Source organism: Bradyrhizobium oropedii (assembly GCF_020889685.1).
Taxonomy (GTDB): Bacteria; Pseudomonadota; Alphaproteobacteria; order Rhizobiales; family Xanthobacteraceae; genus Bradyrhizobium; species Bradyrhizobium oropedii.
The window spans coordinates 57,672-101,323 of record NZ_JACMYO010000006.1; the positions used below are offsets into that span (position 1 = coordinate 57,672).

Here is a 43,652-nt window from a genome sequence, read left to right on the forward strand (position 1 = left end):
GCTTCGTGCAGGCGCTGGAACTGGGACTCACCAAGCTATGCGTGCAGATGACTGTCGACCAGCGGGCTGCGATTTCAGGCTTCGAGAGCATCGGCTTTCGTGCGGAGGCGCTGTTTCGTAACCACGTCAAGGACCGCGAGGGCAAACTCCACGATCTCGCCGTGCTCAGCCATGACGTCGTCGAGGTGCAGTCGCGAATGCATGCCTTTGGAGTTTCCGACATCCTGAGCTCATGACGAACGGCTCTGGGCCTGAAGTCGCGAGAGCATATGGTCCGCGAATTCGCGACTCTTCTCTTCGTTTCATGGATGCGGACGATCTGACCGCCGGGTGCGCGGCGGAAGTCGTATCGCTGTAGTCACCGCAGCGATTGATCGTGGGCGTTCCGGGCGGTCGTCTGCTGCACCACGGTCTTGCCGAGTTAAAGTGCGATGAGACTTGGTTAAGTCGTCGTCGCGCTTTAGCCCTTTGTTTGAGCATGATCTTTTCGGAAAGCCACTTCGCACTTTTCCGGATCGTGCGTTAGTGAAGAGCGTCCGACCAAGTCAGACTACGCATAGGCTTGAGATTTGTCGCCGACTGACGGAGGCCGAGACCCTACGCTTGTTCGACAAACTGCTCGCTTCAAGAATGCTTCGTACAACTGAGGAGAGATTGCTGGCTAATTTGCGCGCCGCCTCGATATCCTGCCGTCCTGCCGTGCGGAAGAAGCCTGACAATCCTCAAGCTCGGAACGGAGAAACTCTTCGTAGCAACCAGGTATCCATTGTGTTTGCGCTCAACGGATCATGTCCATCCGACGGCCAATGGCGACAGCCTCGGTCCGGCTCCGGGCGTTAAGCTTGCTGTTGACGCTGCGCAAATGGGTGCGCACGGTGCTGTCGGAAATAGCAAGCCTCTCAGATATGGTCGAATTGGAGTGGCCATCGGCCACGAGTTGCAGCACTTGAAGCTCCTTTTGTGTAAGCGGCTCCATCTGTTGACCGTCGACTGGTATTCCAACGGAAACAGCGGAAGGACCAAATACGTTCCCAAGTCGTTGCACGTATTGGACGAGAACCGGATCGCTGCGTTTGGCTGGCATCTCTTCGAGCGCAGAATAAAATCGACTAACCAACCTGCCAACGCCTTCCCCCTCATCGACCAGAAGTCGCACGAACCCCTCTCGGCTCGCCTGCCGTAGGATGCCGGCCAGTGTTTCCGTTGCGGCAGATGGTTCACCGCTCCGCTGCAACGCCAGGCTTTGCAGGATACGCAATCGCATGACGCGGAGAAATCGTGACTGCTGCGCTGCGATGTCAATTTCATCCTGGAGGCGCGGAAGCGTCGCGCGCGCGTCGCCGAAGTGAATATCCCAACGTATTCGCGCCAACTTCAAATATTCCACCTCATGGGCAGGCAGCCTTTGACGTTCGAGGCGCTCCCATACGGGCGACTCGGCCGCGCGTTCGAGCTCTTCCATCGAGGCTTGCGCATCGCCCTGCAGCAACAGCAGGCGGCTACGCTCGAGCTTCGCGCTAGCGACAAGCCGCGGCAATCTCCGTCGGTGTCCAAGTCGTTCCAGCGACGTTAATACCTCAAATGCCTTTGTGATGTCGCGACGTTCGAAAGCAATACGGGTCCAAATCGTGTGTCCAATGATCATATGATCGGGCAAGACGACATCACATACCAAAGGTAGGTACGTATTCATAAGGTGCTCGGCGCCATTGAGATCATTGATCTCATATAACACTGCAGCGTACAGGAGACCGGCCCACGCGTTGCTCCTGACGTAGCTGTGGGATGCGTCCCGTGTCGCTTGCACGGCAGCACGAAACTTCGCGGTTGCAGCCTGCAGCCTGCCCCGCTGCAGATCGAACATCCCCTCAAGCGATTCTGCATACATATGATTGAAGGTGCTGTCGGCTCGAAGACGCCGCGCATCATCGATCATTCGCTGCGCTTTTCGATCCTCTCCCGTGATCAAGAAGACATTGGCCATCGCGTTGCATAGAACACTGTCGGCGAATGCGTCGCAGGTCGGAAGTCGCGCCAGGCTTTCCGGTCCGATCATGCTGGCTTCATCATAGCGATCTTGCATCGCCAGGATGAGAGGCTTTTGTGCACTGACATGCGCTACGACGTGCGCGTCCTCAGATGCGGAGCAGCTCGAGCGCTGGAGTTCCTCAGCAGCGAGCCAGGGGCCCTGAGTGAAGAGTGTGGCCCAGACGGATATGGCCTCTAGAAAAGGATGGGCCCTCAGGTCGAGCGCCGGTATTGCGCTGAACCAGCGCGACAGAAGTCGCATCCGGCCTTCCTCAAGAAGATGTTGCGCATTCGGCGCGAGCATGGACAGCGCGTATCCATAGTTGCCGCTCGCAATCGCGTGATCGATGGCAGGCACGGGTCGTGCGCGCGCTTCGTACCAGCGCGCGGCTGCGAGGTGCAGCCTAACCGTTACTTCCGGCTGCTCGACCATCAGGCGGGTCTGCAGATAGTTGGCAAATAGCGAATGGTAACGATATGTACGCTCTTCGTCCGGGACCGGGAGGAGAAACAAGTTCTGTTCGTCCAGCTTTTGAAGCATGAACTCAGAGTCATGGCCGGGAAGGAGCGCTTGACACAACGACGGATTTAGATGCCGCAATATGCTGGTGTAAAGCAAGAATTGGCGTAACTCATCTGGCTGGTAGGCCAAGACCTCTTCAGTGAGATAGTCGGCAACCGCTCTCGTGGAGCCCGAAAATCTTTCGACGAAATCGCCGCCAGGGCCCTGTCTCTCGATCGACATCGAGGCCAGCCAGAGGCCTGCGATCCATCCTTCCGTCTTGCTATGCAGGCGACTAACGGATTCCAGCGATAGGCCAGGTAAGCATCTCAGGCGAAAGTACTGCTCCGTTTCATCGAGACTGAACCGCAACTCATCGATGTCTAGATCGAGCAGGACGCCAAGGCTGCGCAGCCGGGCCAAGCCCAACTTCGGCGCGCTGCGCGTGCCTATAATGATGCGTCCGCTTCGCGGCAACTGTTCAATAATGGATCTTAGCAATGTGAGGACCGTCACCTCATCGATGAGTTCGAAATTATCCAGAAATATCGCAAACGGCGCGCATCTCGCGAGAGACTCTATGGAGTCCGCCGTTAGCTGTTCGCTCTGCTCTTCGCCGCTCAGACTATGTATTGCGAGATTCATGCATTTTGCGAAACGCGTCGCTTGATTGTCCGCACGATCCAGCGTCAACCAAGCGGTGGCCACGCCTCGCGCCTCAAGCGCCGCGCGGAATTGCAACATCGTCGCGGTCTTCCCAAATCCAGCAGGCGCTTGCACAAGCACGAGACGAGCCGCATCAGCGGCACATAGCTTGTCGCAAAGCCGCTTTCGGACGACCTGTGTCATCGCGACGGCAGGCGGCGACAGCTTGGCGGCAAGGCTGACCACTGATTGCCGCCCGGCTGCAGAATGCAATTTTAGTTGCCCTTGCGGCATCCCAGAACGCCGTTCCTCTCGTAACTTGTTGTGCCGCCGATCATTTAGCCGGCTGTTCGTCGAAGGATACTCCAACAGGCGGGGGACGCAAGCGGAGGCGCCCAGCCTGAATAAGCAGCCCGAACGTCAGACCGACCGGGTGCGGTCGATCCAAATATCAACCCAAGGTGATAGTAAAAAGAGGCTCGGTGTTCCCCGGCCAAGGACCGCAAACCACTGTCCATGCGGAGAGCATCGGCGTGCATGGCGCCAAGGCCCGTGTGGCAACGATCAAGAGCGCCGCTGCACGGACTGCAAGACCATCCTGCTAGGCGAACCGGGCTCTTCCGATCGGCGATGGACGGTTCACGAGGGAGATGAAGGGCTTTATATTGCGATCGCCAAATGGATCACGCGCGTTGGCCGGATTGGCGAGTGGAGTTTCACGTGTGTTTCGAGCTCAGATACAGTACCGATAATATTCACGATCCGGCAGGCAGAATGATGGCGTGTCCGAATTTGATCGCCACCTTGAACACGTTCTTAAGATCCGCGTCTTTGAGAACCTCGTCTGCCAAGTTGAAACGCGTGACCGAGCACCAAACGAAGCCCGGCGCGGGCCCAGGCAGAGCCGAGGCGCTCAACGCGTAGGCGGTACGGCCCCGATGCTTACGGCAGGCGTCCAACTCCACGAACTTCTGAAGCTGGGTCAGATCCGCCCCATTTGACGCCAGCAACCTCGCTCTGCGAGTCCGGACGGCGATTCTCGTGCGCTTAAGTTTGCGCGCAATTATGGATTCGTGCACTCCGCTGGTAGACCATTCCAGGAGCCTGCGATCATCGTCGCACGTCCAGAATTCGCCTTTTGGACGGGGACCGGTCATCTCAGGGGTCTCCAGAATGATACCGACTGACGTCTTATGTTCAATCCGACACCCATAGCGTCAACGGAACTCGGCTTGTCTTCGAAGATATCCGTCGTCCGATAGGTGTCACGCCGGTTCGCGCGCCATGTTCGAACCGGGCTGTTTCAGCCGCTGCGAACCTGCCGGAAGGGCACGTTGCGATCGACTTCGATCTCCTTGGGGAGATTGAGCACGCGCTCGCTGATGATGTTGCGCTGGATCTGGTCCGTGCCGCCACCGATCGACGTGAAATAGGCGTTGAACGCCAGAAAGTTCGCGTCGTCGCCGAAAGGATGGTCCGGACCTTCGAGCAGGCTTTCGGCGCCGACGATGGCGGTGCGGACGCGGGCTTCCTCGTGCAGGATGCGCGACATCGCGAGCTTGCCGAGCGACATCACGGACGACGATGTACCCTGTTCGAGATTCGCCTGTGCCCGCGCATTGTTCAGGGCGTTGAGCTTGCGAAGCGAGAGGACGGCGGCGAGATCCTGCCGCAGCGCGGTATCCTCGAGCCGGCCATAATGGCGGGCAAGCGCGATCAGGTCGTCGGACGTGGCGGAAATGCGCGCCCCGCGAGGGCGATCGCCCATCGTCGCGCGCTCATAGGCGAGCGCCGTCTGCAGCACGCGCCAGCCGTTGTTGAGTCCGCCCATGATGTTCGCCGCCGGAACGCGGGCATTGGTGATGAAGACTTCGTTGAAGTGGGATTCGTCCGTGATCTGCCGCAGCGGCCGCACCTCGACGCCGGGCTGTTTCATCGGAAAGAAGAAGAAGGTCACGCCCTTGTGCTTGGGAACGTCCCAGTCGGTTCGCGCCAGCAGCATTCCGTAGTCGGCGTGGGCGGCGCCGGAGGTCCAGACCTTCTGGCCGTTGATAATGTAATCCTCGCCGTCACGCTCGGCCCTGGTGCGCACGCCCGCGAGGTCCGAACCTGCCGCCGGCTCGCTGTACAGCAGGCACTGCACGATCTCGCGCTTCAGCAGACCGGGAATCATCTGGCGCTTCAGCGCCTCGCCGCCGAAGGCCAGCATCGTATTGGCGGCCAGATTGCTCTTGTCCTGGCGCGCGCCGGGTGCGCCGACGCGGGCGAATTCCTCGGCGATGATGTCGGCCTGTTCCGCGCTCAACGCGCGCCCAAACCAGTCCTTCGGCCAGGTCGGCACGGCCCAGCCCGCGTCGAGTACCTTCGCGGTCCACGCCTTGGTGGCGGCGGACAGATTCCACTTGTCCTGATCGGGCTGCAGGGTGCCGTCCCAGTTCGCGTCGAGCCAGGCGCGCACCTCGGTCCGCAGCGCGGCATCCGCTTTGTTGGTCTCTTCGATGTCGGCCATGGTCAAGCTCCGAGCTGCGTCAGATACCGTTCGCGATAGAGACTGGGTGATCCGAAAAGCTGCGCGTAGGCCCGCGCGCGGCGCAAATAGAGATGCGCCGGATGCTCCCAGGTGAAGGCGATGCCGCCATGCATCTGGATCGCCGTGGCCGCGACCTTCGAATAGGCTTCGGCGCAGGCGAAGGCCGCCAGGCTGACGGCTTCCTCGGCCTGATTGGTCTTCTCGGCCAGTTGCTCGGCGGCGTGTCGCGCGGCCGACGTGCTCGACTCGACCTCGATCATGAGGTCCGCGGCCATGTGCTTGAGCGCCTGAAAACCGCCGATCGGGCGACCGAACTGAATGCGGGTCTTGGCGTATTCGACCGTCATCTCGAAGATGCGCCGTCCGCCCCCGGCCTGTTCGCCGGCAAGCGCAACCAACGCCACATCGAGCGCTTCCTGCACCGCGGGCCAACCCATCTGCCCGACCTGCCGGGCCGGCGTATTGGCGAATTCCAGCCGCGCGAGGCGAAGCGTCCTGTCGAAGCTTGGAAGCGCGCTTCGCGTCAGTCCGCTGGCGTTGGCATCGACTTCGAAAATCCCAAGGCCCGAACCGGTCTTCGCGACGATCAAGAGGAGATTGGCGATCTGACCGTGGGTGACATAGGACGCGACGCCGTTGAGGAGCGCACCACCGTTCGCGGACCTTGCGTCGACCGTCACGCCCTCGGGCGTCCATGTGCCGGCGTCCCCCGTGAGCGCTACGGTTGCGATCGTGGTTCCGGCCGCAATACCGGGCAAGTACCTTGCCTGCGCATTCTTTTCGCCGCAGGCCGAGAGAAGGCTCGCCGCCAGCACGCCGCTCGACAGCAGAGGCGAGCACAGCAAGGCCGCGCCCGTTTCCTCCATCACCAGTTCGAGTTCAAGCGGGCCGAGGCCCGTTCCGCCATATTCCGGATCGATCAGAAGACCGACGATGCCGAGTTCCACGAGCTGAGCCCACAGCGCCGGATCGTAACCCTGAGGCGTTTCCATCGTCGATCGAACGGCGGTCTCCGAACTTCGGTCCTGCATCAGGCCGCGGACCGCGTCGCAGATCGCGTTCCTCTCTTCGGAGGTTGTCATGAAAGCACCCTGTCCTGTTCCAGAGGCATTCTTACGCAAGAATGCGCATGACTTAGCTGACGGACTCCACGCACGCATCGTCGTTTACGACGATTGTGTCCGATGAGACCTCAGAAGATTGCTCCTCGGTCTCGCGAAAACCGCCAATCCCTGCTCGCTGTCGTCGGTTATAGCGGCTTTCGTATCAAGCAATTTCTCCTCCGGGATTTTTCGGGAGTCTTGTATGTCGGCGCCAGAGGCCAAGGTAAGCGACGAGGATGCACCGTCGACGTAGCTCTGTACGGCAGGCCGCTGTGCGTAGAAGATGTCGCGCTCGAAGCGGGCCCCATTTCCTCCACGCGGACGGCGTCGGTAGCGCCGAAAGCCACCGAAACAGCGCACAGCCGGAAGATCGGCCTCATGCACATAGACGCGAGCGTCGGGAAGGGGATGCGGCCCGGCCATAGGGTCTTCGTGTAGGTGCCCCGTTACCACGCGGTCGATGTCATTGAATCGGGACCGAGAAAGTTCGAGACCATCGGCGCGTCGAACACCGCGCGAGTAGCGACGATGGGTGTCGCTCCGGTCTCCGAGCGTGCTCTCAATGCCCGAATCGCCGAGGACGTAAATTCGGTCCGTTCACGCGACGACATAGGGCGTGAGACTCGTCCAATCCGACGATGCATACGGGTCCCCTCCAGAACATCATCCCGTCTTCATGGAGGTCCGAGGATTCAGACGCTCGAGCCCGCCACCATCATAAAGATCGAACTGATAGCCTATGTCGATAACGAAGGGCGCTATCCGCGAGATTGGTCCTTATCCCTGATCGCCGGACTACTCGCTTTGATTTTTTGTTAGTCATTGCTCGAGAGAAAAGCAAAGTCTATTCCGACGATGCGCTAATCCCTTTTGGAGTTAATTATTGATGCTTGGCACCCCCGATCGGTTGCAAGCGCAGTCCCTCCCGGCATACTTGGCCCAGTAGATCACCTCATCGGCAACTGGAACAGCCTGGCGCGCATCGTCTTCGAGAGCTTCGCCGGTCTTGGGCTGAAAGCATCGGGTGCAAGCCTGTCCGCATCCGATTTCCTGAGGCCGGGAAAGATCGCTCAAGTAGGGCTCGACGCCGGCCGACCGCTGCTCGATTCGATCTCCAACCTGATGGGCTACATCAGTTTCTTGGAGAATTTCGTCCAGATTGTCGTTCTCCTGTTCGCCTGGGTGGTGGTGTTGCTCGCCTTTTTCATTCTGGCGATCCAGCTCTTTGTTACCCTGATCGAGTTCAGGCTCACGACGCTGGCCGGCTTCGTGCTCATTCCCTTTGGCTTGTTTGGCAAGACCGCCTTCGCAGCAGAGCGGGTCCTGGGCAATGTCATGTCCTCCGGAATCAAGGTCTTGGTCCTGGCCGTCATCGTCGGGATTGGATCGACCCTGTTCTCGCAGTTCTGCTGGCGTCGCGGAGGCAGGTCACTCGGCTGCCATGAACCCGCTGCGTCACGCAGCGGCTGCACTCGGCAGAGATGGGGAAGCCGGCGAGCAGGCTGCGAGCACTTCGACTGAAGGGCACCCCGATTGGGCGCGTCGCATGAAGCGTGCCCAGACCATTCGGCATGGTGCGTCGGCAGCCGGCCACGCGGTTCGCTCAGGCGATCACGGTGGCAGCGGCTCCTCCGTCGATTTGTCCGAAGGAGGGCGCTGACACACAGCCAATGCGCTTTCGCCATACGCCGCGCGGCTGCGCCTCAAATCCAGACACCGCACGACTTGAAACTGATCACTTGATCCCGGGGGCAACTATCGATGTTCAAACGACCTTCCGTACACTACGGAGGCAGCACAAGTTTGGGACGAACGCATCGGATCGGCGCGAGTGCAAGCGAAGAACTGGCGCCTGATGGCATTCGGCTGCCTCATGCTGTCAGCCGGTCTCGCCGGCGGGCTGGTGTGGCAATCGAGCCAAGGCTCGATCACGCCGTGGGTGGTCGAAGTCGATCATCTCGGCCAGGCCCAAAGGGTTGCGCCGGCCAACACCGACTATCAACCGACAGACGCTCAGATCGCCTACCATCTGGCGCGCTTCGTCGAGGATGTCAGAGGCCTACCGGCCGACGGAATCGTTCTGCGCCAGAATTGGCTTCGAGCCTATGATTTTACGACGGATCGCGGCGCCGCGGCGCTCAACGACTATGCGCGCAACAATGACCCCTTTGCCAAGCTGGGCAAGGTGCAAATCTCCGTAGACGTATCGAGTGTCATCCGCGCGTCTTCAGAAAGCTTTCGCGTAGCGTGGACCCAGCGCGTCTACGACAACGGCTCGTTGAGCTCGACCGAGCGCTGGACTGCAATTCTCTCGATAGTGATCGAGACACCCCGCGATGCCGAACGCCTGCGCAAGAACCCCCTTGGCGTCTAGGGTACCTATGACAAGACTCGCCCTTGACCTCCCGATATTGGGTTAGGTCGATCCCGCAACAACTTCGAGTCGAGCCGGGTTCGATTCCGGTCGGGACGATTGTGGAGACCGAAACGGCATAGGCGTGCCCGCGGCGAGAACCCTCCTGTTTTATTTTTGTCGGCGAATACGCGCGTCATCCTGCTGGTATTTGTGCTGGTATCGGCAGCAATCGACGACAAAAGTTGGTTCAAATTCAAATGGTTAGAGCTCTAGGCAATTATCGGCCAGGGGCACCAAACCAAAGATAAGAACTCACGACTCCAGTTCGATTCCGGCTTTATTCGCCCTGTCGAGAACGCGGAATTCCCGTCGAAGAGCGGGACAGGGCCGGACGACGGAATGCTTGCACGAATCCCGATCGATGACGTGACTTTCGGCACTTTCGGTCAAGTCGCCCTCACCGCCAAATTGCACCGTGCGGTCTTTCCGTACCCCATCCCTGACCGCGCTGGGTCCCCCGGTCAATATGCATGATCACAGCCGGGGGACCTTCTACTCAACCGCGCCTTCTCAGGGATTGCGACGACATGAGCCACCGGCAATCCATAGGTTTTCGTTGCACCGTTGGGGTGGTGTCATGCCTGATCGCACTATCCACGCCCGCTCACAGCAGGGGCTTCGATTGGTTCTTTGCCCATACTCGGAAGCCTCAGAGCCCGTGTTCGGGACAGCACGTCGTCGCAAGCTTCTATTCTTCGGGGCGGCGCACGGCAAATGGTGACATATTCGACGCCAGTGGGCTAACGGCAGCGCACCGCACCATGCCCTTCGGTTCGCGAGTAACGCTCGTGAATCCCGAGAACGGAAAGTCGGTGACCGTTGTAATCAACGACCGCGGCCCGTTTACGCGCGGGGTGACAATCGATCTGACGCGCGGCGCAGCTCGTGCGCTCAACATGCATCGAACGCAGTGGGTGTGTATGCAATGATGTCGAGCGGCTGAATCTATTGCAGCCACGGGTCGAACATTGTTGCTTCGGGTTGTTAAAATCAGCTTGGCGATCCTCAACGGGGCGCCTGCGACCCGACCGAGCTGCACCTTTGCTTCTCGGCGTGCAGCCTCCGGGTCCACACACTCCATGAAGACGCAGGCGCCGCCTCGTTCGATGCGGCGCCACCACGACGTCCTTGCATAAATAGCCGCACAATTGAATATTCGTTGCGCTGCTTGCAATGACTGGGGCTAGGCCGATGAACACCAAGCTGGAGCCGCGTCGACTGCGCTATTTCATGGAGGTGCTCAATAGCGGCTCCGTGCGTGGCGCCGCCGGCGCACTCGGCATGGATGCCTCGGCGGTCAGCCGGGCGCTTGGCCTGCTCGAGCAGGAATATGGCGCGCCCCTGCTCGAAAGGCGCGGCCGCGGCGTTTCGCCGACCGACGCGGGCCAACTGCTGGCCGCCTACGTGCACCGCCAGCAGAGCGAGCGGCAGGTGCTGCTCGCGCAGATGGACAGTATCCGCAAGGTCGAGACGGGTCATATCGACCTCGTCACGGGCGAAGGTTATGTCGACTGGCTGGCCAAGACCAGCCTGTGCCGCTTCATGAAAGCCCGCCCGAAGATCACAATCAGCCTCGACATCGGAAGCACCGACGAGATCGTCCAACAGGTCGTGGGCGAACGTGCCCATATCGGCGTCCTGTTCAACCCGCCCCGGGACGATCGGCTGCGCTCGCATCATTCGCAGCCGCATCCAATCAAGGCCATGGTGCCGCGCGGGCATCCGCTGATCCAGCTCGGCCGGCCGCTCAAGCTTGCCGACCTGGCGCCATATCCGGGAGCCGCGATGCATCCGAACTACGGTCTGCGCCAGCATGTCCAGGCGGCCGAGATCAGCGAAGGCGTCCGTCTCGATTTCGCTTTCACGACGGCTTCGTTCGATGCGCTTGCCCATTACGTGACCGCCGGCCTCGGCTATGCGCTGGTGTCGCGCCTTGCGATGACCGAGGCTGATGCCGGCAAGGTGGTGGCGTTACCGATGAGAAACGCTCTGCTACATCGTGGCCGCACCCACGTCGTCTCGCGTCAGGGACGCACATTGCCGCCCGCCGCGATGGAGCTGCTGCGGATGATGGTCGGCGAAATGCGCGCGACTTCAAGCGGTGCGCGATAGGCTACGCAAGCTGCGCTCTCACAAATCTAGTCGCGACGCGTTGTTGCGGGAAACCAGATCGCGACCTGCGGAGGCGGACGAAACGCCTTCCAGGTGCCGGGCGGCTGGGCAAGGCGGTCGGCAATGACCCACAACGCCGGCGCATGAAAGCCAAGCCCGATATGCGTCGTGCTCACCTCGACGTTCTCGCGTCCTTCTCCTTGCTGCTCCAGGCACGCGCGCCACGCCACGACGCCATCGGCGCGGGTATAGATCGATGTTGCCGGCACCGGAATCGGTTGCGCGAGGCGGCTGATACGCTCGGCTGTCGGCGGCTCGTATTTCCGGCCGGTCAGAAGCCGCCAGATCGCACGGACATTGCTCGCTCCCGGCGCGGCAAACGGACTGCCGAGCGTGATGACCATCCGCACCGACGCCGGGATTTGCCGCGCGACTTCGCGTGCAATGATGCCGCCGCGACTCCAGCCGACCAGGCTGACCTTCGAGCCGCCGCGCTGCTCGAGCTCGATGACTCGCGCCGCCACCGCGGCAAGGTCCGCGTCCGGTGCACCTATATTGCGACCGCGGCCCCATCCATGGACCTCGTAACCGAGAAATTCGAGGAATGAGCGTATCGCCAGCGTCGATCGGTCATCGGCGCCCAACCCGGGCAAAACCATGACCGGATGCCGCTGTCCCCGCGGCGCGGTCGCCAGAAGCGGCGCTGCCACTGCAAGAAGGGCCGGGATGTCGAGAAATCCGCGCCCTTCCGCGGCAAGCAGGGCGAGCGAGGGAGGTTCGATGGCGTCACGTCCCATGATCAGCATCCGTTGTGGTGGTCGAGACTAGCTCCTGGCACTATGCATCGCCTGGCAAACACGCGCCCGTCACGCCGGCGGTGCGGACCTTCCGAACACGCCGCCGATCGCCCGCAACAACCAACTCGGCTGATACTTGATCCATTGGACCGCCAGCTCATTGGCCAGTCCCGCGACCTGCACCGGCTTTCCTGCCATGCAGGCGCGATAGCCCTCCTGCGCGACGGTCTTCGCGTCCATGATCATCATGCTCGGCATGTTGCCGAGATTGGTGCCATGGACCATTCCGGTGTCCGTAACGCCCGGACACAACGTCGTCAGGGTGATCTTGCTGCCGCTCAATTCCTGCGACAATGCCTCGCCGAACGACAGCACATAGGCCTTTGACGCGGCATAAACCGCCAGGTTCGGCACCGGCATGAACGCCGCGACTGACGCAACGTTCAGGATCCGTCCGCTGTTGCGCTCGAGCATCGGCGCGAGGAAGAGACGTGTCAACGCCGTGATGGCGACGACATTGACTTGCAACAGCCGCAGCTGTTCGTCGAGGCCGATTGCGCTGAAGCGTCCTTCGAGCAACAGGCCGGCATTGTTCACCAACAGATCGACCCGTATGCCGGCGTCCTTCAGCGAATCAAATACCGCCTGCGGTGCCCCCGGTTCACTCAGGTCGGCGGCAACGATGGTCACCTTGGTGTCATGATTGGCCTTGAGCTCGCGAGCGAGATCCTGCAGCTTGTCACGGCTGCGCGCCAGCAGCACGAGGCTGAACCTGTTCGCCGCGAGCACGCGTGCGAGCTCGAGCCCGATGCCTCCCGACGCGCCGGTCACCAGCGCGCACTGCCCCTCATTTCCGCTGACCGACATCAAGGCCCTCCCTTCGTTGTCAGAACAGGTCTGCGCAATCCGCGGACGGCACGGGCAAGCAGCCGCCCGCGCGCCAGACGACGGTCATCGCGATGCGGCAGATAGGCGGGTGTGCCGGCGCTTTCCCGCTCCTCGGCATAGGAACGGGAAAACTGGTCGATCGCCCGCAGCAGCGCCTGGGCTTGGGCGAATTGATCGGCCGTTTCGCTCACGTCGCCCAACGACCTGCGCAAGGGCTCCAGCACATCGATCCGGTCGGGATGGCTGGACGGTCCGGATCGCGGGTCGAGACTTCGCGCAGTCGACATCACATCACCGATCGCCTTGGCCGATTGCGCTGACGACGTCACAGGCGACGGCCTCGACCGGTTGCAATCCGTCCACCGTCCGGAGGATGTTACGCGATCGATAGTAGTCGACCAGCGGCGCCGTTTGCTCGTTATAGGCGTCGATACGTATCTTGAGCGTTTCGTGATTGTCGTCGCCGCGCACCGCGCCGCCCTGCTCCCGCGCTTCCTGGGCCCTCGCCTCGATCCGGTCCAGCAATACGGTCTCGTCGGCCTTCAGCTCGACGACGTGGTCGATCGCAAGACCTTCGGCATCGAGCAGCTTGTCGAAGCTGACCGCCTGAGCCATCGTCCGCGGGAAGCCGTCGAGCACAAAGCCACGCCCGGCATCTGCTTGCGAGATGCGCTCGATCACCGTGGCGATCACGAGCTGATCCGGAACAAGTCCACCATTCATCATGATATCCTTGACCTTCCGTCCGATGCCGGTGTCGGCGTCGACCGCGGCACGCAGCATGTCGCCGGTCGAGAGGTGCGGTATGCCGTATTCCTCGACCAGACGTTTCGCCTGCGTTCCCTTGCCCGCGCCGGGCGGCCCCAGCAGAACGATCCTCATCGTATTTGTCCCGATACTCGCTTGATCACCAACGGCATTCCAGCGGAGCTTCGAGCGATCCGCACCCCCGCCCGGGGCCGGATCGCTCGTAACGTCCTCACGCCATCGCCAGGCGCGCGGCAGGGGCAGGCCGCATCGAGAACAGCAGCAGCAATCCCGACAGCACATAGAGCGCCATCACGAAATACATGCTGTAGATGTTGTCGCCGGTGCTTCGTACGATCATGCCGTTGATCGAGGGGCTGATGGCCGGACCGAGGTTTCCAAGGCTGCTGATCAGCGCAAGCCCGCCGGCGGCGGCGCCGGTGGAGAGATATTCGCTGGTCAGCGCGAAGAACAGCGGCGTCGCAGACGCAATTCCAATCACCGCAAAGGACAACGCAAGGATCGATCCGACGAGATTGCCCTGCATCAGCGTGGTAATGAACAGGCCGGAGGCAGCGATCGCAACGCAGGCGGTATAGTGCCAACGGCGCTCGTGCCACTTGTCGGAGTGACGGCCGATCAGGATCATGCCAATCACGCCAGCGGCATTCGGGATCGCGGCATAGACGCCGACAAGAAACAGGTCCTTGACGCCCCAGCTCTGGATCAGGGTCGGCAACCAGAACACCATTGTGTAAGTCGCGCCGAGCAGGAGCAGATAGACGAACGACAGCACATAGACCTTGGGGTCCTTCAGCATCTGCCCGAACGTTCCCGAAGGTTCGCTCTGGATATCCTTCTCATCGTGCTGGAAGGTCTCTTCAAGCAGCGCCTTCTCGTCCGTCGAAAGCCAGGCGGCCTGGTCGGGCTTGTCCTCGAGCAGGGCGTAAACCAGGATACCAAGGATCAGCGCCGGCAATCCCTGTACGAGAAACAGCCACTGCCAGCCATGAAGGCCGGCGGCACCGTCGAAATACTTCAGGATTGAGCCGCACAGCGGACCCGCGATCACGGATACGATCGTTGTTGCCGACATGAAGACGGCGATCACCTGCCCGCGCCGCGCCGACGGATACCAATAGGTGAAGTAGAGAATCACGCCGGGAAAGAAGCCGGCCTCGAACACACCGAGCAGGAATCGCACCAAATAGAACTGGAACGGCGTCGAGACAAACATCATGGCGGTCGCCGCAAGTCCCCACAGCACCATGATACGCAGCAGCGTCTTGCGTGCGCCGATCCTCTCCAGCAACAGGTTGCTCGGGACTTCGAAGAGGAAGTAGCCGATAAAGAAGATTCCGGCACCAAGGCCGTACACCGCCTCGTCGAACGGCAGCGTTTGCTTCATCTGCAGCTGCGCATAACCGATATTGATACGGTCGAGATAGGCGATCATGTAGGCGATCAGCAGAAGCGGAATCAGCCGCCAATCGATCTTCGAGAACAGGGATTTGTGCGCCGGGCTTTCCAGGACCGACAGAGATGCCTTGTTTGCGGCGGGCGGGTGCATTCCGGTTTCCTCCAAATGTTCTTTTGATTCCAAGGGCCGAGCGGGCGACACGGTGGCGTTCCCGGCTCCGGCGCAATGATCGATTGAACGGCCGGTCCGGCTAGCTGGCCCGGCTTGCCTTGTCGTTTGCGGCGGCCGGCGGCACCTCGTCTGTCTGGATGACCGTCACCGACGCCGCGGTCGAAGCTGGCGCCTTCGATTGAGCCGCGGTCTGCGCCGTTAGCTCGACGATCTCGGCCTCGACCGGCGGCAGGGCCTCGATCTCGCGCAGGGCTGCCCGCAGGTGCTCGATCATCTCGTAGGACTCGTCCTGCGACAGCACCCGTCGGCACGCGGTCAAGCCGAATTCCAGCAAGCCCGCATAACTGTGCACCGTGATGTTCAACGCGCTGCCGTGATAGGGGATCGACACCGGGAAATAGTGCACCATCCGTGCGCCAGCCATATACAAATGCTGCCCCGGCCCCGGCACGTTGGAGATCAGCACATTGCCCGCAGCCGGCATGCGGCTCGCAAGGTTGGAGCGGCCAAGCAGCGAGGCGAGTCCGGTCATCAGCCACGGCGAACCCGTGATAGGCACGTCGACGCCGAGCACCGGCTTCAGTTCGCGCACGACCGCCTTGGCCGCCTCGGATGACGCGTGGATCGCCTTGAAACGGGTCGGCAGGTCATCGATGTCGGTCGCCAGATCGACACGGACAGCCGAAACCTGGTTGTTCATCGCCTTGTCGCCTTCCGCGCGGAGGCTGACCGGCACCATGGCGATCAAGGATTCCTTGGGTAGCAGCCCGCGCTCGGTGAGGAAGCGCTGCAGTGCGATGCTGCACATCGCCATGACGATGGTGTTGACCGTGCCGCCGACACGTTTGCCCAGCACCTTGATGTCCGCGAGCGGCAACGACATCGTGCTGTAGGAGCGTTGATTGGTGATGGAGTCGTTGAACACCGTCTTCGGCGCCAACCCAAGGCTGAGCGAACGCTCCCCTTTCTGCGACCGCTGGGTGGCCATCACGCTCGCTGCCGTGCCGAGTGCCTTGGCCGCTGTCGGCAGGAGTTCTGCGAGCTTGCGATATTGCTGGGCCGCATTGTTGGCGGCCGCCTGCAAGAGCTCGGTCACGCCGAGCTGGTATTGCCCGGTCGAGGCGCGCTTGCGCCGCGGCGGCGACACCTCGCGCATCTTGGGCGAGATATCGTAGAGCACCTTGGCGAGTTCGACGCCGGCCTTGCCATCGACACCACTGTGATGCGCCTTGGTATAGAACGCGACCTGGCCGTTCTCGAGGCCGTCGATGACATACATCTCCCACAGCGGGCGGCTACGGTCGAGCAGCGAGGCGTGCAATCGTGCAACGAGTTGCTCGAGCTGCGCCGTGGTGCCCGGTCGCCGCAAGGTGACGGTCCGCACGTGATAATCAAGCTCGATGTCGTCGTCCTCGATCCAGACCGGCTCGGCGAGCTGGAACGGCATCTGCGCCAGCTTGCGGTTCAGCAATGCCGAGAGATGGAGGCGTTTGCCGAGCATCTCCTTGACGTCTTCGTAGTAGTCGCCCTGGTAGCCCTCGGGGAGATCGAAGACCATCAGGCTGCCGACATGCATCGGCGTTTCCGGCGTTTCGAGATGCAGGAACGATGCATCCATGCTGCTGAGTTGGTCCATTCTCTCCTCCCGTAGCGGTGTGACGGCGATGGCCGTATCCGATGACCGCGTGCCGATACCTCGCACACCACGGTCTTGCATTGCAGTCAGTGCCTGAACCTCGCGGCCGCGGCCGCCGCGGCTCACGCAGGCGTCTTCACGCCGACGCCCGGGCCCTGCGCTCCTCCTCGTCGTACAATTCCTTCTTCGAGAGCTTGCCGACCGCGGTCTTCGGCAGTTCGGCGCGGATCTCGAGCGCCTGCACCATCTCGTGCTTGCCAAGCTTATCCTTGAGGAAGGCCTGAAGCTCTTCGAGCTTGAACGGCTTGGCGTCCGCCTTCAGCTTGACGAAGGCCTTGGGCGACTGGCCGCGATACTCGTCGCGAATGCCGATGACAGCGACCTCTTCGACCGCCGGATATTTGTAGATCGCCTCTTCGAGGACGCGCGGATACACGTTGTATCCGCTGCACAGGAGCATGTCCTTGGTGCGGTCGACGATGAAGATGAAGCCGTCCTCATCCATGTAGCCGACATCGCCGGTGCGCAGGAATCCGTCCGCCGTCGTGACCTCGGCGGTGGCGTCCAGGTTGTTCCAGTAGCCCTTCATGACGTTCGGGCCCCTGATGCAGATTTCGCCGCGCTCGCCGAGCGGGACGTACGTGCTGCCGTTGTCGACATCGAGGAACTTGATGACGATGCCGGGCATCGGCATGCCGCAGGAGCCGGCCTTGCGCATCGATCCAGTCTGCGCCGGCGTGAAGGTGCCGCTCGGCGAGGTCTCGGTCATGCCCCAGCCTTCGCTCAGATTGCAGCCGGTGATCGACGCGAACTGCTGCGCCACCTCGAGCGGCAGCGGCGCTCCGCCGGACCCACAATATTTCAGCGTGCGCAAGCTGTGCTTTGGCGTCTCCGGGTGGTTGATCAGCGCCGTGAACATCGTCGGCACCCCACAGAACACGCTGACCGATTTTGTCGAGATTTCCTCGAGCGAGGCCTTCGGATCAAAGCGGACATGCTGGATGATCTCCGCGCCCATCAGGACGCCGAACAGCACGTTCACGGACAACGCGTAGATGTGGAATGGCGGCAGCACGGCAAGGAAGCGCTCCTGCCCGTCGACCAGCACCGGCGGTGAGCCCGCCGTGGTGGCCCGGTATTGCTGGCACGCGCTGGTCAGATTGGCATGGGTGAGCATTGCGCCCTTCGGCAGCCCGGTGGTGCCGCCGGTGTACTGCAGCACGGCGATCGTCCCGCTGGGATCGTCGATCGCATAGGCTTCGCAGGCGCCGTCATTGTGGATCAGTTGGCCAAAGCTGACGTGATTATCGTCCCACGTCACCGCACTCAGCTGCTTGGCCGCCTTCATCTCGCCGATGACCTTGTCGGGATCCGCCGTGAACTCGCCGACCGTACCAACCACCAGCTTCTTCAGCCTGGTCTTGCCCAGCATCGCCGCCATCTGCGGATAGAGCGAGACCATATCGAGGGTGATGAGAATATCGGTGCGGCTGTCCTCGATCTTGTGCTCGAGCACCTTGGCGGCGTCGAGCGGCGAATAGTTGACCGCCGTACCGCCTGCCTTGAGGATGCCGAAGAATGCGATGATGTAATGCGGCGTGTTGGGCAGATAGAGCCCGACATGGACACCCGGCTTCACTCCGAGCAGTTGCAGGCCCTTCGCCACGCGATCCGTCAGCCGCCCGAGCTCACCATAGGTGATCCGCTTGCCCATGAAGTCGATGGCAGGGCGCATCGGCCATTTGGCAACGGCCTCGTCGAGAATCCGCTGCACCGGTCCAGGAGCGATGTCGATATCCCAGCGCACGCCGTCGGGATAGGATCGTATCCAGGGCATGTCGTTCATCAGCTCTCTCCGTTGTATTGTCGCCGAGATCAGACAGCGGTGACGCCGCCATCGACCGCAATCGTCTGGCCGGTAATGAATGCACAGGCGTCGGAGGCGAGCAGCGCTGCGACACCCTTGAGGTCTTCGGGACCGCCTCCGCGATTCATGGGAGCCATATGCGAGGTCGTGCCCTGGTCGAGCTGAGCGGTCATCTTGGTCGGGAAATAGCCCGGCGCGATCGCGTTGACGTTGATCCCGAGCGGCGCCCATTCATTGGCGAGCGTGCGGGTCAGATTGACAACCGCACCCTTGCTCGTGTTGTAGGCCAGCGTCGGCGTGCCTTCCGGATAGCAGCCGGTCAGCCCCTGGATCGATGCGATGTTGATCACCTTGCCGCTGCGCCGCGGCACCATGCAGCGGCGGCCAACTTCCTGCGTGGCGACGAAGATCGCGGTCACGTTCAGGTTGATCACCTTGTTCCAGCCGTCGAGCGAATGCTCGATCGTCGGCGCGCCCCATGACGTGCCTGCGTTGTTGACCAGGATGTCGATCGGGCCGAGTGCCGCCACGACATGTTCGACCATCGACGGGATCGTCTCCGGCTTTCCCATGTCGCAAACCACGGGCAGCGCATCGACCCCCAACCCCTTGAGGTGAGCGGCCGCCGCGTCGAGTTCATCGCGCTTGCGCGCGGTGATCGCGACCTTCGCGCCAAGCTCGCCCAGCACCTCGGCAATCTGGAGGCCGAGACCTCTCGATCCGCCCGTGACGAGCGCGACGCGACCCGTCAAGTCCTGCAACTTGGCCAGACTCATGGCTTCCCCCGATCGTTGGCACCTCACAAGGGCGGTGCTATTTTGGCTGCAACAGCTTCTGCAGGTTCGCGAGGTTCTCCTGCATGCGGTCCTGCATGACCCTCCAGGCGTTGTTGCGAGCCTGCGCCTCCATCTGCGATAGCTCTCGGAAGTTCGCGACGGCCTTCTCGACCTGCTGCTTGGCGGTCTCCGCCTGATTTGTCAGGATATCGCCGCTGCCGAAACCCTTCATCGCCGCCTGCCACTGTGCGAGCGTTTCCTGCAGGATCTCGTTGCGCCGGCTGACCATCGCCTGGATGCCTTCGTAGGCTTGCCGGTTTGCCTCCGCCAACGCCTCCATGTCCTTGCGCTGCCATTCGATCAACGCGGCAACGTCGATCCCGGGCAGCGTGAACCTCTCAGCCATTTTCTTCAGGTCCCCGAGCCACGGCATCGCGCCTATGCCCATTGCGTCGGATTGGCTGTCATCGGTCCCCATCGATCTCCTCCTTCTGGTATTTGGCTGATGGCGGCGAAATGCCGTCCAGCGGACTGCGCGTCAGGCTGCGGACGCGCGCGGCCAAAGCAGAGAAAGGCTGTTCTCGGTACGATCAGGATCGGGGTAGACCAGGCCGCGAAGACCGCTGCGGTCGAATGGCGACCAATCATCCTCCGGCAGCGCGAGCCGATCGGCGATCGCGTAGAGCACCGCCGGATTGTGTCCGAGACCGCAATGACTGCCCTCGACCTCGATATTCTGCGTCCGCAGGCCAGGCTGCTCCCGGCAACCCCACCACGAGACGATGCCGTCCGTGCGCGAATAGATTGCCGTGCTCGGGACCGGCGGCGGCAGCTTCATCACGTCCCGGTCGGGCCAGTCGTCGACCCGACGCTCGCTCAGAACCTCATAGAGACGCCACGCATTGCTCGCCTTCGGCTCGTTCGCGAACGGGCTGCCGAGTGTGATCACCTGGCGCACCAGCTCGGGCGTGCGCCGTGCAATCTCGCGTCCAAACACGCCACCAAGGCTCCATCCGATCAGGCTCACCTTGCGCTGGTAGCGCTCGGCAAGCTCTGCCAGCCGCGCATCCATGGCGGCCTCGACGCCGGGACGCGGTCCGTGGTTGGGCCCAAGCTTCCAGCCGTGCGCCGCATAGCCTTGTGCCTTCAAATAGGCGCGCAACGGCCGCGTCGACATATCGCTGGCGGAGAGCCCCGGCAATACCAGCACCGGATGTCCGTCGCCGCGCGGCGCGCGCCGAAGCAGCGGATAGCTTGCGAAGAACGCCTGCAGCTCCCAAATCCCGCGCGCCTCGAGCGCGAGCAGCAGCTGCGACGGCGGTGCGGAACGGTCAACGGCCGTTTTCATGTCTGAATGTCCCCTCCCGGATCACACGGTACGACCCGCACGACCCGTCATTTTTATGATCGCTGCCAAGCCCCGCGAGCGGCTCCATACCAATCCCGATCGCGCAGCCGTGCATTCCCTTGGTCTTAAAACGCTATCGGGCAGGTCAGACCGGTAAAAGGTGCAATTGGCCCACTTGAGCGGTTAGTTTGGGACATCCGCCAACAAATCTTGCGCGCATGCTGTGACGCCTGGTGCCCGGCCATTGCGGAAATCCGACGGGCTTTTGCCGGTCCAGCGGACGAAGGCGTGGCGGAAGTTCGCCGCGTCGCTGTAGGCAAGCCGCGCGGCGATCTCGTCATTGGTCATTTGGGTGTTACGCAGATAGCCGACCGCGAGTTGCATGCGGAACTCGGAGACGATCTGCCGGTAGGTTTTCTGCTGCAGTTGCAGCCTGCGGCGAAATGTGCGCGGGTGAATCATGAGCTCCGCCGCCATTGCCTCGATGCTCGGGAAGCGGCCGGGATGCTCGACGAGCCGACGCCTTATGTCGGCTGCGAGGCCATCGTCCCGCGCGACAGGATCGAGATGCTGACGGCAGATTCGGACTGCCATCGCCCTGGCCATCTCGTCGGGGCTGATCGCCCGATGGTCGATCCAGGCCATGTCGAACTCCAGCATGTTCTTGGATTGGCCGAACTCGATCGGACACTGAAAGATCCGATCGTAGCTCCTGGCGTGGGGCGGCGTCGCGTAGGCGGCGCTCAGCTTCGAGAAGCGGAACGCGCCACCATAGACATCACGGCTCAGCGTCTGACAGGTCGCAAACGCGAACTCCAGCGCGAACCGATAGACGTCATCAGCCGGATCGCGAGACAGCAGAGGATCGAGCAGGCAGCTCGCCGTATCGTCCTTGCGGGTAAAGTCGATGTCGGCGACCGTACCCAGGATCCGGCCATACTTGGCCGCGAAATCGATGACTTCGGGACGGGTCCGGCTGCTCAGCATCGCATAGCCATACATGCCGTAAGCCAGGACATGCATTCGTTCTCCGGCACGAAACGCGATCGCCGGATCCTGCGACAGCCGGATCGCATTGCGAAAGACCGTCTCGACCTGCCGATAGGAGACGCGTACCGACGAGTCCTTGAGGTCGGCACTTCTCAAATTGGCGCCGCCGAGCGCGCGCGACGCGGAGATCCCGTCCTCCGCCAGGACATCCACCACCGCAGCGATCCGTTGCGGCGAATAGAGACACTGCACGAGATTTGGTGACGGGTGATACACGAGCTTCCTCGTCCGCCTTCAGCGCCTGTTCGCCGGCCTCGCAATCCGGCTTCTCGCTACCTGCCGGCAGGCTAGTAAGCCGGACCAGGCAGCGGAAGGTTCGATTGGTCGTGTTTGAGGGTGAGTTCCGGACAAGACCGGCTAAAAGAAAGACCGCCGAGGGAGGGCGGTCGAGGTTGGGAGAACGCAATCGCGAGCGCAACCACGGCGCCGAGCATAGACGTGGTTCGACCACCCAAAGGTTCGATTGAACCGATTTGCCGGTGAACTACGGACAGAGCGCGCGAAGCCCCCTCGTGGATATCTCGGGGTCAAAGCCCTTCGTCGCTTCGGAACTCGGAGGGATTCCTGCCGGTCCAGCGCAAAAAGGCGTGGCGGAAATTGGCCGCGTCGCTGTAGCCAAGGCGACTGGCAATCTCCTCATTGGTCATGCGCGTCTTGCGCAGATACTCGATCGCAAGCCGCATGCGCACCTCTGCAAGCAGATCGCGATATGAGGTCCCCTCCGCTTCGAGCCTGCGCCGCAGCGCGCGGGGATAGATGTCGAGCTGCCCCGCGATCGCCTCGATACTTGGATAGCTGCCCGGCTGCTCGATCAATATCCGGCGGATATCGGCGGCAACACCGCCGGCGCTGTTCACCTCGCCGAGTATCTCCTCGCACATCTCCCGCGCCATGGCGTGGGTTCGCGGATCGGCCAGTGCCCGCGGACCGTCGTTGCGCGCGTATTCGTATCCGCAATGAAGTTGGTTGAAGAGCACCGGGCATTGGAAAAGGCTCTGATAGGCCACGGTGGACGGTGGCGGCGCATAGTCGAGCAGCACGCGCGAAAACCCGAACCCCTGACCGGAGCGGTCGCGAATGGTCGTCAAGTGCGCGGCCAGCGCGAACTCCACTGCGAAGCGATGCACACTCTCGGTCGGATTCGGCCAGTGCATGGGCTGGAATGTCGCCGCCACCGTCTCACCCTCATAGGAGAGGCCGAAATCGCAGAACGGCCCCACCACGCGGATATACCGCGCCGCAAAGTCGCGGGCCTCGGCGTGCGTTGCGCTGCTCAGCAGCGCGTATCCGTACATGCCGTAGGCGGTGACGTGCATTCGCGCGCCCGAGCGCAGCGCAATGGCGGGGTCCTTTGCCAGCCGCAGCGCATTGCGGATCACCGTGTCGAGCTGCCGATACGATATTCGCGTGGTATGGGACTCGAGCTGGGCGATGCCAAGCCTGGTGCCATCGAGAACCGTCGATGGATCAATGCCCTGCTGGCGAAGCTCGGCCGCAATGGCCGCGATCGAATGCGGCGGGAAGATACGCTGCGAGAAACCGGCTGACGTTCGACCTGACGGTTCGCTTGCCTGCGGATCGTGCCTGGTCATGACGACCGCTTGTCCCCTGGCATTCCGCGCGTTCCTCCCTGCGATTGATCTACCATTCCGAGCGTAAGCCCGATCGCGTATGCGACGCAATGACCGCATGCTTGCAGGCCGTACGCGACGCAATCCGCGTCCGGAAGTCACCCGGTCGGCGGTCCAATCGCACCTTTCTACGTCTTGCGAGATCGCTAGGCTCGCGACGCTTGCTCGAGAGCCGGCACACAGCCGGAGGCCCGTACGGACCACTGCAAGCTATCAGGGGAGGAGCGGATGCGACGGGAAGACGTTCTCAAGCAGCTGACGACGCCAATCGGCGCACCGGCATTTCCCCGCGGACCTTTTCGTTTCAACAACCGCGAATACTTCAACATCCTCTATCGCACCGACATCGAGGCGTTGCGCGCCGTCGTTCCCGAGCCGCTGGAGATCGACGACCCGCTGGTCCGCTGGGAAATCATGCGGATGCCCGACACCTCCGGTCTCGGCGACTACACCGAATGCGGCCAAGCGGTCCAGGTGCGCTTTGGCGAGGAGAAGGGTGAATACCTTCACGCGATGTATCTCGACAATTTGCCGGCGCTGGCATCCGGCCGCGAGATCAGCGGCTACCCAAAGGTGATCGGCAAGCCGAGGCTTTACGTCGATTCCGACACGCTGGTGGGCACGATGGATTACGGCACGCTTCGGGTTGCCACCGCGACGATGGGCTACAAGCACCGTGCGATAGACCTCGAGAAAGCAAAGACCGAGATCTGCGTGCCGACCTTCATGCTGAAAATCCTGTGGACATATGACAGCCCGAAGCCGGCGGGAGAGCCACGCATCTGCGAGCTGCTGCGCTCCGAGATCACCGACATCACCGTCAAGGGCGCATGGACCGGCCCCGCACGGCTCGAGCTGTTCGCGCACGCATTGGCACCGATGGCCGATTTTCCGGTGCGCGAGATCGTCGCGTGCAGCCACATCATGACCGACCTGACACTGTCCCGCGCCAAGCGCTGCCACAACTATCTGGATCAGCCGCGGTAAGCGGGCGCCTCGGAGGAAATCATGCCAGCAACCGCAGACCGTGCCGCCGTGCTCAACCGCTATCGCAATGTGTGCGTCATCGGAGCCGGCGTCATCGGGTCCTCATGGGCCGCGCTGTTTCTCGCGCACGGGCTCAATGTCGTGATCAACGACCCGCAGCCGGACATCGAGACCGTCGTCAATGCCGCGCTGATCAAGATCGCGCCGACACTGCTGAAGCTTGGTCTGCCGCATGAGGGGTTGGCGCGTAACCTGCGCTTCGAGCCGGATCTCGCGCGCGCGGTCGCCGGTGCCGACCTCGTGCAGGAGAACGGTCCGGAGAAGCCCGAATGGAAGCAGCAACTCTGGGCGCGTATCGAGGCCGCGGTGCCGAAACACGCGCTGCTGCTGTCGTCCAGCTCGGCGCGGCCCGCCACAGAGCAGGCTCACGAGATGAAGGATGCGAGCCGACTGCTCGTCGGCCATCCCTTCAATCCGCCGCATCTCATTCCATTGGTCGAGGTCGTTCCTGGCGAACGCACCGATCCGAAGGCCACCGCCGACGCCGTGGCTTTTTACGAAGCGCTCGGCAAGGTACCGCGCGTGCTCAAGAAGGAGATTCAGGGCTTTGTCGCGAACCGGTTGCAGCGCGCGATCATGCGCGAGGCCTGCTATCTCGTGCAGGAAGGCGTCGTCACCGTAGACGAGCTGGACGACGTCGTCACCAGCTCGATCGGGCTGCGCTGGGCAGTGAACGGGCCGTTCAGCTCGTTTCACATGGGCGGCGGACCGAAGGGGCTCGAATCGTTCTTCCAGCACCTCGGCAAGAACATGGCCGCGTCGTTCAAGGTCATTCCGCAGGTCGATCTCGACGAGGCGCTGCAGCGCCGGATCATCGACCAGGCGGCCGCGTCGTTCGGCAAGACGCCGATTCCGCAGATGGAGCGCGCGCGCGACGACACTCAGGTGGCGCTGCTGCACGTTCTGGCGGCACGCAACGGAAGAGACCGCACATGATCGGCTCGCGCCCGGGGCTGCATGCGCTCGCAGGCCCGGACGGTCGCCATATTGCGGGACAAGGTCATCCGGTCGGCGAAGACCGGTCCAGCCTGGGATGATCCCAAAGCATCAAGCGGAGGCGGACTCACATGAGCATCTTCGAGGGTTTGAAGGTCATTGACTGCGGCAGCTTCATCGCCGCGCCGACCGCTGCGACGCTGTTGGGAGACTTCGGCGCCGACGTGATCAAGATCGAACCGCCCGGCGCCGGCGACGCGTTCCGTCAGGTGCCGAAGCTGCCGGGCATGCCGAGATCCGACCATCCCTATGGCTGGCTGCTCGATAACCGCAACAAGCGTGGCCTCGCGCTCGATCTTTCGAAGCCCGAGGGCCAGGCGGTGCTGCATCGCCTTTCATCGACCGCCGATGTTTTCATCACCAACTATCCGCTCGCGGTCCGCAGGAAGCTCGCGATCGGCTACGAGCGGCTTGCCACGATAAACGATCGGCTGATCTACGCCTCATTCACCGGATATGGCGAAACCGGCGACGAGGCGGGAAAACCGGGCTTCGATGTCACCGCCTACTGGGCGCGTTCGGGCCTGATGGACATGGTACGGAGCGACGCCAGCACGCCGCCCGCGCGGGCACTCGCCGGCATGGGCGACCATCCATCGGGCGTCTCGCTGTTCGCGGCCATCGCGGTCGCGCTGTATCAACGCGAGCGCACTGGCCGCGGTACCCAGGTCGGCTCCTCGCTACTCGCCAACGGCGTCTGGTCGAATGGCATCATGGCGCAGGCGGCGCTGTGCGGGGCGACGTTCACGCCGCGACCGCCGCGCGAGAACCTGTTCAATGCGCTCGGCTGCTACTACCGTTGCCGTGACGGCCGCTGGCTGCTGCTCGCGATCGTCAACGAGCAGCGCGACTGGCCGACCGTCGCGAAATGCCTCGGCCTCGACGACCTCCTCACTGACCCACGCTTTGCCAAGCAAGCGGATCGCTTTGCCCGCTCGTCGGAACTGATCGCCCTGTTCGACGCGGCTTTCGCAACGCGCGACCGAGACGAGTGGCGCGCGCGGCTCGATGCGGCCGGCATCGTCTTCGAATGCGTCGCCGAGATGGGCGACCTGTCGTCCGACCGGCAGATGCAGGCCGCCGGCGTTCTCGTGCCATTCGAGAACGACCAGATGCTGACCATCGACAGCCCGTTCTTTATCGACGGCGCGACCAAGGTCAAGCCGCGCAAGGCGCCTGCGGTCGGCGAGCACAGCGCGCAGATCTTGCGGGAGGCCGGCTACGATGACGCCGCCATCGCAGGGATGCGCGACAGCAAGGTCGTGGCTTGACAGTTTGACCGTCAGGTCATTCTCACCGGATTTATGGCACCCACAAGAAAAGGCCGCGCTCCCGGATGAGAAGCGCGGCCAGTCTCGAGGCGCCCGAACCGGGGGGCTCCACAGCCGCGGTGCGGCGCAGCTGTGGTTCGGGAGGCACCCCTGAGCAGAAGCGCTCAGGACCTGAAGTGCGTGAATGCCGGTTGATTGATTGCTCTGCCGCGCATTGCCCCGTATCTCTCGCACCGCTCATCGCGTTTGCTGTCGACGACCAATCTAGGCATGGAGTTCGACCGCGAGGAGGTTCGACGAGGCCGGTTCGGAGGTGACTTTTGGACAGCGCGAGGTGACGAACGGTCAAACATGCCGCTGTCCTGAATCACCGGCCTTCACATATGCGGAGAGACCCGGAAATCGGATGGGCTCTTGCCGGTCCAGCGGATGAAGGCATGCCGAAAGTTGGCGGCATCGCTATAGCCCAACCGGTTCGCGATTTCCTCGTTGGTCATCGCAGTCTTGCGCAGATATTCGATCGCAAGCCGCGTCCGCACCTCGGCCAGCAGTTCGCGGTACGACGTGTCTTCCGCCTCGAGCCTGCGCCGCAGGGCACGCGGGTGCATCGAAAGACGTTCGGCAATCGCCTCGATGCTCGGATACCTGCCGGGCTGCTCGATCAGCACACGCCTGACATCGGCCGCGATCCCGCCCGCATGATTGACCTCGGACAACACCTGCTCGCACATCTCGCGCGCCATTCCGTGGGTACGGGAATCCGCCAACGCCACCGGCCCATCGGCCTGCGACAGTTGGTACCTGTACTCGTTGCCTCGCTGACGAAAGAGAACCGGGCAGTCAAAGATTGACTGGTAAGCGCAGGCATACGTCGGCTCGCCGTAGGCAACGGAAATTTGCGAGAAGCGGAACGACTCGCCTGCCAGATCCTTCATCGTCGTCAAATGCGACGACAGGGCGAACTCGGCAGCGAAGCGATGCACGTCCTGCGTCGGATTTGGCCAATGCAGCGGCTCGAACGCACAGACGACCGCCGCACCGTCATACGAGTATCTTGCATCACAAAGTGGGCCTACGACGCGAAGGTATCGATTGGCGAAGGCGCGCGCGTCATCATAGGTCGCGCTGCTCAGCAACGCATATCCGTACATTCCATGTGCCGTTACACGCATTCGCTGTCCGGCGCGAAGTGCGATCGTCGGCTCGCTCGACAAGCGCAATGCGTTGCGAACCACAGTATCGATCTGCCGATACGAGATGCGCGTCGTATGATCTTCGAGCTGATCCTCGGCCAAACCCGTGCCCGCCAACGCCAGGGACGACCGAACGTCCTGCCTGTCGAGCTCGGCAATGATGGCAGCAATCAACTGCGCCGAATACGCGTGCTGGTCGAAATCGGGCGGCAATTGACATGCGGGCACCGTGTCTTGCGGGCGCCTTCCAGCGCTCATGGTCGTCCTCCTCCTGGGCCTAAAGTCTTGCTCAAATCAAAATCATTCGCAATGCTGGCGGCAGCTAATGGGCTGGCCCTATCCCCAGCCTGGGGGCAGCGCGCACCCCGGATTGCCCCTGCGGCGCCAAGATTCTTCCTCAAGGTGTTTCGTCGGCGTCGCCGAGCTGAGGGTCAGCATTCCACAACATTCACCGCGAGCCCGCCCAATGACGTCTCCTTGTATTTGGACTTCATATCCTCGCCGGTCTGCAACATGGTCTTGATGACGGCATCGAGCGAGACATAGTGCTTGCCGTCGCCCCGCAACGCCATTCGGGCGGCGTTGATCGCCTTGACGGCGCCCATCGCGTTGCGCTCGATGCAAGGGATCTGCACCAGTCCGCCAACGGGATCGCAAGTGAGACCGAGATTATGCTCCATCCCGATCTCGGCCGCATTCTCGACCTGCGCCGGCACACCGCCGAGCACGGCCGTCAGGCCGCCCGCAGCCATCGAGCAAGCGACGCCGACTTCGCCTTGACAGCCGACCTCCGCGCCGGAGATCGAGGCATTCGCCTTGTAGAGCATGCCGATCGCGGCCGCGGTGAGCAGAAAAGCTACGATGCCATCGTCGTTCGCGCCCGGACTGAACTTGACGTAGTAATGCAGCACGGCCGGAATCACGCCGGCCGCGCCGTTGGTCGGCGCGGTCACGACCCGTCCCCGCGCTGCATTCTCCTCGTTCACCGCCATCGCGAAGGCGTTGACCCAATCCATCGCAGCGAGCGGATCGATGTTCTCGGTGTCGCTGTTGCGGGCCGCCAGTTCGCGATAGAGAGCCGGTGCGCGACGGCGAATGTTCAGCGGGCCAGGCAACGGTTCGGCTGCACCCGCATTGTCGATCCCGAAACCGCGATCGACGCATCGTTTCATCGCATCCCAGATGTTCAGGAGACCGGCACGAACCTCGGCCTCGGTCCGATGGATGCATTCGTTGGCGAGCACCATATCGGCGATCGAGCGGCCGCTCGTCTGCGCGCGCGCGACCAGCTCGGCGCCGGTGCCGAACGGATACGGCCAGACCGGAGGCACGCCGCCGGCGTTGCCGGCCACATCGCCGGAGCCGCGTTCGATCACGAACCCGCCGCCGATCGAGAGGTAGTAGCGTTCCGCCAGCAGGCTGCCGTCGGTTGCGAACGCCACGAGGCGGATCCCATTGGGATGTTCGGGCAGCGTGCTGTCGGGCTTGAACACGATATCGCGCCCGCGCCGGAACGGTACTGGGTGAACATTGAGCAGCCGTAACTCGCCGGAGCGCCGGATGTCGGCAAGCTGTGGTGCCACCTGGGCCGGATCGACCGTATCGGGCTTCTCGCCGAGCAGGCCGAGGATCACGCCAAGATCAGTCGCATGCCCCCGTCCGGTCGCGCCCAGCGATCCATAGAGATCGGCGCGAACCTGGGCCGTCCTCGACAGAAGCCCATCGCGCTCGAGTGCGCGGACGAATTGCCCGGCCGCGCGCATCGGCCCCACCGTATGCGAACTCGAGGGGCCGATGCCGATCTTGAAGATGTCGAAGACGGAAAGCATCAGTCAGCAGGCAGTTGTTGCTTCACCAGCTCGACCCAGTAGGCGGCGCCGAGCGGCAGGATGGCGTCATTGAAATCATAGTATGGATTGTGCAACGGCGCATCATTAGCGGTTTCGCCCGCGCCGATGCAGATATAGGCACCCGGACGCTCCTGCAGCATGAAGGCAAAATCCTCCGATCCCATTGCAGGCTTGATGTCGGTCTGCACCTGCCCGATGCCGACGAGGTTTGCGGCTGCCGACGCCGCAGCATCGGTCTCGGCGGGCGTGTTGATCACACCCGGATAGCCGCGCATGTAGGTCAGATCGACTTTCGCGCCATGGGTTTGCGCCACGCCGGCGCAGACCTGCTTCATGGCGGCCTCGACCTGATTCTGGATCTCGGCGTCGAGCGTCCGCACCGTGCCGCGCAACGTGACCGTCTCGGGCACGACGTTCCAGGTGTCGCCGCCATGGATCTGGGTGACGCTCACCACCGCGGCGTCCATCGCGCCGATCCGGCGGCTCACGATGCCCTGAAGCGCGGAGACGAGATCGGCAGACACCAGGATCGAATCGATGCCTTTCTCCGGGGTCGCGGCATGACAGCCGCTGCCGGTCACCAGGATCTCGAAGGTATCGAGGAAGGCCGTCGCAATGCCGGTCCGGATTGCGAATTTTCCGCGCGGGATGTTGGGGATGTTGTGCATCCCATAGACCGCGTCGGCCGGAAACAGCTTGAACAGCCCCTCCTCGACCATCTTCTTGCCGCCGCCTTCATTCTCCTCGGCGGGCTGGAAAACGAAATGAACGGTGCCGCGGAACGGCCGATGACGGGCAAGCTGCACGGCAGCCCCGAGCAACATGGTGGTGTGGCCATCATGGCCACAGCCGTGCATCTTGCCGGTGCGGGTTGATTTGTACGCGCGGTCTCCCAGTTCCTGGAGGTCAAGCGCGTCCATATCGGCGCGCAGCGCAATCGTCGGGCCATCGCCGTTCTTCAGTGTTCCGACCACGCCGGTTCCGCCGAGGCCGCGGTGGACCGGGATCTGCATTTCCGTCAGCGCATCGGCCACGAGCTGCGCCGTGCGATGCTCTTCGAACGCGGTTTCCGGATTGGCATGAATGTCATGACGCCAATCCAGCATCCGCGCACAAATATCGTCGGCGATTCCAAATTCCTTTGACATGTCCGGGTCCAGCTCGGTTGGTTAGCGATGGAAGTAGTCGGCGATCAAGGTCGCGCCGAGGAACGTGCCGGCAGCAGCCGTCAGCGAGACCACGACGATACGCCAGCTCAGCTTGCGGAAGATCGGGAGGTCCTTGGCGACCGAGAAGCCTGCGAGCGTCAGCACCGGGGTCGTGAACGCCAGGAAGTTCAGCTTATCGACCGCGGCAATCATCGCGTCAGAGAACGGCAGCAGACCGGGAATGCCAAGCACGGTGGTCACTGCGACGAGGATCAGGATGTGCGGCACCTTCGACAACATCCGGGCAAGAACGTCGACCAGCAGCACGACCGCGAGTACGACCAGGAGACCCGTACAGGTTTGCAGCAGCGGAACCTTGTAGGTGAGCGAATTGCCGATCAAGACGCCGCTCGCAATGGTGATCCAGGCGAGGAGCGAGTCGGAGAAGCCGAATGCGCCGTGCTTCGGTGTCTCGCCGGCGACGGCGATCGATGGCCCGAGATCTCCCGACTTGAAGTTCGAGAACCGGCCGAGCCTGGGCTCCAGCCTGTCATACAGCCAGGAGCACACCGGCAGCGAGAAGAACAGGGCGAAATAGAAGCCGAGGACTGCGGTCATTAGATTCGCCGCCGAAGCGATTGCAATCAGCTCCTTCGCCATCTCCGGCGGGTTATGGCCGTTGATGGTCCCGATTGCGGCCGCCATCATGCTGCCCGATCCGACGCCGGCGCCCATCGCAAGCGACCGCGGATCGAAGATGTGCAGGCTGGCAACGAATCCGGCCAGGAGCGCGATGAACAGCGCGCCGAGCACGGTGCCGGTGATGTACTCGGCCAGCACGCCGCGCCCCTCGGCAGAGTTCATGCCGTACTTCTCGCCGATGATCACCATGTTGCCTTCGCGGCCGATCGAGAAGGTTGCGCCGACCGCTTCGCGCTTGACGCCGAGCAGAAGCGCGATCGGAAGACCCAGCACCAACGTACCGAAGGTGTGGCCGAGTTCCTGGAAGATCAGCGCCCAGCCGGCCTTCTGGACCTCCGGAAGCGCGCCACCGACCGTGAAAGCCATCTTGATCACGAAGAGCAACAGTCCTGCGTTAAGCAGTTGTCCCGCATAGGTCTGCAGGCCTGGACCGATCTGCGCGACTGCGGGCAGATAACGTGCTGAAAGGCCCCACGCGGCCGCGATCAGGAGCGCCCATACCATCGGTTGGAGCAGCACCTTGCCCGGTCCGATCTGGAACTGGACGACTCCGACCGTCTCGGCAACAGCGACGATGATCGAAACAGCAACGAACAACGAGAGCTTGCCGCCGATTGCGGAAGGGACCGCCTCAGCGGCCTGGCCTAAGGAAGGAGAAGAGGTCGACGTCATAGTGCAGTACACCTCCGGAAAATGATTGCGAGGCAATGCGGTGAACGGTGAACCAACTTGCCCGCCCAGCATCGGGCGAAAGGCATCTTGCATCAATGATCGGCTTGTCCAATTTCTGTTGCATTTTTTGCAACACTTGGAGTCACGGGTCCAAGCCGCGAGAAGCGGCCGCATGAGTGATGATTTGGGCTATTCTCTCATCGTCCGGCGCGCAGCGGACGTTGTACGATGCTAAGCGCCCTCCCGCGGGGCGCCCTGCGTTACTCAGTCACGTCGGACGAGTCGCCCTGTTCGGAACGCTGCACCTCCGACACGTCGAGGCCAAGGACCACGATGTCGTGCGTCTTGCCCTGGAGATCCTTCACATGGTCGCGAAGCAATGCCTCGGTGCGAAAGCCGAACCCTTCGAAGATCGCGATAGCCCGGGATTGATCCGACGTCATCTGTACGGTCAGGCGTTCCAGGCCCATCGACAACGCGATGTCAAAGGCCTCATTCGACAGCGCCCGTCCGACGCCGGTGCCGCGCACATGGGAGGAAATCACGGTCCTGATCTCACCGACATGGGCCGACCACGACAGTGGATTCCGTGCGATCGTACCGCACCCGACCACGGCACCGTCTTTGACTGCCAGCAGGCTGACGATGGAGCCGCGCTCGATCTCCTTGATCCAGGCCGAGAGGACCTTCGGTTCGCTGATATTCCTTGGCAGGAACAGCATGTCGTGCACCGCAAGCGTCTTGGCGAATTTAAGTGTGGCGGCCTCGTCAGCGGGCTCCATCAGCCGAAACTCGACATCTCCGCTCTCGAAGTTGACGCGACGTGGATAGGATCGCATCCTGGTGTTCCTCATGCAGACAGCTCGCTCAGTCAGGAATTCTCACTTCGCCGCAACCGCCCTTGCGGCGGCACCGCGTTTCTCCCGCCTGTCCTGCACGCGAGAGCCAGATCAGGCAAGCCGAGCGCGCACCAATGTCCTAATATAGCCCCCGAAGCGGCCAGTTTGCACCTTTCCGAGTTGGCATGAGCACAAGAGCCTTTCGACAATGACCAATACAAGCACGCCCATTGGCAACGACGAACGACCGCTGCATGAAATACTCCGGAGGCATGCTCGTGAGCGGCCGGAGAAGCCGGCCTGCATCTGGTATGGCCGCGCCATCACGTTCCTTGAGCTCGACCGCGCGAGCGATGCATTTGCGGCGCGCCTGCAACAGCTCGGCGTCGCCAAGGGCGAGCCGGTAGCGCTGTTCATGAACAACTGCCCGCAATACATGATGGCGCAATACGGCATCCAGAAGATCGGCGCCGTCGCTTCGCCCTGCGGAGCGCTGAACAAGGAGCACGAGCTCGCCTATCAGCTCGACGATCTCGGTGCGCGCGTCATCGTCGCGGCCGAGCCGTTGTTGCCGATCGTGCACCAAGTCCGCGACAAGACGAAGCTCGAGCATGTGTTCGTAGTCCGCTACCAGGACCTGCTGCCCGAGCGGCCACAGATCGGCGTTCCGGACGAATTGTTGGGATCCGCCCCCGGGCCGGCTAGTGCAACAGGCGACACCGAAGACTTCCTCACCGTCGCAGCAAGCGGCGCAAGGCCAGACGCCGTCGCGATCGACATGAACGATACAGCGCTGATGATCTACACGTCCGGCAGCACGGGCCGGCCCAAGGGGGCGATGCTGTCCTATCGCAACGTCATTTTCAAGACGGCCGCGACCGTGAACTGCAACGGCATCGGCACTGATGACGTCCTGCTCTCGATCGCGCCGCTCTATCACATCGCGGGCATGGTGATGGGCGTGAACGCGCCGGTCTATGCGGGCGCTACGTCCGTCCTGCTGTACCGGTTCGATCCGCTCGTGACAGCGCAGGCGATCGACCGCTACCAGGTGAGCTGGTGGTACAGCGTGGCGCCGATGAACGTCGCGATCACGCAGCTTCCGAACATTTCCGATTCCAGGCTCAGCAGCCTCCGCGTCAATCCCGTAACCAGTTTCGGCATCGATTGGACCGAAGCGCTTGCCAAGAAGTGGCAGGCCGTTGCGTCGAACTGTGAAAGCTTCGAAGCGGCGTACGGGCTGACCGAGACGCACACGGTCGACACCTTCATGCCGCGCACGGCGGTGCGCTGGGGCACCCACGGCAAGCCGGTGCCCGGCAACGAGATCCGGATCATCGATCCTGACACCCGCACAGACACACCGACCGGCACGCCCGGCGAAATCGTGATCCGTGGCCCCGGCGTGTTCAAGGGCTACCGCAATCGTCCTGATGCAACTGCAGAAGCGCTGCGCGACGGCTGGCTCCACACCGGCGACATGGGCCGCCTCGATGCCGAGGGCTATCTGACCTTCATGGGGCGCTTCAAGGAGATGATCAAGGTCTCCGGCTACAGCGTCTTCCCGGAAGAGGTCGAATCGATCCTGAACAAGCACCCGTCAGTGGCGGCGTCGGCAGTGATCGGCATGCCCGACGCGGCGAAGGGCGAGGTGGTTAAGGCGTTCATCGTTCTGGCCTCCCACGCCGAACTGGGTTCGGCGCAGCTCGTGGCGTGGGCGCGCCAGAACATGGCCCCCTACAAGGTGCCGCGAGACGTCAGCTTTGTCACCGAATTGCCGCGCTCACCGGCGGGCAAGCTGTTGCGGCGGCTGCTCAAGGACTGACGTCGCAGCGAAGTGTCCCGAACGGCGGACAGCGCCACGCCACTATCGGCTCATGTCCTAAAATCACCGTCCATTCGGTCCGACAGCACCTTTTCGCGAATCGATCCCCATGTTGGACATGTCGTTTTGACCCCGGCGACTCATCGACAAGAAGCAAGATTGCAAGCCTGCCACATGTTCAGTCACGACGACGAATGTTCCAGCATCAAATACCAGCGACGCATCAAGCGGATGATCGAAGCCCTGCGAGGAGAACTGACGCTGCAGGGCATTATCGGTCAGGGCACCACCACGGATTTGCGCGTGGATATTGTTAGCCTGGCGGAAACCGCGCTCATGGTGTGCGACTTCGATAGAGTCGCGGACTGACGCGTCCGATACCCTGCTGCCGCCACCAACCAGGACGGACCGTCAAAATCCCTCCTCTCACTGGTTCAGGATCGGCGGAATGTCCTTGGGCGCCTTCGGCCCCGGCAGCGAGCTGAGATAGGCGTGGATGTCGGCGGCGTCCTTGTCCGACAGCACGTCCGCTGAGAATGACGGCATGTCGTTCGGCGCCTCGCGCAGGAAGGCGATGAAGGACTCCACGGGCAGTGCGATCTGCGCCAGTGCCGGCGTCAGGTAGTTGAAGCGGCCGCCCTGCCCGGCGCGGCCGTGGCATTCGAAGCAGCCGTCGGCAAGATAGAGCCGCTTGCCGTTGACGGGGTCGCCGGCCGGTGCGTCCTCGGCGTGCGATGCAACGGCGCCGCCGATTGCGATAGCCGCCGCGATCGCGGTGGCGGCGGCCAGGCGCTTCACAGATCCGATCATCATCGCCAACTCCGCCTCACCGCTGATCCATCACGACATCGAGCAGCGCCGGCTGGCCGCTCTTGACCATGGCGATCGCGCGCTTCAGCGCGGGCGCCAGCGCATTCGGATCGCTGACCGGCCCTTCGCCATAGACGCCGAATCCCTTGGCGACGGTCGCATAGTCGACGAATGGATCCTTGATCGTGGTGCCGATATCGGCGTTGGTGATGCCGCGGCCAAGGCGCGCCGCCATCGCCTGCAGATACATGTATTCCTGATGATAGGCGCGGTTGTTGTGCACGATGTACAGCATCGGGATCTGATGATGCGCGGCGGTCCACAGCGTCGACGGCACGAACATGAAGTCGCCGTCGCCGCCGATCGCAACCGTCAATCGTCCGTGCCGCTTGTTGGCGAGCGCAGCCCCGAGCGAGGCCGGCAGCGTGTAGCCGACACCGCCGCCGCCGGCGAGGCCGTTCCATTGATACGGCTTGGTGAAATTCCACAGCCGATGCGGCCAAGCCAGGCCGATCGAGGTGCCGACCAGCGACCAGTCCTCATCCTTGATCTGGCTGTAGAGCTCGGCGCACAGCCGCGCCGTGGTGATCGGGCTCGCGTCCCAGCCGATGGTGGCGTCAAGCTTCGCCTGCTCGACGGTGGCAAGCTTGGCCGCCGCGAGCTTCTTGCCGCGCGCATCGAACGCGGCCTTGCGGCCCTCGTCGATCCCGCGTTTGACCTGCTCGATCAGGGTGGGCAGGCTCGCCTCGGCGTCGCCTGAGATGTCGAGGTCGACGTCCTGGTAGCGGCCGAGATCCTGGTAGTTGGCCTTCATGTAGAGGCCGCGGGTGCCGAGCGTGACGATCTTCGCCGTCTTCTTGTAGCGCGGCTCGGAGCTGCGCACGATGCGATCGTGGAAATCGCTGAGCGAGCCCCAGATGTCGTTGACCTCCATCGCCACGATCAGGTCGGCCTGCGACAGGATCGAGCGGCGGAACGACTGGTTCAACGGATGGCGCGAGGGGAAATTCATCCGCCCGAAATTGTCGATCACGGCGCATTGCAATGTTTCCGCAAGCTCGACCAGGCGCGGCATGCCGGCCGGCGTGCGCGCCATGCGGTCGCAGAGGATCACCGGATTGTCCGCCGCGACCAGCATCTTCGCAAGCTGGGCCAGCGCCGCGTCGTCGCCTTGCGGCGGGGTCGCCGAGGTGAACTTCGGGATCCGCAGGCGGTCGCGGTTCTCGATCGGATTCTCCTGCAGCTCCTGATCGAGCGACAGCATCACCGGCGCCATCGGCGGCGTGGTTGATATCTTGTAGGCGCGCAGCGCCGATTCCGCGAAATGCTGCAACGAAGCCGGCTGGTCGTCCCACTTGACGAAGTCGCGCGTCAGCGCCGCGGGATCGATCGCCGAATGTGGCCACTCGGCGCCCGGCGCGCGCTTGTCGGCCTCCATGATGTTGCCGCCCATCACGATGACGGGGACGCGATCGCACCATGCGTTGTACATCGCCATCGATGCATGCTGCAGACCGACCACGCCGTGGCAGATCATGGCGAGCGGCTTGCCTTCGATCTTGGCATAGCCCTGGCCCATATGCACCGCGATCTCTTCATGCGGACAGGTGATGATCTCGGGCTTCTTGTTGCCGCCATGATTGATGACGGCCTCGTGCAGCCCGCGGAAGCTCGAGGCGCAGTTCATCGCGAGGTAATCGATGTCGAGCGTCTTGAGCACGTCGACCATGAAGTCGCCGCCGCTCGAGGTCTGATTGACCGGATCGGCCGGCGGCGGCATCGCGTCCGCTGCCGCAAGCCTTGGACCGGGGAGCGCGGCCTTAAGCGCTCCCTTGGGTCGCTGTTCCGGAAACGCCGACATCGCGGTGTTGGCCGCGGCCGGTGTGCCCAGCGCTGCCGCGCCTGCGATCGTTGCACCTTTCAGGAAATTCCGACGGCTGGAATCGGGCGCGCCATCGCGGCGCGAACTGCTTCGCTTCGACATGGTGTCCTCTCCGGGAACGTGACCAGATGCCTACGAGCTCATTGTTGCTTGCCGCGAGTGTCGTCCCCCATCTTGCGGCCCGTCAAGACACAGACGCGTCAGCGCGCAGTGCCAGCCGGGCTGCTCCGCGAAATCGGCATGGGAATGGAAGCAATTCAGCCACGCATCTCCGCGCGCGACGCAGCCTGCGGAGGCGAACACGGGCGCTGCGCGGGACCATTGAGACAGAGCCAGAACATGTCAGTCATGGCGTCTGCGCAGGGCGCCATGTCAGCCAGACTTCGCGCCATATTTTGGCCATAGCCCGTTTCTTAAAGGCCCCAGCGGGCCATGTCCCCGCCTCTGTTTTGCGTCGCCTGACCGATGCGGTCGCTTCGCAACCAAATCGCAGATCATCGCTGCGTCCCTTCCCACAACACGGATGGTCTGCCAACAACAAGAGGACTTTGTAATGCGTAAAACTCTCGCGGCTGTCGCCGTGCTCCTGGCCTTTGCTTCATCTGCTGCTGAAGCCCGCGGCCGTCACCATCATCATCGCCACTATGCACACGCACATTCGGGTCGCCCGGCGGCGTGGTGCGGTTGGTTCATGCGCACGCAGGTCGGCAGCGATCCGGGCCCGCAGTACAATCTGGCGCGATCCTGGGCGCGATACGGCAGCAATGCAGGCGCCCCCTCGGTCGGCACGATCGTCGTGTGGCGTCACCACGTCGGTAAGATCGTGGGTCAAGAGAACGGCAAGTGGATCGTCACGAGCGGCAACGATGGACACGCCGTGCGCACGCGGCCGCGATCGCTGGCCGGCGCCATCGCATTCCGAAATGCTTACGCTCAGTTCTAGGGAAACTTCGCTTCAGCGCTGACATCCGAGCGTGCGACGCCGAGCGGTATACGAACCGTTCATAGTCGCGGCCTACGCTGAGGCGGGGTTTCGCCCTGAAGCCCTCAGACGGGCGCCGTCACCTGTGTTGACCAGGTGGCGGCGCTTTTTCAGGAATGCATTCGCTTGCCTCGGAAACCGAAAAAGATCGCCACGGCTTCGACGACCGCTTCCTATTGGTCAGCCGCTTACGTCAGCATCTGCAATGGCGTGATGGTCTTCGCTGTGACGGGCGGCGTGCTCGGTTTTCTGCTGGCCGCCAAGCGCTATCTGTGAACGCTGCTCGATTGACCGCGCGTTTCACTGCCTTCCGAGACTCTTCAGATACGCGCAGAACATGTCGGCCATGGCGTCGGCATAGGCGGTGATCTCCGCGCGCGTTCGCGGGCTCTCCGAAAAATCCTTACCCACCGCGCTCAGCGTCGTCGTGATCAGGTCGCCCGCCATCCTGCGCACGGCATCGGGAGCCTTCGGCAAAGCTTTGCGCATGAAGGCTTCGATGGTGCCCTCGCTGGAGGCCCGCGCCTCGTGCGCCTCCGGCGCATCGCGATAGAGCGGCGCGGCGTCGCTCAGCGCGACGCGCACCGCGGCCTCGTCGCATTCGGAGCGGATGAAGGCGTGCACCAGCGCACGCAGCCGGTCCAATGGCGGCCGCGCTGCATCTTCGGGAATGTCGCGCAGCAGAGCGGTGGTCTGCCGCCACTCGTCGCTCTGCAGCCGGAACAGGATCGCCGCCTTGTTCGGAAAATACTGGTACAGCGAGCCGACGCTGACGCCGGCCCGCTCGGCCACCCGCGCCGTCGTGAAACCCTGCGCACCCTCCTTCGTCAAAACCTGAACAGCGGCATCCAGAATCGCCGCGACGAGCTCACTCGAGCGGGCCTGTTGCGGCTGTTTTCGTGAGGAAATTGAAGGGCTTCGCCGGCCGGTCATCGACGCCTTGAGGGAATGCGATTAGCGAATGCGAATAATTATTCGTATTTCTGGCGAAGCGCAAGGACGCGCCGCTTTTGCACCGGAGACCCATATGACCACGCTTACCTCACCCAAGCTCGCAGGCCTGCTCGATCGCCTGTTCGCGCAAGCCTCCGCCGCGGTGCAGGAGACCCGGCTCGCGGTGGCCGACCTTTCCGACGAGGAACAGGCACACCTGATGCGAAGCAGGACCGACTACCGCGCGCTCTATGGCCGTTTCAACAAAGTGCCCCTCGCGGTCTCGCGCGAGACCGGCGCGCTGCTCTACATGCTGGCGCGCGGTGCACGCGCGCGCAACATCGTCGAGTTCGGCACATCGTTCGGCATCTCGACGCTGCATCTTGCCGCTGCGCTGCGCGACAATGGCGGCGGGCGCCTGATCACCAGCGAGTTCGAATCGTCCAAGGTGACGCGTGCGCGGGACAATCTTGTCGCCGGCGGGCTTGACGACCTGGTCGAGATCCGCGAGGGCGATGCGCTCGAGACGTTGCGTGTCGATCTGCCCGATACGATCGAGCTCGTGCTGCTCGACGGCGCCAAGGCGCTCTATCCCGACATCCTCGATCTCGTGGAGAGCCGCCTGAAGCCGGGCGCCTTCGTGGTCGCCGACAATGCCGACTATAGCCCCGACTATCTGGCGCGCGTGCGCGCACCAGAGAGCGGCTACATCTCGACGCCGTTCGGCGGAGACGTCGAGCTGTCGATGCGGCTTGGCTGAGGTGAATGTTGGCGAAGCGCAGGTTCGGTTTCGACCGAACCCTGCGCTCAGATCATCGAGGCGACGCGTTCGAGGCCGATCAGGCGGGCCAGCGAACGGACCTCGTTCTTCTGATCCTCACGGAGCTGGAACAGCAGCGGCATCGCCGCCGACTTCAGCTGCTGAACTTCCTCGGAGTCGGGATCGATCGGCATGTTGCCCGCGGCGGGATCGCCCTGACGCTTGGCGTGGATCTTGCGGGCGACGGCGCGCAGCGCGGTCTCGACGGCCGGCCAGTAATATTCCTGCGACGACGACAGCTTGAGCCGATCCTTGATGCCGGCGATCTGCGCATCGCTGAGCAGCGCATAGTTCTTTTGCGGCGCCGGCTTGGCGGCGGCCTTGGGCTTCGGCGCAGCCGCGACCGGCGCAGGTGCGGGCTCGGCGATCTTCGGCTGGGCCGCATCGACGGGATCGGTGATCTGCGGCAGGCCGATATCGGCGGGTTCGGCGGAGGCGTAAGCCTGGCGCACCGTATCGGTCGCGCCCGGGATCGCGGCTTGCGCGCGCAGCAGCAGCGGCGACGGACTGGCCGGAGGTGCGGCCGGCTGGGGCACTTCAAAGGCGGCAGTGGCGAGCGTCGTGACCGCAAGCTTGTCCTGCTTGCTGGCGCGATTGGCAACCGGGCCGACATCGGCCTGCGCCGCCGGCAGGCTGTCACGGCCCAAAATGGCTGTGATCGCAGCGCCTGCGAGGAGGAAGCATGTCAGCGCGGCGAGGGTGATGGCTCTGGTCAAAAACAACTCCATTGCCGGCCGGTGTCACCGCAAACTGCGCGCGAAATGCGGCGTTAGCGTGCCGTGACAGCGCCAAATAGGTGAAATCGTCCCGAAACGGCCCGAAAATCAGGCCACGGCGTCAAGCTCATAGGCTTCCTGGATGTCGGCCACGATCTCATGCGCGGTCCACAGCGCGCCGGGCTGGACCGAATGCATGCTGACGGTCCAGTTGGTGCGGCGGGTGCGCGGGGTGCTGACGATGTCGAATTCGACCTGACGGCACAGCGGATGCCGCTGCAGGGCGTAAAACACCCGGGTCCGGAGTTCGTTGAGTGAGGCCGGGGTCTTGGCCGAATCCCTGGCAAGGAGCGCCTCAAAAGCCATGTCGCATTCCCACAACTTGCCGGGCGGCCAGCCGTGGCGGCGGACCATCCCGTGACGCATAGTTGGGACTGGCATGGTTAATGCCCCGTTAAGCGGACATGCGGGGTTTTTAGGCGGTCAGACGAGCCGCACCCGTGCACTCGCCGCTTCGTACTCCGCGATCGTCTGCGCCACGAGTTCGTCGATGCCGAGCACCCCGGTCACCCCCGAAGCGGAATGACCGCCACTCCAGACGTCGCGCCAGCGCTTCGGCCGGCTTTCGCGGGCGCCGATGTCGATGTCCTTGCCGATGTCGATCGCACCGCGCGCCGGCAAGTCATTGGGATCGAGACCGGCGGCCTCGATCGAGGGCCGCAGCATGTTGGTCTGCAGGCCGGTGAACGCCGTCGTCAGCAGAATGTCGTCGGCTGTCGCCTCGACCAGCATCTGCTTGTACCGCGCGTCCGCCATGCTCTCGCGCGTCGCGATGAACTTGGTGCCCATATAGGCGAGGTCGCAGCCGAGCGCCTCCGCGGCACGCAGCGCATGGCCATCGCTGATGCCGCCGGCGAGCACGATCGGGCCGTCGAAAAATCCGCGCACCGCGCGGACGAACACGAACGGATTGAGCCAGCCGGTCTGCCCGCCGGCGCCCGCGGTGAGCAGCACCAGCCCGTCGGCGCCGACTGCTGCCGCGCGCTCGGCATGGCGGATCGAGGCGACATCGGCGAAGACAAGCGCGCCGGCATCGTGCAACGGTGCGAGCACCGGCGCCGGCGAGCCGACAGACCCCGACCAGCGAGCGGATGCTGCCGTCGCGCCGACGCACCGCACGGGCACGCACGTCAACCCAGTGCTCGGTGCCATCGGGCCAGATGTTGCGGTACTCGATCCGGTAATCCGCGCCGGTGCGCAACGTTTGCTCGACGATCTCGCTCCGGCGGGCCCGATCGTCGGGATGCACCGCGTCCAGCAAATCCTGATACGTGAAGGGATCGCCGGACCTGCGCCCGAAGTATGTCTTGCAGGTCGGCGACGCCTCGAGCTCGAAATCCGGCAGATGAAGCTCGAGCGCGCCGAGGTGGCCGGCATTGAGCGCGGTCTGCAACAGGTCCTCGCTCTCGGTCAGATCCTCGAGGATCTGGCGGGTCTGGTACTGGCGGCGGCGTCCGCGCACCGTCGCGGCGACCAGGCTCGCCAACGTGGTTGGATGAAACGGTCGCTCGATGAAGGTGACATTGCCGAGCGCACGGCCGAGCCGCGCCGCTTCGGGATTGCGCTCAGGCCCGCCCTTCTCGCTGATCAGCACGATAGGGAAATCCGACCATGACGGCTGCTCGTTCAGCCAGCGCGTCAGGCCGGCGAGGTCGGCGGTCCTGATCGCCTCATCGGCAATGATGGCCAGGCCCGCGCCGCTTGCGACCTGGCGCTCGAGCTCGGCGAGGTCGCCGCAGATGTTGGCGTAGTAGCCAGCTTCCTTGATCAGATGGGCAGTCCTGACGGCGTCCCGCTCGCTCGCGGCGAGGATGACCGCGCGTTCCGAGGACGGGCCGGGCTTCATCGCGTCTGTCCCTGCGGCGGCCGGGCGTAGGGACCGGCCGGCACAGCACGAAGCCGCCGGGCGGCCAATGCCACGATGCCGGCGGCGGGATCGATAGGCGTCATGGGGCCCCCTAACCTGAGCGAAACTCGCTGGTGCCGCCAACCGTTCCCGCCAGGCGGGGTTATTTTTCGCCGTAGCCGCAGCCGGTTGGCGCGGCTCCTGCACCGCAAATCGGTGAAACAACCCCATGCACAGTAGACGTGGCCGGCCTCTCTCCTTCCCCCTGAAAGGGAGAAGGTCGGGATGGGGGTCAGCCGCAGGTCCGCTGCAAGTGGAGAGAGCTGATCCCCACCCGCTTCTGACGAGCGAAGCAACCTCCCCTTTTCAAGGGGAGGCTGGAGAAGCGCAGGC

The 43,652-nt window shown here is 63.0% G+C and carries 38 protein-coding genes and 4 pseudogenes (1 of these 42 only partly in view); 14 read left to right on the top strand and 28 right to left on the bottom strand.

Translation table 11 applies throughout. From position 1 onward, the window contains the following. Nucleotides 1-236 carry the 3' end of a GNAT family N-acetyltransferase gene (locus H8A95_RS03425; protein ID WP_229181833.1) on the top strand. 361 nt of this gene lie to the left of the window's left edge, so only the last 236 of its 597 coding nucleotides appear in the window; its start codon lies off the left edge, out of view; its stop codon occupies nt 234-236. A 542-nt stretch (nt 237-778) separates the two neighbouring features. Here the strand turns inward: H8A95_RS03425 and H8A95_RS44070 are convergent. The 4 genes from H8A95_RS44070 to H8A95_RS03445 form a co-directional block, all read right to left on the bottom strand. Next, nucleotides 779-3,421 carry a winged helix-turn-helix domain-containing protein gene (locus H8A95_RS44070; RefSeq protein WP_229181834.1) on the bottom strand — a complete coding sequence of 881 codons (2,643 nt, stop codon included), beginning with the start codon at nt 3,419-3,421 and terminating at the stop codon, nt 779-781. A gap of 509 nt (nt 3,422-3,930) precedes the next feature. Next, nucleotides 3,931-4,332 (bottom strand): hypothetical protein, encoded by a 402-nt coding sequence (locus H8A95_RS03435; protein WP_229181836.1) that lies wholly within the window; start codon nt 4,330-4,332, stop codon nt 3,931-3,933. Nucleotides 4,333-4,478: 146 nt separating this feature from the next. Continuing rightward, nucleotides 4,479-5,684 (bottom strand): acyl-CoA dehydrogenase family protein, encoded by a 1,206-nt coding sequence (locus H8A95_RS03440; protein ID WP_229181837.1) that lies wholly within the window; start codon nt 5,682-5,684, stop codon nt 4,479-4,481. A gap of 2 nt (nt 5,685-5,686) precedes the next feature. Further along, nucleotides 5,687-6,787 (bottom strand): acyl-CoA dehydrogenase family protein, encoded by a 1,101-nt coding sequence (locus H8A95_RS03445; protein WP_229181839.1) that lies wholly within the window; start codon nt 6,785-6,787, stop codon nt 5,687-5,689. Nucleotides 6,788-7,741: 954 nt separating this feature from the next. Here H8A95_RS03445 and trbL point away from each other — a divergent pair. From trbL to H8A95_RS03465, 4 genes and pseudogenes are all read left to right on the top strand, one after another. Continuing rightward, a pseudogene (gene trbL, locus H8A95_RS03450) lies at nt 7,742-8,468 on the top strand (P-type conjugative transfer protein TrbL); the annotation flags it as partial. A gap of 101 nt (nt 8,469-8,569) precedes the next feature. After that, nucleotides 8,570-9,182 (top strand): annotated as a pseudogene (gene trbF, locus H8A95_RS03455) (conjugal transfer protein TrbF). Between the two features lie 569 nt (nt 9,183-9,751). After that, nucleotides 9,752-10,153, top strand: a complete 402-nt coding sequence (locus tag H8A95_RS03460; protein WP_229181842.1) for a septal ring lytic transglycosylase RlpA family protein — start codon at nt 9,752-9,754, stop codon at nt 10,151-10,153. A gap of 262 nt (nt 10,154-10,415) precedes the next feature. Next, nucleotides 10,416-11,336, top strand: coding sequence for a LysR family transcriptional regulator (locus H8A95_RS03465; RefSeq protein ID WP_229181843.1), 921 nt, complete (start codon nt 10,416-10,418; stop codon nt 11,334-11,336). A 26-nt stretch (nt 11,337-11,362) separates the two neighbouring features. Here H8A95_RS03465 and H8A95_RS03470 read toward each other — a convergent pair whose 3' ends face one another. The 12 genes from H8A95_RS03470 to H8A95_RS03525 form a co-directional block, all read right to left on the bottom strand. After that, complete coding sequence (locus H8A95_RS03470; RefSeq protein WP_229181844.1) at nt 11,363-12,133, bottom strand: esterase/lipase family protein; 771 nt, start codon at nt 12,131-12,133, stop codon at nt 11,363-11,365. A 69-nt stretch (nt 12,134-12,202) separates the two neighbouring features. Next, a complete protein-coding gene (locus H8A95_RS03475; protein WP_229181846.1) occupies nt 12,203-13,000 on the bottom strand; it encodes an SDR family NAD(P)-dependent oxidoreductase in 798 nt (265 codons plus the stop codon). Further along, the gene (locus H8A95_RS03480) at nt 13,000-13,350 is read right to left on the bottom strand and encodes a hypothetical protein (protein ID WP_229181888.1); all 351 of its coding nucleotides are present in this window, start codon (nt 13,348-13,350) and stop codon (nt 13,000-13,002) included. The genes H8A95_RS03475 and H8A95_RS03480 overlap by 1 nt, the downstream gene beginning before the upstream one ends. Then, a complete protein-coding gene (locus H8A95_RS03485) occupies nt 13,313-13,903 on the bottom strand; it encodes an adenylate kinase (protein ID WP_229181847.1) in 591 nt (196 codons plus the stop codon). The genes H8A95_RS03480 and H8A95_RS03485 overlap by 38 nt, the downstream gene beginning before the upstream one ends. 97 nt (nt 13,904-14,000) lie before the next feature. Beyond that, the gene (locus H8A95_RS03490; RefSeq protein ID WP_229181848.1) at nt 14,001-15,338 is read right to left on the bottom strand and encodes an MFS transporter; all 1,338 of its coding nucleotides are present in this window, start codon (nt 15,336-15,338) and stop codon (nt 14,001-14,003) included. A gap of 100 nt (nt 15,339-15,438) precedes the next feature. Continuing rightward, complete coding sequence (locus H8A95_RS03495; RefSeq protein WP_229181850.1) at nt 15,439-16,995, bottom strand: WS/DGAT/MGAT family O-acyltransferase; 1,557 nt, start codon at nt 16,993-16,995, stop codon at nt 15,439-15,441. 136 nt (nt 16,996-17,131) lie between these two features. Then, complete coding sequence (locus H8A95_RS03500; RefSeq protein ID WP_229181851.1) at nt 17,132-18,841, bottom strand: long-chain-fatty-acid--CoA ligase; 1,710 nt, start codon at nt 18,839-18,841, stop codon at nt 17,132-17,134. Nucleotides 18,842-18,870: 29 nt separating this feature from the next. Next, a complete protein-coding gene (locus H8A95_RS03505) occupies nt 18,871-19,638 on the bottom strand; it encodes an SDR family oxidoreductase (protein ID WP_229181852.1) in 768 nt (255 codons plus the stop codon). 37 nt (nt 19,639-19,675) lie between these two features. Then, nucleotides 19,676-20,044: a phasin family protein gene (gene phaP, locus H8A95_RS03510; RefSeq protein WP_229181853.1), complete on the bottom strand. Its 369-nt coding sequence runs from the start codon at nt 20,042-20,044 to the stop codon at nt 19,676-19,678. A 132-nt stretch (nt 20,045-20,176) separates the two neighbouring features. Then, entirely contained in the window at nt 20,177-20,986 is an 810-nt protein-coding gene (locus H8A95_RS03515; RefSeq protein WP_229181854.1) for an esterase/lipase family protein, read from the bottom strand. A gap of 183 nt (nt 20,987-21,169) precedes the next feature. Beyond that, complete coding sequence (locus H8A95_RS03520) at nt 21,170-22,252, bottom strand: AraC family transcriptional regulator (protein WP_229181856.1); 1,083 nt, start codon at nt 22,250-22,252, stop codon at nt 21,170-21,172. A 311-nt stretch (nt 22,253-22,563) separates the two neighbouring features. Continuing rightward, a complete protein-coding gene (locus H8A95_RS03525) occupies nt 22,564-23,508 on the bottom strand; it encodes an AraC family transcriptional regulator (RefSeq protein WP_229181885.1) in 945 nt (314 codons plus the stop codon). On the opposite strand from H8A95_RS03525, the gene H8A95_RS44075 reads away from it, so the two are divergent. The 4 genes from H8A95_RS44075 to H8A95_RS03540 all read left to right on the top strand — a co-directional run bounded on the left by H8A95_RS44075 (nt 23,449) and on the right by H8A95_RS03540 (nt 26,981). After that, the gene (locus H8A95_RS44075; RefSeq protein ID WP_338027770.1) at nt 23,449-23,583 is read left to right on the top strand and encodes a hypothetical protein; all 135 of its coding nucleotides are present in this window, start codon (nt 23,449-23,451) and stop codon (nt 23,581-23,583) included. The genes H8A95_RS03525 and H8A95_RS44075 overlap by 60 nt on opposite strands. 312 nt (nt 23,584-23,895) lie before the next feature. Next, the gene (locus tag H8A95_RS03530; RefSeq protein ID WP_163157193.1) at nt 23,896-24,654 is read left to right on the top strand and encodes an acetoacetate decarboxylase; all 759 of its coding nucleotides are present in this window, start codon (nt 23,896-23,898) and stop codon (nt 24,652-24,654) included. Between the two features lie 21 nt (nt 24,655-24,675). Further along, complete coding sequence (locus tag H8A95_RS03535; RefSeq protein ID WP_229181857.1) at nt 24,676-25,650, top strand: 3-hydroxyacyl-CoA dehydrogenase NAD-binding domain-containing protein; 975 nt, start codon at nt 24,676-24,678, stop codon at nt 25,648-25,650. Nucleotides 25,651-25,781: 131 nt separating this feature from the next. Beyond that, nucleotides 25,782-26,981, top strand: a complete 1,200-nt coding sequence (locus tag H8A95_RS03540; protein WP_229181859.1) for a CaiB/BaiF CoA transferase family protein — start codon at nt 25,782-25,784, stop codon at nt 26,979-26,981. 377 nt (nt 26,982-27,358) lie between these two features. Here H8A95_RS03540 and H8A95_RS03545 read toward each other — a convergent pair whose 3' ends face one another. The 5 genes from H8A95_RS03545 to H8A95_RS03565 form a co-directional block, all read right to left on the bottom strand. Further along, the gene (locus H8A95_RS03545) at nt 27,359-28,432 is read right to left on the bottom strand and encodes an AraC family transcriptional regulator (RefSeq protein ID WP_229181860.1); all 1,074 of its coding nucleotides are present in this window, start codon (nt 28,430-28,432) and stop codon (nt 27,359-27,361) included. A 173-nt stretch (nt 28,433-28,605) separates the two neighbouring features. Continuing rightward, nucleotides 28,606-30,006: an L-serine ammonia-lyase gene (locus H8A95_RS03550; protein ID WP_338027768.1), complete on the bottom strand. Its 1,401-nt coding sequence runs from the start codon at nt 30,004-30,006 to the stop codon at nt 28,606-28,608. Then, the gene (locus H8A95_RS03555) at nt 30,003-31,172 is read right to left on the bottom strand and encodes a M20 aminoacylase family protein (protein ID WP_229181863.1); all 1,170 of its coding nucleotides are present in this window, start codon (nt 31,170-31,172) and stop codon (nt 30,003-30,005) included. Before H8A95_RS03555 ends, H8A95_RS03550 begins: the two co-directional genes overlap by 4 nt. 21 nt (nt 31,173-31,193) lie before the next feature. Then, nucleotides 31,194-32,471, bottom strand: coding sequence for a DUF3100 domain-containing protein (locus H8A95_RS03560; RefSeq protein ID WP_229181864.1), 1,278 nt, complete (start codon nt 32,469-32,471; stop codon nt 31,194-31,196). Nucleotides 32,472-32,806: 335 nt separating this feature from the next. Further along, entirely contained in the window at nt 32,807-33,400 is a 594-nt protein-coding gene (locus tag H8A95_RS03565; protein ID WP_420839325.1) for a GNAT family N-acetyltransferase, read from the bottom strand. A gap of 193 nt (nt 33,401-33,593) precedes the next feature. On the opposite strand from H8A95_RS03565, the gene H8A95_RS03570 reads away from it, so the two are divergent. Together H8A95_RS03570 and H8A95_RS03575 are read left to right on the top strand one after the other, a co-directional pair. Next, nucleotides 33,594-35,210: an AMP-binding protein gene (locus H8A95_RS03570; RefSeq protein WP_229181867.1), complete on the top strand. Its 1,617-nt coding sequence runs from the start codon at nt 33,594-33,596 to the stop codon at nt 35,208-35,210. A 174-nt stretch (nt 35,211-35,384) separates the two neighbouring features. Then, nucleotides 35,385-35,579 carry a hypothetical protein gene (locus H8A95_RS03575; RefSeq protein ID WP_163157210.1) on the top strand — a complete coding sequence of 65 codons (195 nt, stop codon included), beginning with the start codon at nt 35,385-35,387 and terminating at the stop codon, nt 35,577-35,579. 57 nt (nt 35,580-35,636) lie between these two features. Here H8A95_RS03575 and H8A95_RS03580 read toward each other — a convergent pair whose 3' ends face one another. Both H8A95_RS03580 and H8A95_RS03585 read right to left on the bottom strand, forming a co-directional pair. Next, complete coding sequence (locus tag H8A95_RS03580; protein ID WP_229181868.1) at nt 35,637-36,023, bottom strand: c-type cytochrome; 387 nt, start codon at nt 36,021-36,023, stop codon at nt 35,637-35,639. A 13-nt stretch (nt 36,024-36,036) separates the two neighbouring features. After that, nucleotides 36,037-38,004: a thiamine pyrophosphate-binding protein gene (locus H8A95_RS03585; protein WP_229181869.1), complete on the bottom strand. Its 1,968-nt coding sequence runs from the start codon at nt 38,002-38,004 to the stop codon at nt 36,037-36,039. Between the two features lie 589 nt (nt 38,005-38,593). On the opposite strand from H8A95_RS03585, the gene H8A95_RS03590 reads away from it, so the two are divergent. Further along, a complete protein-coding gene (locus H8A95_RS03590) occupies nt 38,594-38,845 on the top strand; it encodes a C40 family peptidase (protein ID WP_229181871.1) in 252 nt (83 codons plus the stop codon). 135 nt (nt 38,846-38,980) lie between these two features. Continuing rightward, entirely contained in the window at nt 38,981-39,160 is a 180-nt protein-coding gene (locus H8A95_RS03595; RefSeq protein WP_229181873.1) for a hypothetical protein, read from the top strand. Nucleotides 39,161-39,184: 24 nt separating this feature from the next. Here the strand turns inward: H8A95_RS03595 and H8A95_RS03600 are convergent, their stop codons facing one another. Then, entirely contained in the window at nt 39,185-39,817 is a 633-nt protein-coding gene (locus H8A95_RS03600) for a TetR/AcrR family transcriptional regulator (protein WP_229181875.1), read from the bottom strand. Between the two features lie 94 nt (nt 39,818-39,911). On the opposite strand from H8A95_RS03600, the gene H8A95_RS03605 reads away from it, so the two are divergent. After that, nucleotides 39,912-40,577, top strand: coding sequence for an O-methyltransferase (locus H8A95_RS03605; RefSeq protein WP_229181877.1), 666 nt, complete (start codon nt 39,912-39,914; stop codon nt 40,575-40,577). 47 nt (nt 40,578-40,624) lie between these two features. Here H8A95_RS03605 and H8A95_RS03610 read toward each other — a convergent pair whose 3' ends face one another. The 4 genes and pseudogenes from H8A95_RS03610 to H8A95_RS03625 all read right to left on the bottom strand — a co-directional run. Further along, entirely contained in the window at nt 40,625-41,353 is a 729-nt protein-coding gene (locus tag H8A95_RS03610) for a hypothetical protein (RefSeq protein ID WP_229181879.1), read from the bottom strand. Nucleotides 41,354-41,461: 108 nt separating this feature from the next. Then, nucleotides 41,462-41,719, bottom strand: coding sequence for a hypothetical protein (locus tag H8A95_RS03615; protein WP_163157230.1), 258 nt, complete (start codon nt 41,717-41,719; stop codon nt 41,462-41,464). A 117-nt stretch (nt 41,720-41,836) separates the two neighbouring features. Then, nucleotides 41,837-42,487, bottom strand: a pseudogene (locus tag H8A95_RS03620) (NAD(P)H-dependent flavin oxidoreductase); the annotation flags it as partial. A gap of 52 nt (nt 42,488-42,539) precedes the next feature. Next, nucleotides 42,540-43,490, bottom strand: a pseudogene (locus tag H8A95_RS03625) (PAS domain-containing protein); the annotation flags it as partial. Between the last annotated feature and the right edge of the window lie 162 nt (nt 43,491-43,652).

What these genes read in the sequence shown, in the direction of transcription:
- H8A95_RS03435 (WP_229181836.1), bottom strand. Translation starts at nt 4,332, where the DNA reads ATGACCGGTCCCCGTCCAAAAGGCGAATTCTGGACGTGCGACGATGAT.
- H8A95_RS03440 (WP_229181837.1), bottom strand. Translation starts at nt 5,684, where the DNA reads ATGGCCGACATCGAAGAGACCAACAAAGCGGATGCCGCGCTGCGGACC.
- H8A95_RS03445 (WP_229181839.1), bottom strand. Translation starts at nt 6,787, where the DNA reads ATGACAACCTCCGAAGAGAGGAACGCGATCTGCGACGCGGTCCGCGGC.
- H8A95_RS03460 (WP_229181842.1), top strand. Translation starts at nt 9,752, where the DNA reads ATGAGCCACCGGCAATCCATAGGTTTTCGTTGCACCGTTGGGGTGGTG.
- H8A95_RS03465 (WP_229181843.1), top strand. Translation starts at nt 10,416, where the DNA reads ATGAACACCAAGCTGGAGCCGCGTCGACTGCGCTATTTCATGGAGGTG.
- H8A95_RS03470 (WP_229181844.1), bottom strand. Translation starts at nt 12,133, where the DNA reads ATGGGACGTGACGCCATCGAACCTCCCTCGCTCGCCCTGCTTGCCGCG.
- H8A95_RS03475 (WP_229181846.1), bottom strand. Translation starts at nt 13,000, where the DNA reads ATGTCGGTCAGCGGAAATGAGGGGCAGTGCGCGCTGGTGACCGGCGCG.
- H8A95_RS03485 (WP_229181847.1), bottom strand. Translation starts at nt 13,903, where the DNA reads ATGAGGATCGTTCTGCTGGGGCCGCCCGGCGCGGGCAAGGGAACGCAG.
- H8A95_RS03490 (WP_229181848.1), bottom strand. Translation starts at nt 15,338, where the DNA reads ATGCACCCGCCCGCCGCAAACAAGGCATCTCTGTCGGTCCTGGAAAGC.
- H8A95_RS03495 (WP_229181850.1), bottom strand. Translation starts at nt 16,995, where the DNA reads ATGGACCAACTCAGCAGCATGGATGCATCGTTCCTGCATCTCGAAACG.
- H8A95_RS03500 (WP_229181851.1), bottom strand. Translation starts at nt 18,841, where the DNA reads ATGAACGACATGCCCTGGATACGATCCTATCCCGACGGCGTGCGCTGG.
- H8A95_RS03505 (WP_229181852.1), bottom strand. Translation starts at nt 19,638, where the DNA reads ATGAGTCTGGCCAAGTTGCAGGACTTGACGGGTCGCGTCGCGCTCGTC.
- phaP (WP_229181853.1), bottom strand. Translation starts at nt 20,044, where the DNA reads ATGGCTGAGAGGTTCACGCTGCCCGGGATCGACGTTGCCGCGTTGATC.
- H8A95_RS03515 (WP_229181854.1), bottom strand. Translation starts at nt 20,986, where the DNA reads ATGAAAACGGCCGTTGACCGTTCCGCACCGCCGTCGCAGCTGCTGCTC.
- H8A95_RS44075 (WP_338027770.1), top strand. Translation starts at nt 23,449, where the DNA reads ATGGGACTCGAGCTGGGCGATGCCAAGCCTGGTGCCATCGAGAACCGT.
- H8A95_RS03530 (WP_163157193.1), top strand. Translation starts at nt 23,896, where the DNA reads ATGCGACGGGAAGACGTTCTCAAGCAGCTGACGACGCCAATCGGCGCA.
- H8A95_RS03535 (WP_229181857.1), top strand. Translation starts at nt 24,676, where the DNA reads ATGCCAGCAACCGCAGACCGTGCCGCCGTGCTCAACCGCTATCGCAAT.
- H8A95_RS03540 (WP_229181859.1), top strand. Translation starts at nt 25,782, where the DNA reads ATGAGCATCTTCGAGGGTTTGAAGGTCATTGACTGCGGCAGCTTCATC.
- H8A95_RS03545 (WP_229181860.1), bottom strand. Translation starts at nt 28,432, where the DNA reads ATGAGCGCTGGAAGGCGCCCGCAAGACACGGTGCCCGCATGTCAATTG.
- H8A95_RS03555 (WP_229181863.1), bottom strand. Translation starts at nt 31,172, where the DNA reads ATGTCAAAGGAATTTGGAATCGCCGACGATATTTGTGCGCGGATGCTG.
- H8A95_RS03565 (WP_420839325.1), bottom strand. Translation starts at nt 33,400, where the DNA reads ATGAGGAACACCAGGATGCGATCCTATCCACGTCGCGTCAACTTCGAG.
- H8A95_RS03570 (WP_229181867.1), top strand. Translation starts at nt 33,594, where the DNA reads ATGACCAATACAAGCACGCCCATTGGCAACGACGAACGACCGCTGCAT.
- H8A95_RS03575 (WP_163157210.1), top strand. Translation starts at nt 35,385, where the DNA reads ATGTTCAGTCACGACGACGAATGTTCCAGCATCAAATACCAGCGACGC.
- H8A95_RS03580 (WP_229181868.1), bottom strand. Translation starts at nt 36,023, where the DNA reads ATGATGATCGGATCTGTGAAGCGCCTGGCCGCCGCCACCGCGATCGCG.
- H8A95_RS03585 (WP_229181869.1), bottom strand. Translation starts at nt 38,004, where the DNA reads ATGTCGAAGCGAAGCAGTTCGCGCCGCGATGGCGCGCCCGATTCCAGC.
- H8A95_RS03590 (WP_229181871.1), top strand. Translation starts at nt 38,594, where the DNA reads ATGCGCACGCAGGTCGGCAGCGATCCGGGCCCGCAGTACAATCTGGCG.
- H8A95_RS03600 (WP_229181875.1), bottom strand. Translation starts at nt 39,817, where the DNA reads ATGACCGGCCGGCGAAGCCCTTCAATTTCCTCACGAAAACAGCCGCAA.
- H8A95_RS03605 (WP_229181877.1), top strand. Translation starts at nt 39,912, where the DNA reads ATGACCACGCTTACCTCACCCAAGCTCGCAGGCCTGCTCGATCGCCTG.
- H8A95_RS03615 (WP_163157230.1), bottom strand. Translation starts at nt 41,719, where the DNA reads ATGGCTTTTGAGGCGCTCCTTGCCAGGGATTCGGCCAAGACCCCGGCC.